The following is a 54,593-nucleotide window of genomic DNA, read 5'->3' on the forward strand; positions in this document are numbered from 1 at the left end:
CACGAGCAGCTTAATGCGGGTTACTTCCGGGAGGAGCCGGGTGCGGGAAAGCCGCATGCCCGGATCTGTGAGGGCGAAGCCGAATGGATTAGCTACTCGACCATTCCCTTCGCGGGTTCGCGGGTTCGGTAGTGTCTCAGTTTGAAATCTGAAATTTGAGCCGCCCCTTATCGCGCTGGCCGCTCGCTTCCTATATGCTTGGCGTAAAGCATAGGAGGTTGATCATGTCCGATGAAGACATCGATATCTGGGGCCGCTTGATAGAGGTGGCTAACCGCGACTTCGACGGGCACCTCACCATTTTGAAGTTCACAACGAATTGGCGGGTGGGATTTGTCACGCCAAGCGAACGCGAAATCATCGAAGATATGGCCGTTGGCGACACGTTCGCGGAAGCGGCTTCCAATGCACTCTACCCTAAGCGAGATAGCTGAATGCCCACCGGACCTAAAGGCGAAAAGCGCCCCGCCGACGTGATCGGTAATGCCGTCCGCGTCATGCGCATTGCGACCGGTGAGGAAGAGGAAACCGTCACCGACGACGGCAAGGACAAGGCCGCTCAGGAGATGGGCCGCAAGGGTGGCGCCGCTCGGGCGAGGAACATGACGCCGGAGCGGCGGGCCGAGATTGCAAAGAAAGCTGCGGAAAGCCGGTGGAAGAGATGACATCACAGTTGACCATGTTAATTTTTTCGGCCACAAATGAGGTCCGAAAAATTAACATGGAGCCAGCCCGTGACCGCTACCCGTATCCTATCGCAGGACTATGAAGTCGGTTCGCGTCTCGATCACCTTGGTCTGACGGCTAGTGAATTCATCGAAGTCGTTAAGCGCGCGGTGGCAGCCAAGGCGAGCTTCGTCCTGAACTTCCCATTGAATGCCGCTGGACAGCTTTCATACATCCACGGCACTGGCGCTTTGCGAGACGTGCTTCGCCTCAAAGGCTGGCAGATTGATCGCGCTGGGAACATAGAGGCTACATATAATCCGAAAACTGGGATGAAGATCGTTTTTCAGAATTCTGATAGTGCCTGTGAAGACAACCGCAGCCCAAAGGCAATTTCTGAGAAAGGCCCAGCTGCCGCGAGGGCTGTTGATTTAGGGCAAATGAATTTGTTTGCTGAATTCGAAGCCGAAGAGCAGGAGCGGCACTCACGTGAGAACGCTTCCCTCTGGTATCTCTACGTGTACATCAACGGCGATGATGTGCGAGCAGAACTGTCATTTCCGAGGAGTATCGAGGATAAGCAGTTCAAAGAATTCAACGAACGCATCTACATCATTAAGCCGGGCGAATGGGCCAGCATAATGCCCAAGAACGTTGACGACGGAATGCCTGGTCAGGATTTCGAGATCAGCGTCACACGCAAGAAGTAGCGGCTATGTTCAGCGGACAAAGAATGAGCCTCGCCCGTAAACGGCGGCGGCTCACCAGTAGAGGATTCGCCCAACTGATCGGTATGTCCCCGGTCACAGTCACTCGCCTTGAGGGCGAGAAAAACGAACCTTCGTCCGAAACGGTCGACGCGATCGCGGCTACTCTCCGCTTTCCACGAGATTTCTTTTTCGGGAACGATATTGATGAAGTCACCAAGGACGCGGCCAGCTTTCGTAGCCTGACGACCATGACCGCTCGTGAGCGTGATGCGGCACTTGCGTCGGGTTCTTTTGCATATCTGCTCTCCGACTACATCTCTGAGAGATTCAACTTACCAGAGCCAACCCTGATCGACTTGGCACACGAGCGTAACCCAGCAGCGGCAGCGCGAACGATCCGTGAAGTTTGGGGGTTGGGCGAGCAGCCGATCAGCAATATGATCAAGCTGCTGGAGGCAAAAGGAGTTCGTGTCTTTTCTCTCGCGGAGAACACCAAGAACGTGGACGCCTTTTCCTGCTGGCGAAATGACGTTCCCTACATATTCCTGAACACATTTAAGTCGGCCGAGCGGAGCCGGCTCGACGCAGCGCATGAGCTGGCGCACCTAGTTTTGCATCGGCATGGCGGGCCGCAGCAGGGGCGGGAAGCAGAAATCGAGGCCAACAGTTTCGCGTCTTCGTTTTTGATGCCCGAATCTGACATCAGGTCTCGCTTGCCTTCGGTAGCAAGGCTTGATGATCTCTTAAACCCGAAGAAACGCTGGGGTGTATCAACGGCAGCACTTGCCTATCGACTGCACAAAATGGGGATACTCAGCGATTGGCAGTATCGCACATTCTGCATTCAAATGAATGAGCGAAACTACCGAAATAAAGAGCCAAATACTTTGCCACGCGAAGAGTCAGTAGTTTGGAAAGAGGTATTTAGAGCGCTTTGGAGCGAGAAGATACCAAAACATCGGATTGCTGCCGACCTTCACCTCCCATCTGAGGAACTTGAGAACCTTGTGTTTGGGTTGACCAGCGACCCATTACCACCGGCAAGGCAAGCAGGCCGCCCAGAGCTGCGTGAAATCAGTTGAATTCCATGCTGGACACTAAGCATAAAAGTTCACATATTAGGGGCATGAACAAGCTGCCCCTCAAAACCCGCGTCCAAATCCTCAACATGCTGTGCGAGGGATCGTCCATGCGTTCGATCTCTCGCGTCTGCGACGTGTCCATCAACACGGTGTCAAAGCTGCTTGTGGACGCGGGCAAATTCGCCGCGACCTTCCATGACGAGAAGGTCCGGGGTGTCACCGCCTCGCGTATCCAGTGCGACGAGATTTGGTCCTTCACCTATGCCAAGGCGAAGAACGTCCGCACGGCAAAGTCAGCCCCGGAAGAGGCTGGCGACACTTGGACGTGGACGGCGCTCGACGCGGATAGCAAGCTGATCGTCTCCTACCTCGTTGGCGGTCGTGACAGCGAATATGCAATGGCGTTCATGGACGATCTTCGCGACCGTCTCGCCAATCGCGTCCAACTCACCACTGACGGCCATCGGGCGTACCTTGAGGCGGTCGAGGGGGCATTCGGTGCCGATGTTGATTATGCGATGCTGGTGAAGCTGTACGGCAAGGCGCCGGAAGGACCGCAACGCCGCTACAGCCCTGCCGAGTGCATCGGAGCGCGCAAGGACCGGATCGAAGGCGATCCCGACATTGCCCACGTCAGCACCTCCTATGTGGAACGGCAGAACCTCACCATGCGGATGCAAATGCGCCGGTTCACGCGGCTGACGAACGCCTTCTCGAAAAAGTTCGAGAACCACATGCACATGGTTTCGCTCTACACCGTCTGGTACAATTTCATCCGCATTCACAAGACGCTGAAAATGTCGCCGGCGATGGCGGCTGGCATTTCCGATACACTGTGGTCGATGACAGACTTTGCTGAGGCGATGGACGCAGTTGCGCCAAGGCCAGGGCCGCGAGGGGCTTACAAAAGGCGATATTATACTTGACACACCACGCCCTTTGATGCGACAACAGCATCAAGGAGTTAGACCCATGTCCGTTCTGTCCCGTCCCTACTTTCACGATGAAGCTGCCGCCTTCGCCCATGTCGAAAGCGTGTTGTGGCCGGAAGGCGCGAATTGCCCTCACTGCGGCAACGTCGGCAAGATCTACGAACTCAAGGACGTGACGGGCAAAACGGGCAAGGTCCGCCACGGCCTGCGAAAGTGCGCCGAATGCCGTAAGCAGTTCACGGTGCGCGTCGGCACGATCTTTGAGTCCTCGCATATCCCCTTGAGCAAATGGCTTCAGGCAATCCACCTGATGACCTCCAGCAAGAAGGGCATCAGTTCCAATCAGCTTCACCGCGTTCTGGAAATCACGCTCAAATCGGCATGGTTTCTGTCGCACCGCATTCGTGAGGCGATGCGCTCGGGCGAGTTCACCCCGATGGGCGGCGCGGGCGCGATCGTGGAAGTGGACGAGACGTTTATCGGACATGACCGTTCGGTGAAGCCCAAGGGCGTCAAGAAGGGTCGCGGCTACCACCACAAGCACAAGGTACTGTCGCTGGTCGACCGTGCCAGCGGTCAGGCTCGCAGCATGGTGGTCGACAACCTCAAGGCCGAAACCCTGACGCCGATCCTTCGCGAGAACATCGCCAAGGAAGCGCGCATCATGACCGACGAGGCCGGCCAGTATCGGAACATCGGCGCCCATTTCGAGGGTCACGGCTTCACCCGCCACGGCATTGGCGAATATGTGAACCTTGAGGACGCGGCGGTCCACACGAACACGATCGAGGGCTATTTCTCGATCTTCAAGCGCGGCATGAAGGGCGTCTATCAGCACTGCGGCAAGCGCCACCTGCACCGCTATCTCGCGGAGTTCGATTTCCGCTATAACAATCGGGTAAGGCTCGGCTGCGATGATAGCGAGCGGGCGCACCGGACCTTGATTGGTGTTAAGGGTCGGCGTCTATTATATCGTGAACACGCATGAACGAAGCGGCGTCATCCGGGCGCTCGCTGACTAATCCCGCGCCGATGTAAGACAATGGCAGACCGTGCATACGACCGCGAAAAGCTGAAGGCTCTAGTTCACTACGTGATCTGGAAAGCCGGCTCGCGCCCGAATTTTGGGGCGACAAAGCTTTACAAGATTGCGTGGTTTTCGGATGCGCGCTGCTTCGTCTTGAAGGGCCGTTCTATCACTGGTGCGCCTTACATCCGGCAAGAGCACGGGCCGATTCCGCGAGACGGAATCATTGTCCGCAACGAGTTGGCGCGCGCGGGTCTAATCAGCCAGAAAAAGCTTCCATCATTCCGAGGCGAAGCATGGAGTTTTCGCTCTATGGCCCCTCCTGACCCCAATGTTTTCGAGGGCTACGAGCGGGCTGAAATCGACTGGTGGATCAAACATATTGACGAGGACCATACAGCCACGTCCATAAGTGATGAATCTCACGATTACGGATGGGAGATCGCGCAGACAGGCGAAAAACTTCCATTTGTCTCCATACTTGCGCAACGGGTACGTGAGCCGAACCAGGAGGAGCTTGCCTGGGCCAGGACGCGAGCTAGGGAGCTGAGCCTTCCTTAGTGCATCTTATTGAACAGCCGATAGCCCAGAGGGCACTCGATGATGCAGTCGAGATTTGGGAAGACGCATTTAGGGCGTGGGAAGCGGCGGTTTATGTTGTGATGCACGATCCTACCGCTGGAGTTCCGGTGACGGATAGCGGCATGACGCGAACCTTTACCTATGAAGGCGCGCGTTCAATTAAGCAGCCGACCGTGACGCTGTTGTATGAGATTGCGGGCGACACGACGATAATTCACGACGCGAGATTTGCAGAGGCGAAGTATGGCCAAGCAGGACGAGCATAAGAACCAAATCGACAAGTTCCGCGAGGCGGCTCGCGATCTGGAAACAGATAACGGCGAAGCGCGCTTCGATGCAACGCTAGAGCGCATCGCGAAGGCGCCACCGCCGAAAGACGAGAAATCGACGAAGGCCACGAAGCCCGCTAAATAGGCGGGCTTTTATTGTGCCGGGTAATCCTCAATCGTAGCCCCGCAGCTTTGACACCCAAAAATAGCTAAGCGCCGCTCCGCTGCCCTTTGGTAGCTCATCGGAGAGATTCTATGTTCGACCTCAAAACAGTGCTGACAATACCATGGCGCTTGTTCCGGGTTTGCGGCATTATTTTCCGCCACATACACGAACGCGCCCCTTCCCAGCTTGTGTGGAACATAGCTATCTCTCTTCGAGAGAAATTCTTTGATCTGTCGAACTTCGCCTTCGAGTTCCAGATTCCTATTTACTATTTCGTTATTGATCGCTCGCAGATCGTTAACCCGCTCACTGGCCGTCAGAAGTTTTTCGCGCACTTCGTTCAGCTTCTCCTTCGCTTCGGAGTTCTGCACAAGCGGGGCTACGTCTTTAACAAGGCCGCTGGTCTGCTTGAGTATCGCAAGAGTGGCAGTAATTTGCGTCGCTATCGCGGGCCAATCAGTCATCCCTCAATCCCCGTCTCAGCCAGTAGATAGATCATTTGTAGGTTTGCCATGCACGTATCCGATTGTGCCGTCAACGATGGCCCCGCGTTTCTCCCAGGCCCGTGCGACTGCGGTTTAGACCTCCCGATCGATGAGGCGGAACTGTTTCGCCCTCTTCTTGTAATCGGGGCGCGGGGCGGACGATGGGATATTCGACAGCGCAACATTGAAGCACTCGTCGAAGCAGAAGAGGCCCCAGTCGGGGACGGGCGGCGTCTCACTCTGACCATCCACCTGAAAAGCGCTCATGGCTGGCCGGCCTGCGGTCGTGGTGCCTACGGTGTGGACTTCAACGACTCGATGATACCCGTGGTAGGTGAGGGTGAGACAAAGCCCGTCGCCTATGGCGCTTACGGCCTGCTGCTTGTTGCGCGCCGCTTCGGAGGGATTCTTGGGCTGATACGCAGGAACACGCTTCGTCTTTAGAGGCTTGCCAAAAACTGGTCTTCGCATGGCCTTTAACTCCTCCATTGGGGAGCGGTCAGGCTACCTTAGCGGTCTGGTGTGTCAAGTATAATATCGCCAATTAGAGCCTGCCCCCCAACCGCAGAACGCCCGCCCGCCGACAAGCGCGACGGGTTTTTCATGTCTGACGCCGGGAGGCTCCCATGAACTACACTGGTGACATTCGATGGAGCCTTTGGGCGATGGTCGCCCATGGTCTTGGCGATTCCCGCAGCGGCACGGGCGGCCAGCGCGGCGACACGAGCACGAACAGCGGCGGCCGGTCATCTTCGCCTGGCGGCGGCGAATCTCGCGGCTCTTCCGGCTCAGGCAGCAGCAGCGGCAAGTCGAGCAGCAGCGGCCGGTCTGGATCATCCAACAGCGGCGGCCACGGCCACGGCGGCGGCTCGCGCGGCGGCGGCGTCGGCCCAGGTGGCAGCGGCGCCAGTGATCCAAGCGGCGGCTCCAGTTCCGGTCGTGGCGATACGCCCGGCGGTGGTTACGGAGGTTCGAGCGTCGGACGCCAGTCGTCGAGCAGCGGGAGCCGATCGTCGTCGTCGTCCAGATCCAACCGCAGCGACAGTCGCGATTCCGGCAACCGCAGCTCAGGACGCGGCAACACGGCGGGCGGCGGCTATGACGGCTCAAGCGTCGGACGGCAATCGTCGAGCAGCCGGTCGACCACCAAGGGCGGTAGCTCCGGTAAATCGAGCCGGATCAGCAGCGACAGCCGATCGACCCTCTCGCGTTCGCAGGAAGCCAATCTCTCTGATCGTCTCGGCGGCGGCTCGTCGTCCAGCAGCGCCAGCCGCTCCGGCAGATCCAGTCGCTCCGGCAGCCGGGACACCGGCGGTAAGTCGAACCTCTCACCAGCGCAGGAATCCAACCTCGCCGGCCGGCTTAGCGGCGCCGTCTCGGCCTCGACTGGCCGCAGCCTAAGCGACACCGGCGGCAAGACCGCCTTGTCTCCCGCGCAGGAATCCAACCTCTCCGATCGCCTCGGAGAAAGATCCACCAAGAGCGGCCGTGTCGGAAGTGGCCTTGCGGCGGGACGAACCGGGCTATCTCCGGCGCAGGAATCCAATCTTGCGGACCGCCTCGGCGATACGCGGCGCGGCCCAAGCCTCATGGCGCCGTCCCTCGAGCGCAACGTCGCGGACCGGCTTGGCGATACGCGCGTCGGCAGCCGCAGCATGATGTCCCCATCGACGGCCGCGAACGTCGCAGACCGGATCAGTGGCGCCTCCCGCTCGGCGGCCGGAAAGACTGATCGTCTCGGGACCACGCGCGGGCGCACGGCGATGACGCCGGCGCAAGAGGCGAACGTCGCGGACCGGCTCGGCAGCACGACGCGCGATTACGGGCTGGGCTTTGCTTCCCGAGCGCGCGCGGCCGAAGATACGAGCATGAAGACGCTCGGCGAGCAGCGCGCCAAGAGCGCCCGCAACTACGGTCTCGGCTTCGCATCGCAGGCGCGGGCGGCGGAAGACACGTCGATGACCGCCATGCGCGCCGGTGTTCGGGCCACGTCACCCCGCGCCGCCGAAGATGCCTCCATGACGAGCCTTCGCGCGTCGAAGCAGGCCACCACGCCCCGCGCCGTCGAAGATCAGTCGATGGCGAAGCACGGCGCCTGGCAGGATACTCTTGGGATGATCCGCGGCGCCGAATCCCGCCAGCACGGCTACAAGTCGGTCGGATACACCAGTTCCTACAGCAAGCCATTCCGCGACGATCTCACCGACATGACGATCGGCGAGGTAATGGGCTGGCAGGAGGCGCAGGACGGCAGCAATGGCAAGGGATACAAAGCCGATCGAACCTATGTCGGCGCATACCAGATCGGCAAGACGCAAATCGGTGAGGCAGCCGCCCGCACCGGCCTGAGCCTCGACACCAAGTTCACGCCGGCAACCCAGGACTATCTCGCGCAGGATCTCGTTCAGAACCGTGCGAACCGGTCCACCAGGAACGGGAAGATCGAAGACGATCGCTTCGCCGATCAGTTGGCGATGGAATGGGCCGGCATCTCCGCAAGCACCGGCCGAAGCTACTACGATGGCGTCGCGGGCAATAAGTCGAGCGTTCCGTACAGCGAAACGCTGGGCGCAGCGAAAGCCTTGACGTCGACCGGCGCCGTCACGCCGAACAGGGGCGGAGCCGCCGGCAAAACCAGTCGCGTCGCCAGCCTGCCCGAGACCGGCCCGGTCCCGACGGCGCGATCGTCTGTTGATGGCCGCACCGACATTCCGACACCAACCAGCCGGACGGCCGCGCTCGAAACTATTTCGGCCCCGGTCGCAGCGCCGATCACGCCCAGCAACGCACCGGTCAGTGCGGAGATCCGCGAGGCCGCCGCGCGACGCGGCGTCGATCCCGCCGCCGTCGCGGCATATGCGGACAAGTACAAGCTCACGCCGGACGAGGCGGCATTCGCGCTAACCCCGCAAGAGAACGTCGCCGGCTACCGCGATCCGATGGGCCGTCAAGTCAACCCGGCACCGGCCGTGAAGGAGGCGCCGCGCCACGTCCCGAACGCGCCGAAGGTCGCGGGCGTGCCCGCGGTTCCTAGGCCGACCTCGGCGCCGCGATCACAGCGGTTTGCAACGACGTATCTCGGAGCCCCCGGCGTGCCAACACCAACCTCGGCGGCGAGTTCCGTTCCGACACCAACGCAGGCGCCGCGCGCCGTCGCCGAACGCTCCCTCCCCGACAAGGTCCTCGCGGGCGCGATCGACGTCGGCGTCGGCATGATCCCTGGCCTCGGCACGGCCGCATCGGTCTACGGGCTGGCGGCGCCATTCCTCGGCCTGCCCGGCGTCGGCGATATGGCGCTGGCGTTCCGTGACACAAACCAGTTCGATCTCAAGGAAAGCTTGAAGGGCTTCGATCCGAACGCCGGCGGCAACAGCGAACCACCCAGCGGATCAACATTCGGGGATGCGCCGCGCGAGACGGCTGGCGCACCAACGCCAACGCCATCGGTGCGGTTCGGGGAGAAATACCTGGCGTTCAACGATCCGACGCCGCGGCCGACGCCGGAAGAAAAATGGGGGCGGTCCGGTACGCCGAACACAGTCCCCTATGCGCTCTAGACGGTCGGGCGGCAGACGAGGAAAATCGACTCCACATCGCCTCCGTAAGTGATGATCCTGAGTACGTCCTTTTCGTTGCTGGAAAGCATGTTCATCCGGCAATATCCATCAGCGCTGCACGTATCCAGTTCAGCCCCTGCGCCCGGCGAGCGAGATTGATCTAGTTCAAAGGGGTGAGTGTTGATGATCGGCTCCCAGCCCATTTTCCGCAGCGAATCGCGAGCGTCCGGGTATTCCAAGCCATGGAGCGCAACGACGTTCGTCCCGGCCTTTTCGCCGCAGAACTCGTAGGACCAGTCTTCTACAGCCTCCGCCGTGAGGTCCGCCCATGCCGGTCCGGCCAGCAGCAGCGCTCCTGCAATCACTGAAATCCTGAGCATCGTCGGTTCCTCCTTCAGAAGATATTGGCACATCGCGGCGACGTGGCAAGAGGCGGTCGATCGAGAATCGCGATCCACTGGAGAAACGGACATGATCATCGACAACTCGCCGGTGGACCGCGCGATGGCGGATCTATGCGAGGTTCTCGACCGGCTACCTGCCGCCGAGCGCAGCGCGCAGCGCGACAAGTTTCTCGCCGTATTTGACGAGCGCCCGGACCTTCTCTTCTTCGGTCGGATGGAACTCTCGGGAACAGGTCCGACACACAAGATCGAGCGGTCGACGCTCCATCCGAGTCAGTTTCACCTGGATTGGATTGCCGCATTGCGGGCAGGGAAACTCGACTGGGATGTCGAAAAGGCCAACGGTCTTTGATTTTCGCGCCATACGCACCTGCCCCCTTTGAGGTAGGAGCAGATTGGCCGACGAGCCTTACGCCAGGCAGAGGCGGTCCTGACGGGCCGCCTTTTTTAATTTGGAGAACCACATGCAGAACAATGTTCGTGATCAACTCCTGATGAATTACCTCCTCGATACCGAGGACGCGATCATACAACGCCATCAGCAAGAGCTTCGTAGGCAAGTGCTAGAGCTTCTTTGTGATCTTCCACGGGAGGCTCTACAGGCGTTTCTCGGCATGTTTTCGCGAGCGCTTCAAGCGTTCCGGTCGCGTCTGATCGGTCGATGACACCAGCCGACACCAGCATCTGCAATATCTGTGAGAGCTCGTGACGGCGCATGTAGGCTTCGAGGGTGATCTCGCTCTTGAACTTACGCGGCTGACTTTCGGCCATCTGACTCTCCCGTTTCGCGGGAGAAGCTATCCACCCAAGCTGACCTGGAACGGGGCGGTTCTTCGGAGCCGATTTTTTATTGGAGAACCACATGCAGCCGAACATGCCTGAACGCGACATGCCGCAGGACGCCGCGCCGCAGCCCGGTCAGGCAGCGCCGCAGCCCGCGGAACCGCGCCGCCTGACGGCCGATGAGGAGCAGCCTTCGCCCGAGGAACAGGCCTTGTATGACAAGTTTGTCGGCAAGGCGTTCATGCTGGTCTACGACGAGAAATTCTTCCCGACCGTCATCGAGATGCTCAAGGGCGAAGGTGACCCGATCGAGGGTCTGGCGGTCGCCTCGTCAAAGGTCATCGCTCGCGTGATGACCGCAGCCAAGGACGCCGGACAGGAGCTGGCCGGCGACGTCCTGTTTCACGGGGCGAAAGAGATCTTCGAGGATCTTGCCGAGCTGTCGCGCCGCGCCGGCATCAAGGATTTCAGCCAGGACCCGGATGCGCTCGAGGGCGCCTATTTCCGCGCACTCGACCAATTCCGCATGTTCCTCGAGGAATCGGGCGGCATCAACCGCGAGGCCGCGCAGGCTGACCTGGCGATGTTGCAGCAGATGGACGAGGCCGGCGAGCTGGAGGGCCTGTTCCGCGATCTCGCGGCAAAGGACGATGCGGGCGGGCCGGAGCCGGAGCCGACGCAACAGGAGGGGCCGCAGCCGCAACAGCGAGGCGGTCTGATGCAAGGGGGCGCACGCTGATGGCCGGTCTTCTCGGATTTCTCGCAGCCGGCGCCGCCAAGGGCGCAGGCGAAGGCATCGTGGCGGAAGCCAGGGCCAAACGTGAAGCGGCGATCGCCGACCTCGAGAACAGCCGGCTTCTCTCCCGCGAGCAGGCCGACCGTGACTTCCGCGCCGGCGAAGGCGATAAGAGCCGCGCCGCCACGGCCGCCGAGGGCCGACTGAACCGCAGCGAGATCGTGACCGCAGAGGACGGCACGAGCATGATCTTCGATGGCCAGGGCGCCCGCTCGTTGAAGGACGACACCGGCAAGTCGGTGAAGACGCTGCGCACGTCCAAGAGCGACGCACCGTCGGACGTTCGCACGGCAGAATGGCTCATCACGCAGGGCATAGCGAAAACGCCCGAAGACGCATGGACGAAGGTTCGCTCCGCCCGCGAGGGCGTCACCACGTCGGCCGACATCGAGGAGATGACCGAGAAGGCCGTCAAGACCGAGCTGGGCGATTCCATCCGGCCGCCCAAGCCCGAGGAGGTCGAGGAATCGCGGCAGCGCAATCGGGCCCGCATCATGAAGAACCTCGGCATCGGCGACACGAATGACGGCGGCACATCATCGGCACCGGAGCCGGCGAAGGTCGTGCGGCCGGCCGGGATGGACGACGCCGAAATCATCGAGCAGGCGAAGGACGCTATCCGCAAGGGCGGTGACGCTGCCGGCATCCGCTCGGACCTCCGCATGCTCGGAATTGATCCGGCAAAGGCAGGTATCTGATGGGTCTTTTCGACCACCGCCTTCCTGCCGATGGCGGCATGGCCATCAAGGGTAGCCGTCCGTCCACCACCGGCGCCGGCCTGTTCGATCATCGCATTCCTGCGCTCGAGGCCAAGACCGCGGAGGAGCCCGTTGCGAGCTCGCTGAAGCGCGACGAGGAGCCCGCGACCTTCGGCGATGCTGTCGGCCGTGGCGTGGATCAGATGCAGGGCATGCTCTACGGCGGCGTTGAGGCGATCGGCGAGGCGACCGGCTTGGAAGGCGTGGAAGCTTTCGGCCAGGAGGGGCGCGAGCGGAACAAGGACGAGGCGGCGCAATATCCGGCCCGTCAGGATTTTCTCGGCATTCGCGGCGCGGGCGATCTCGGCCAGTGGGCGAAGGAGACGGTGGGCGAACAACTCCCGATCTTCGCGCCGTCGATCGGTGGTGCAGCCGCAGGCGCGGCGGTCGGATCGGTCGTGCCGGGCGTTGGCACCGTCGCCGGCGCGCTTGTCGGCGGCTTCCTGCCAAGCTTTCTCATGGGCACCGGCGAAGTGCAGGGCGCGATCAAGGACAAGGACGCGAGCGTCGATGCGCCGGGTTATGCGCTCGGCGGCGGCGCGGCGATCGGCGTTCTCGACACCATCCTGCCGGGAAAGATCGGGACGCGCGTCGCCCGCCAGTTCGGGTTCGATGCTGCCGAGGTTGTCGCGCGCGAGGTTCTGACCAGGCGCGTCGTGAAGGAAGTGGGCAAGGGCGCGCTGACCGAGGGTCTGACCGAAGGCTTACAGGAGATCATCGGCGAGGCCGCCGCCGCGCAGGCGACCGGCCAGAAGATCGACGAAAACTGGTGGAAGCAGGCAATCGAGGCAGGCGCCGCCGGCGCGCTGTTCGGCGGCACCATCAGCGGCGCCACAGCCGTTCCAGATCCCGCGCGCACGCCGCGCACGTCCAGCGACACTCTGCCGGATGGCGCATCACCGGCTGCCGACTTCCTCGGCGAGGAAACCGTCGTTCCGGTCCCGGTCGATCGTGAGCGCGCAGCCAGCCCGCGCCTGACCGAGGACGATCGCGCCTCGCCGATCCCGAATGACCTGATCGATGATGGCAAAAGCATCTTCGACGGATCGCGCCGCATGCGCGCCGAGCCGGGCCTGCCCGCGACCGAGGACGCGCTGCTCCCCTCCGACTTCGACCGGGAGATCGCCGCCGCCGCAGAGGACGCAGCAGGTCAGCGCCAGCCCAGCGCGACACCGGAACAGCGCGCGACGCTCCGGCTTGCCGGCGATCTCGACAGCACCATCGACGAAATGTCGCCGGGGGAACTGGATGCGGAAACGCGAGCCGCGTCCGACGCCGGGATCGCCCCGACGCCGAGGAACGTGCTCGCTGCTTCTTCCTACGGGGCTGACGCGCCAGCACTGTCGGGAGCCGTACAGCCCGACGCTGCGGCTGCTGACGCCGCACCTCTACTCCCCGCAGAACCCGACAGCGAGATCGCCGGCGCGCGTCCGGCACCGGCCGACGATTTCGGCGCCACCTTCGACGCTGACATTCAGACGGCGGCCGAGAGCGCGACATTCAATCCGCGATCGACCAGCATCGCGCCCAGCACGATTCGCTCCGGCGACGGCTCGCGCACTGCGCCCGTCGCGATCGGACAGACCGGCGACCTGGGCGGCGGAACGATCGACGGCGACTGGACGTCATTCCGGCCGGAATCCGGGACGCTGAACGTGCCGCGTTCGTCCATGCCGCAGATCAAGGCCGAGAACCGCGGCGCGATGGTGAACTTTCTGAACGCGCGCGGCATCGCGCACCGTGAAGAAAGCGTACCCAGCGCCAGTCTCAAGCCGACGCAGGCCGAGTTCTCGGCGGCCAAGGTCGAGAAGGCGAAGGACTTCACCGGCGGCGACCGCGCGATTCTCGTCTCCAGCGACGGGTACGTTCTGGATGGTCATCACCAGTGGCTAGCCAGGCGCGAGGCCGGCGAGGACGTCCGCGTGATCCGCCTCGATGCGCCGATCCGCGATCTGATGGCGGCGGTCGCCGAGTTCCCGAGCGCCACGAACGATGCTCCGGCCTCCGATGTTGATTTAAAAGTCACTCCGCCGGCCCGCCCGAGCAAGCTGAAGGCGCTCCATCAGCGCGCGCTTGCGAAGAAGCCCGTCATCAAGATGCTGCGCGACGCCGGCGGCGTCGATCCATCCTCGCCGCTCGCCGGCAATCTGCGCGCCATGGATATCAACGCGCGCACCGCGCCAGGCCTTTTCCGCAAGGGCGGCATCGGCGCGGCCGACAACTTCGTGCGCGACGAGCACCCGCTGTTCGAGAACGCGCCCGACGACGGCAACGGCTACATTCCCGAGGAAGCAATCATCGAGGCGCTGCGTCGCGAGATGGGCGGCGACCCGATCCGCACCATGGATGAGTTCCAGCGCGCGTTGGCGAGCCATCAGAAGGACCCGGACGCCTTCGACGACACCCCCGAGCTGGTGCAGACTGCGCGGGCGTTCATCGAGCGCGGCCTGACCCCCGAGGACGCGATCGTTACAGCGGCCGAGAATTTGGCCGACGATCTCGACCAGCTGACCGAAGGATCATCGACCGATGCAGAAGACCGTATCCCGTTCTTTGACGATGCCACCGAAGCGGACGGCGAAGGAGTACGGAGAGATCAGCCGCGCGCTCAAGAAGAAGGCGGCCGAGGCCGCACCGGAGCGGAGAGCGGACCTCGAGCACGCATCGGAACTGATGGCGGCGAACGCACGCCTGCGAGCCGACCAGCAGATGCGCAACCGGTAGAAGCCGGCGCCGACGGCAAGTCCCAGCTTGTAATCCCCGGAGCCGAGCGCGTGCCGGACCGCGACATGGCCCAGCGCGGCGCCGATTCGCGTCTGCGTCCGAACGCCGACCAGCGGCCGATGGATGACGGCCTGTTCGGCGATTCCTCCCGGCAGACCGATCTCGTCGACATGGCGAAGCCGGAGCAGAAACCCGCGAAGAAGAAGGCGGAGCAGCGCCAGGCCACGACCGGCCAGGAAATGCTATCGACCCGCCCCGATGGCGAGCCGGACGGCGTTGACGCGGAGCCTCGTCCGCTACTCACCGAAGCCGAGCAGAAGGCGGTCGTCGACATCGTGCGCCGTGTGTCCGGCCTGTCCAACGTCGAGTTTCACGAGGCCATCGAAGTTCCGAGCACGGCGAAGGCGTTCAAGGCGTGGGGCCGCGAGGGCAAGGACGGCAAGTTCATCGCCATCGGCGGCTACTACCACCCGATGAAGGACGTGATCGCGATCGCGCTCAATTCCGGCGGCGATGGCCGGCGCCTGGCCTACCACGAGTCCTTCCACCGCGTTCAGGCGATGTTCCTGACCGACCAGGAGAAGGCGCTCCTGGCTGCCGAGACCGAGAACCTGCGCGCCATCGTGGCGGCGACCGAAGGCCGCGAGGAACAGGCCGGGCGCATGTCGCAGAGCGAGATCGAGGCGGAAGCCTTCGCGATCTATGCCGAGCGCATGGACGCCGGCGGCAAGGCGCCGCTGCGCATCAAGGGCCGCATCCGCGCCGCGTGGGATCGCATCCGCGATATGGCCAAGCGCGTGCGCAATTACCTGAACGGTCGCGGCTACCAGACGTTCGAAGACGTCTTCGACGTGGCTCGCTCCGGCCAGATGAAAGCGCGCAATCCCGACGGCACGTTCAAGAAGGCCGACCCGTCGTTCTCGGTGGCCGGCGACACGCGCGGCGAGGCCTTCAAGCGCTGGTTCGGCGACAGCAAGGTAGTCGACGCCGACGGCAAGCCGCTGGTGGTCTACCACGGGAGCAAGTGGGGCGACCCCGACGATAGCGACTTCGCATTCGAGACAGGGCACACCGGAGCTGACGAGATCGGCAGCGTCGGGTTCTATTTTACAGACGACCGACAGGCCGCCATTTCCTACGCGCAGGGTGGGGAGCCTGCCGCAGTCTATCTTCGTGCGGAGAACCTGCTGGATCTACGCGACGCCGAAGCAAAGAACGCCGTCAAAGCGGCCATAAAGCAGGGCGGCAGCTACGGCATTCGCTCTGACAACATGTCCACAGATACCACCATAGACAATATCGAAAACGACGTCGGCGCTGACGCCGAAACTTTCTTCGATTGGGCCAACGAGGTCTCGGGGGGTGAGGCTAATTATCTCATTAACGCCATCGCAAAATGGGCCGCGAACCAAGGCCACGACGGGATGGTGTTCAGTGACGGGAACCGAGGAGAGATAGCTGACAGCTACGCCGTCTTCGAGCCGAACCAGATCAAATCCGCCACCGGCAACAACGGCACATTCGATCCGAACGACGATCGCATCCAGTTCTCCGTCCGCGAACGCGACCCCAACGCCAGCTTCCAGTCGCCAGCGGACAGCGCCGCGGTGCAGCGCTTTATCTCCCGGAACATCTCCGCCAGGTTCGCAGCCGCGCTTCCGAGCGAAACCTCGGTTGTTCGCAAGCTGCAAGACCGCTTCATCGACATGAAGAGGATGCAGGCGACGATCAAGCGCGCCGGCGGCAACGTGAGCGAGCCGTACGACGTCTACATGGCCGAGAGCCTCTACTACGGCCGCGCCGGAGACAAGCTCACAAAGCTTCGGCAGAAGGTCATCGAGCCGCTCGTCGACGACATGAAGGCTCGCGGCATCAAAGCCGACGCGCTCGACAAGTATCTCTACGCTCGGCATGCGCCCGAGCGGAATCGCGAGCTTCGCAAGATCAATCCCGGCATCGCCGACCCGTCCGGAATGTCTGACGCGGAAGCGGCCCGGATCATTGCGGCCGCCAAGCCCAAGCAGGCCGATTACGACGCCCTCGCTACTCGCTACGATGAGATAATCCGGCAGACTCGTGCCGAGCTCCTGAACGCTGGTCTCATCAGCCAGGAGATGCACGACGCATGGGAAGGCCAGTATCGGTTCTACGCGCCGCTGCGGGGTTTCGAGGAAGATCCGGACACGGAAGACGGGCCGAGCACGGGCACCGGGTTCAGCGTCCGCGGTCCCGAAGCGCAGCGTGCGCTTGGTCGCGACTCCAAGGCCGACAGCCCGCTCCTCTACGCAATCGGACAGGCCGAGCAGGCCATCATTCGGGCCGAGAAGAACCGTGTTGGCAAGACCCTTCTGCGCCTGGCGCAGCAGTCGCCGAACAAGGAAGTTTGGGAGATCGACAAGCGCGAGCCAATCCGCTCGGTCAACAAGGCCACCGGCAAAGTTGAAGTCAGCTACGCACCACCAGGCTTCAAGAACGCCGACAACGTCGTAGTCGTAAAGGTCGGCGGCAAGGCCCACTTCGTCACGATCCATCACAAGGGGCTGGCGCGAAACTTCCAGATGCTCGGCGCCGAGAACCTCGGCATCGTCTTGCGCGGCCTTGGGTGGATCACGCGGCGGCTGTCGATGCTGAACACGTCGTTGAACCCGGAGTTCGTCGTCAGCAACTTCTTCCGTGATCTGCAGACAGCCCTCGTTCACATGTCGGAGCAGGAGCAGAAGGGGCTTCAGAAGGACGTCGTGAAGGATCTGCGCAAGGCGATCGTGGGCACCTATGGTGGCCTGAAGGGCAAGAACGCGACCGAATGGCAAAAGTGGTTCGACGAGTTCTCCGAATCCGGCGGCAAGATCAGCTTCTTCAACTTCGACGACATCGAGAGCCAGCGCCGGGCCATCGAGGGCGCCATCAACCGCGGCAAAGTGATGGAGGCGTTCCAAGGCGCGGCCGACTGGATCGACGTCGTCAACGGCTCGATCGAGAACGGCGTTCGCCTGGCGACCTACAAGAACCTGCGGGAGCGCGGGTACACGAAGGGCCGGGCCGCGTCAGTCGCGCGAGAGTTGACGGTCAACTTCAACCGCAAGGGCGAGTGGGGCGCGGCGATGAACGCGCTTTACATGTTCTCGAACGCGGCGGTCCAGGGCAACGTTCGCGTTGCCCAGTCGCTCTGGCGCTCAAAATGGTCCCGCCGGGCAGCTTTCGGCATGGCCGCCGTCGCCTTCTCCGTCGACTGGTACAACTGGCTCGTCGCAGGGGACGACGAAGACGACGACATGAACTATTGGGACAAGGTGCCGGCTTGGGAGAAGGAGCGAAATCTGATGTTCGCGGTCCCGGGAAGGCCGGGCGAGTTCGCCAAGATCCCGCTGCCTTACGGCTACAACGTCTTCTATGTCATGGGCCAGCAGATCGGGGCGGTCTCCCGCAACGTGACGACAGATGCGCAGGGGGCGTCTGTGCTTGGGGCTGCGGCGACTATTGCCGCCTCTATCGGAAACGCTTTCTCGCCGATCGGAATCGGCCCGAACCTCGGCCAGGTGGCGGCGCCGACCATCGCTGATCCGTTCCTACAGATGTACCAGAACCAAAACTGGACCGGCGGCCCGATCCGCCCGAAGAAGTTCGACGAGCTGGAGCCGGACGCTTACCAACACTTCAAGGGCGTAGCGCTATGGGCGCCGCCGTTGGCGAAGTTCATGAACGAGTGGACCGGCGGTAACGAGTTCAAGAGCGGCGGGGTCGATCCGTCGCCCGAGGACCTCGAGCATATGTTCGATTTCGCAACCGGTGGCGCGGGCGCCTTCTTCTTCGACCGCGTTCCGACCTTCGCCGGCGAGCTCGCCTCCGGCAAGGGCGTCTCTGCCGACAAGATACCGTTCTTCCGGCGGCTCTACGGCAAGGTGCAGGATTACGTCGACACCTCGGTCTATTACGACCTGCGGGACCGCGCGGTGATCATGAAGGGGCAGATGGAAGGCTTCGCGGAGGCCGCCTTGGAAGCCGAGCTGAACGAAGCGAGAGCTGAAGATCCGGTGATGGCGGAAGTCTGGCCGGATTTCGTTGCTGCGGAGAAGCAACTGCGCAAGCTGCGGAAACTCGAACGTGCGATCTTCGCTGACGAGAATACGACGAGCGAAGAGCAAAAGATCGAGCTGGAAGAGGCCCGCACGATGATGAACGAGACCATGGCGGAAGCCCGACGCGCATATGAGGTTGAGCGCCGCAGGCAATCCGAGTAGCGTCGTGCCATGGGCCAGCGCGAAATGAGCAGCGAAGAGATGATGCGGGAGCTGGTACGCCAGGACCCCCTCAAGCTGCCGCGCGCTATCGTGATTGGCTCAGCCATCCTCGGCCTGTCCGCGATCGTATCCGTCTGGCTGTCGATCCCATCTGGAATCGGCACGTACCAGTCATACGCGCTTGGCGCGGACATCACGGCTATGGTCGATACCGAGGCCGGCAGCATCTACTTCTGCTATCCGGCTGAAGCAGAAAGCGTCTGCCACAAAGCGCGGCTGAAGATCCCGCCCTACCGCCCCCGTGAAGAATAGAGCAGCTCACGCGGAGCGCTGTCGACAGAATCGGGCTTCAACTCGCGCTTAAAAAGGCGTGCCCCGTCATGTAGAGGCTGGCGATACGCGCGACCCACTCGCATCAACGACAACCCATCAAGGCGCTTCCTCGCGAGGCGCCTTTTTCATGCGAGGGCAGGCATGGAACACGGCTATCTACACGACCTCGGCGCATCGTTCTCGACGTTCCTGAACGTGCTTCGCGGCGGTCCACGTGAGCCGATCTGCACCACGCTGCATGACAGTATCGAGGCCGGCGGATGGGCATCCCGCGTGCCGTGGCCGGCAAGCTGGCTGGCTCACTTCCGGCTCAGCGCTGAGAAATAGACACCCAAATATGGAGTACTGACATGGACGAACGCGCGTTTTTCAACACCGTGCGTGAGAAGCCGTTTGGCGGATCGCTGTCGCAGGATGCTGTCGACGACATCAAGGCAATCGTCACGGCCTTCGGCATCTATGGGGACGGCGACGAGCGGAAGCTCGCCTATATCCTCGGCACCGCGTTTCTGGAGTCCGACCGCTTCAAGGCGATGGAGGAATACGCCAGCGGAAAGGCATATGAGGGGCGGCGCGACCTCGGCAATACCCAGCACGGCGACGGGGTTCGGTTCAAGGGCCGTGGCTTCGTCATGATCACCGGGCGGGCGAATTATCGCGACTGGGGCAACCGGCTCGGCATCGACCTTCTGAAAGAGCCGCAGATCGTCTGCCGGCGCGACATTGCCGCTCGCATTCTGGTTCAGGGGATGATGCTCGGCACTTTCACCGGGAAGAAATTGTCCGATTATATCGGCCGCGCCACCGCCGACTACCGCAACGCGCGTCGCATCGTCAACGGCACCGACAAGGCCGCGCTGATCGCCGGCTATGCCGTCGCCTTCGAGGCCGCGCTGACCGCCGCCGGCTACGGGCAGACGCCGGAAACGCCGATCCGCACCATCGACCCTTCACCGGAGCCGGAAGCCCCACCGGTGCCCGCTGGCACCGGTAAGGCCGTGGCGGGTGTCACCATCCTCGGCGCCATCGCTGCGGCGCTCTACTCCGCCTGGGATTGGATCGGAGGGCTATTTCAGTGACCGTTGATCAGAAAACACCCAACCCGACAAACAAGCTCACGGCCGCGATGGTAGCCGGCGCCGTCGTCGCCATCGTTCGCGCGACCGTCTCGCACTTCGCGCCCGAGTTCGATGACGAGGCGATCTGGGTGGCCGTCACGCCACTCGCGATCCTCGCCGCCGGTTATTTCATCCGCGACAAGCCGAACGGGGGCGCGTGATGTTCGGGCTCGAAACAATCCTCATCGCGGTCGCCGCCGTCTTCGCCGGAATCGCGGCCGCCTTCTTCAAGGGCAAGTCCAGCGGCAAATCGCAGGTCCGCGCGGAACAGGCCGCCGACCGCGCCAAGGCCACGTCTGACGCCCGCAAGGTCGAAAACGAGGTCGCCGGCCAAAAGCCTGCGGCTAATCGCGAGGAGCTGAAACGATGGAGCTGAAACGATGGGGAAACTAGCCATCATTGGCGTGCTCTTGCTCGCCGCCTGCACGACGCCGCCGCAAGGCGATTTTTGCGATGTCGCCAAGCCGGTCCGCCTGTCCTCGCAAGCCGTCGACGCGCTCAGCGATGCCGAAGTCGCCGCCGTACTTTCCGAAAATCGGAAGGGCGCGAAGCTTTGCGGGTGGAAGTAGGCATGGAGTGGAACGAGGACGACATTCGCAGGCTCCGCAATCTCATGGCTCACCATGACGATATCGTCGGAATCCCTAAGCTGGACCTCCGCGTTGAGGGTGCCGAGAAGGCCATTTCCGCGATCACCAGGCGCGTCGACACTCTATCGATGACAGAGGAGCACGCGAAGGACATGGAGCGCCTACGCCAGACACACATGGACGAGAAATTTGCCAGTCTGAAACGGGATATCTGCTCGATCAAGGATCAAATCCAGAGCGCGACGCGATGGTTCATCTTTACCGTTGGCGGCGCGGTGATCGTTGCCGTCGTCGGGTTTGCCATGAACGGCGGGTTCAAGATCCCCGTCTAGCCCCCTCCGCACCTATTCCACCCGAACCGCCGTGGCCTGATGGGCTGCGGCGGTTTTTTGCGTTTGGGGCTCATCTCGTGTCATCGGGTGTCCTCGGCTGTGATCTTGTCCACCGCTTCACGATCTCGCATGAACCAGATCTCATCAACCGGCATCTTAGCGTCGAAGACCAGCGGCACACCGCAAATCTTGCCCGGCGTGGGCTTATCGCTGGACGCATACACGCCGGCAATCTCGCAGGCATCGGCCTTGATCAATACACGGGCATGCAGTCCAGATCTGATCTCGGCAATGTCCGCACCGCGCGTTTCGGCTTTGGCGAGCCGCTTTCGGATTTCATCGATTATCGGCATCGGGTGTCCTCTCGGATAGAGCGCGGCGCCAACGTCGCCATGTGAAGCGAAGCCCGCATTTGGCAAACGACGGCGTGCTTCCGGTGCGCTCGGAAAACAGGGAGTTCCGGGCCATCTTGATATTGATCTGCCCGACGAACAACGGAATTCTGATGATGCGATAGAGCACGGCTCTCAATCTCCATCGTTAGGGCTGCGGGGAGGGAGCGCGAGTGGCATTTCGCCCGGCTCTGGTTCGCTTGAATCACAGCCGCGCCCGGCCCCCAGCATTCCCGCGATCAATCCAACCGTATACTCGTCGCCGAATTCGGGTGTCCCGAGATAATCAGATGGCTTCCGAAGTATGCCACACCGGAACCGCTCGCCGTCGTTCTCAAGCGCCGGGCATGGCTTGAATGGTTCCGCCCCCATGTGATCAACGGCTATGTCGCAGGCAGTCATCGCGCAACAGTGACCACATCCATTGCATGGGTTCCCGTGTCCCGGGAAGGATGGACCGGACGTCATCACCTTACCTCCGAACGCATGGCGAACAGAGTGTGCCGGTTTTTGTGCGTCCGGTGTGCGCTGTCTGTTCGCGTCTGGCGGGAATGTCCGCCTCGGCTAACCGTTGATTTTGCTTGGAAAAGTGTGGCTGGGGAACCTGGATTCGAACCAGGACTAACGGAGTCAGAGTCCGTGGGTCTACCGTTAACCTATTCCCCACCGTACCGGCCGCCTGTCGGCGCCGCGGATGCAAGCTCATATAGACGCAGGCGGCGCGACTGTGAACCCTCTGTCGCGATTTTTCCGTGATCCCCATGCCCGGACCGATGCGCCCCCTTGCCGCAGTCGCGGCGGACCGCGAACCGGTGCCGATTGCGCTGCCGAGGCCGGCCGCCGGTCCGCCATGCCCCGTTCCCGCCCTTGTGCTGTCCATAGGGCTTGCTACACTCGACAGTGAATAAGCCAATAAAGGCGCCATGACGTCCGGCAGGATGGCGGCGCCGGAGAGACCGTGTGAGTGACCATGATATCGGTGGGAGAAACCATCCGTCGTCGGATCTGAACGGGATTTACCAACCCGGCCCGGCATCGCCGCAGCCCCTGCATGATGGGGCGGGCGAGGGCGGGCAGTCCCTGACCAAGCGGCAGCGCCGGCGGCGACGCAAGGCGGTGGCCAAGAATGCGGCGCTCCCCGACGCCGCGGCCAAGACGGCGAAAGACGACGACCGGTCGGCTGGCCCGGCGGAGCCGCGCGGGACGCGAAAACCGCGCCGGCGCCGCCCGAGGAGTCGCGCCGCGAAGCCGGATGCCGGGGCATCCGCGCCGGTCGGGGCTAAGCGCGATGCTGCCCCGGCGGCACTCGCGCGCGCCGAGGCGAATGCGAACCGGCATTCGGCCGGGAAATCCGTGCCGGCCCTTGCGCCTGTCCGTGTCGCGCGTCCAGCGCCCGCCGCGCATCGCCCGCCCGCCTATGCCGCCCTCGATCTCGGCACCAACAATTGCCGTCTTCTCATCGCGATCCCGACGCGCCCGGGTCAATTCCGGGTCATCGACGCATTCTCGCGCATCGTGCGGCTCGGCGAAGGCCTCAGCCGCACCGGCAGCCTGTCGCGCGGCGCGATGGACCGGGCAATCGCCGCCTTGGGCATCTGCGCCCAGAAACTGGCCGCGCGCGATGTCGGCAACATGCGGTTGATCGCCACGGAAGCCTGCCGCTCGGCGGCGAACGGCGCCGAGTTCATCGAGCAGGTGACGCGGCATACCGGGCTTGAGCTCGAGATCGTCACCCGCGAGACCGAGGCGCGGCTGGCGGTCTCCGGTTGCGGTTCGCTGATCGATCGCTCGGCCAAGGGCGCCGTTCTGTTCGATATCGGCGGCGGCTCGTCCGAGATCGCGCTGCTTGATCTACGCGGCGCCTACACCCGCCGCCTGGCAAGCCGCATCGTCGCCTGGACGTCGCTGCCGGTCGGTGTGGTGACGCTTGCCGAACGTCACGGCGGCCGCGACATCACTCCGGAACTGTTCGAGCGGATGGTGGTCGAAACGGTGGAGATGATCCATCGCTTTCCCGAGCGCGACCGGCTCGGTTCGATCGTCGGCAGTGACCAATTCCATCTGCTCGGCACGTCGGGAACGGTCACCACGCTCGCCGGGGTGCATCTCAATCTCGAACGCTACGACCGGCGTCAGGTCGATGGCCTGTGGCTGACCGACGACGAAGCCGACGAACTGGTCGCCAGGATCGCCGGATGGAGCTTCGACGAACGGGTCGCCAATCCTTGTATCGGCAGCGATCGTGCCGATCTGGTGCTGGCCGGCTGCGCCATCCTGCAGGCGATTCGCCGGGTCTGGCCGGCCCCGAAGTTGCGGGTGGCCGATCGCGGCCTTAGGGAAGGGCTGTTGACCGAGATGATGGTCGCCGACGGTGTTTGGCGGCGGAACGAACCGATGAGGAAGACGCGCGGATGAGCGGACGCGGCGACGACCGGAGCTTGACCGTCAAGGTCAAGAAAAAGCGCGGGGTGAAGGCGTCCTCGCGCCGCTGGCTCGAGCGCCAGCTCAATGACCCGTATGTCCGCCGGGCGAAAGCCGATGGCTACCGCTCGCGGGCGGCCTACAAGCTGATCGAGATGGACGACCGTTACAAGCTGCTGAAGCCGGGGCTGAGAATCGTCGATCTCGGCGCGGCACCGGGCGGCTGGTGCCAGGTCGCGGTCGAACGCACCGGATCGAGCGGCGACGACATCCGCGTTGTCGGCATCGACTATCTGGTGGTCGAACCGGTCCCCGGCGCGACGATCCTGGAACTGGACTTTCTCGACGATACGGCACCAGCGCGCCTGCTCGAAACGCTGGGCGGCGATCCCGACATCGTCTTGTCCGATCTGGCGGCGCCCACCACCGGCCACCGCCAGACCGACCATTTGCGCACCATGCATCTGTGCGAGGTGGCGACGGATTTCGCCCTTCGCACGCTCAAACCGGGCGGACATTTTCTCGCCAAGACGTTCCAGGGCGGAACCGAGCGCGATCTTCTCAAACTGCTCAAGCAGAATTTCGTCAGCGTCCATCACGTCAAGCCGCCGGCCTCGCGCGAGGGCTCGGTCGAACTCTATCTTCTGGCCAAGAGCTTCAAGGGTCGGCGCAAACGTCCCGATGGGGAAGACGGCGAGGGCGAGGGACGGATGCCGCTCGACTGAGCCCCCCGCGAAACGCCGCCGATCGCCGTGACGGGTGCGTCCCCGATCGGGCGATCTCTTCGGTATAGGCACCCTGACTTCCAAACGTCACGCCACCGTGCTAGCAGCCCTTGCCAATCCTTTTCCCGCCCGACTCGCTTTCCGGCGGACGTATCACCCACGAGGACTGGCATGGCCCGCATCATCGAAACCGCAACCGGTTCGACCGCTCTGACCTTCGACGACGTCCTGCTGCAGCCGGGTCATTCTGAGGTGATGCCGGGGCAAGTCGACCTTCGTACGTCGATCACCCGGACGTTGAAGCTGAACATCCCGATCCTGTCGGCTGCCATGGACACGGTGACCGAGGCGCGGCTGGCGATCGCCATGGCGCAGGCCGGCGGCATCGGAGTGATTCATCGCAATTTGACCCCGGCCGAACAAGCCGAGGCGGTTCGCCAGGTCAAGAAATTCGAAAGCGGCATGGTGATCAATCCGGTGACCATCGGCCCGGACGCCACGCTCGGTGATGCCCGCGCCCTGATGGAACAGCATCGTATTTCCGGCATTCCCGTGGTCGAGAACGGCGGCGCCGGCGGCCAGACCCAGGGGCGCCTCGTCGGTATCCTCACCAATCGCGACGTGCGATTTGCCTCCGACGACCGCCAGCCGATCCACGAATTGATGACCAAGGAAAAGCTGATCACCGTCCGCGAGACGGTGGATCAGGACGAAGCCAAGCGGCTCCTTCACCATCACCGGATCGAGAAGCTCGTCGTCGTCGATAGCGACAATCACTGCATCGGCCTGATTACCGTCAAGGATATCGAGAAGTCGCAGCTCAATCCGAACGCCTCGAAGGACGCGCAGGGGCGCCTGCTGGCGGCGGCCGCGACCAGCGTCGGCGACGATGGCTTCGAGCGGGCCGAGCGCCTGATCGACGCCGGCATCGACTTGCTGGTGATCGACACCGCCCATGGCCATTCGCAGCGGGTTCTGGATGCGGTGGCGCGGGTGAAGCGTCTCTCCAACGAGGTCCAGATCCTCGCCGGCAACGTTGCTACGCCGGACGGCACCAAGGCGCTGATCGACGCCGGCGCCGACGGCGTCAAGATCGGCATCGGACCGGGCTCGATCTGCACCACCCGGATCGTCGCGGGGGTCGGCATGCCGCAGCTCTCGGCGATCATGGGCGCGGCGGAAGAGGCCGACAAGGCGGGCATCCCGGTGATCGCCGACGGCGGCATCAAGTTCTCCGGCGACCTCGCCAAGGCGCTGGCAGCTGGCGCGGCCGCCGCCATGGTCGGATCGTTGCTTGCCGGGACCGACGAGAGCCCAGGCGAGATCTATTTGCATCAGGGCCGCTCCTACAAAGCCTATCGCGGCATGGGTTCGGTCAGCGCGATGGCGCGCGGCTCGGCCGACCGCTACTTCCAGGCCGAGGTGCAGGACACGTTGAAACTCGTGCCGGAGGGTATCGAGGGACAGGTGGCCTACAAGGGGCAGGTCGCGGCGGTGTTGCACCAGCTCGCCGGCGGCCTGCGCGCGGCGATGGGTTATGTCGGCGCGCGCGATCTGGAGACCTTCCGGCGCGAGGCGCAATTCGTGCGGATTTCGAGCGCCGGCTTCCGCGAAAGCCACGCCCACGACGTGACGATTACCCGCGAAAGCCCGAACTATCCCGGTGTTGGCCTGTAACGGCAAGGCGGGGTTTTCTGCTCTTTTTCCGATCGTCATGTCTGTCCGATACGGCAGCGTCGGTCGGCACCGCCGACCCGGTTCGGCGAATCAGCTCCGCCAGCGCGTCGAAATCGCGCCGCCGCGCCGTCGACGGACGGAAGGCGAGGGCGATCGTCCGGAACGGCGTCGGCGCCTGGAAGGACAGGATCGCGATGCCGCCGGCGCTGGTTTCGTCGGCGATCGCCATCTGCGGGATCAGCGTCGCGCCCAGACCACCCGACACCATGCGCAGGATAGTCGTCAGACTGGTCGCGGCGAGGCCCGCCATTTCCCCGGCATCGGCGATGCGGCAGATTTCCAGCGCCTGAGCCCTCAGGCAATGCCCTTCTTCCAAGAGGATCAGGCGCTCCTGCCTGAGCGCCGCGATCGGGACGGGAACCGCAAGGCGGCTGGCCTCTGCGACTGGCAGGGCGAGGTGGAACGGATCGTCGAAGAGCGCGATCGTTTCGATGCCCGGGTTCTCGATCGGCAGAGCGACGAGGGCGCAATCGATCCGTCCCGTCGCGAGGTCGGCGAGCAGCCGATCCGTCACGCTCTCGCGAATCTCGCATTCCAGCGTCGGATAGGCGTGGCCGAGCTCGCGAAGAATAGCGGGCAGAAGATAGGGCGCGACCGACGCGATGATGCCGAGCCGAAGCCGCCGGTTGAGCAGCCGGTCGCCGAGTGTGGCGAGGCTTTCCAGCTCGCCGACCTCCGCCAGAATGCGCGCGGCGCGCTCGCGAACGAGCGTGCCGTCGCTGGTCAGCGAGACGCCGCTGGCCGCGCGATTGAACAGTGGTCCGCCGAAGAATGCCTCCATTTGGGCGATCTGCGCCGATAGCGCCGGCTGGCTGATATTGAGCTGCTTCGCCGCCCGGCCGAAATGCAGGGTCTCGCTGAGTGCATGAAAATATCGGAGCTGCCGGATGGTGATCATGCCGATAGGATAATCCGATTGCACTCCACTGCAAATACGATTGGAGATTATCGAGCGAATGCCTATTATCAGGTCGAGATTTTCCAATGAAAGGGAGGCCGTCATGGCTGATCGCAAGACACTGAGGACGAGCGCCGGCGCGCCGTGGCCGAACAATCAGGATTCGCTGTCGGCCGGCGAGCGCGGACCGCTGCTGATGCAGGACTACCAGCTCATCGAGAAGCTCGCGCACCAGAATCGCGAGCGCATTCCCGAGCGCGCCGTCCATGCCAAGGGCTGGGGCGCGCACGGCACGCTGAAGATCACCGGCGACATCTCCCGATACACCAAGGCCAAGGCTCTGCAGCCGGGGAGCGAGACCCCGATGCTGATCCGCTTCTCGACCGTCGCCGGCGAACTCGGCGCCGCCGATGCCGAGCGCGACGTGCGCGGGTTCTCGATGAAATTCTACACCGAGGACGGCAACTGGGATCTCGTCGGCAACAACACGCCGGTGTTCTTCGTCCGCGATCCCTACAAGTTCCCGGATTTCATCCACACGCAGAAGCGCCACCCGAAGACCAACATGCGCTCGCCGACCGCCATGTGGGATTTCTGGTCGCTGTCGCCGGAGAGCCTGCACCAGGTGACGATCCTGATGTCGGATCGCGGCCTGCCGGTCTCGCCAATGCACATGAACGGCTATGGCAGCCACACCTTCTCGCTGTGGAACGACGCCGGCGAGCGCTTCTGGGTCAAGTTCCATTTCAAGACCGAGCAGGGCCACGAGCACTACACCAACGCCGAAGCCGAGCAGGTCGTGGGCAAGACCCGCGAGAGCTACCAGGAGCAGCTGTTCAACGCGATCGAGGAAGGCAACTTCCCGCGCTGGAAGATGCAGATCCAGATCATGCCGGAAATGGACGCGGAAAAGACCCCGTACAATCCGTTCGACCTCACCAAGGTGTGGCCGCACGCGGACTACCCGCCGATCGACGTCGGCACTTTCGAGCTGAACCGCAACGCCGACAATTATTTCGCCGAGATCGAGAACGCCGCCTTCTCGCCGTCGAACGTCGTGCCCGGGATCAGCTTCTCGCCGGACAAGATGCTGCAGGCTCGCGTGTTCTCCTATGCCGATGCGCACCGCTATCGGCTCGGCACACATTACGAGTCGATCCCGGTCAACCGTCCGAAGGTGGAAGTGCACAACTACCACAAGGACGGCACCATGAACGTCTATGGCGGTGTCCGCACCGGCAACGAGAACGCCTATTACGAGCCAAACTCCTTCGGCGGCGCGGTGGAGGACCGCTCGGCCCAGGAGCCGCCGCTGCGCATCTCGGGAGACGCGGCGCGCTATGACCACCGCAATGGGCACGACGATTACAGCCAGGTGCGCGAGCTCTTCGTGAAGGTGCTCGAGGCCGACGAGAAGGAACGGCTGTTCAACAACATCGCCGGCACCTGGGCGGACGTTCCCGAAATCATCTGCGAGCGCCAGTTGGCCGAGTTCCAGAAGGTGCATCCGGATTACGAAGCCGGTGTCCGGCGCGCCTGGGACAAGATCAAGGCCGAGGGCGGCTACAAGCCGAACGCCGCGCCGATCTCGGAGAACACCCCGCAGATCACCGGCGGCGGCGCGGCCAGTGGCCATCCGCAGGCCGCCGAATAAAGCGAGGCATCGTCTCGCACAGACAATCATCGAAGGTCGGGAGCGATCCCGGCCTTCGCTCTTTGGTCGCGCCAACCCACGGTCGCACCATTGCGGAGTTTATCTGGCTAGCCTACTGTCTAGCTTAGTCGGCAGGGCATCACGAGGCGCGGCATGGGCAATCAGTGGAGTTTGCAGGACGCCAAGAACAAATTCTCGGCGGTGGTGGAGGCGGCCCTGAATGGGCGGCCTCAACGCGTGACACGACGCGGTGAGTCGGCGGTTGTCGTGGTCTCAGCGAAGGATTTCGATGCGATGAAGGAGCAGGAGATCGAGCGCAATCGCGCCTTTGTGAGGCATCTGCTCTCGGCCCCCAAAGTTCTTGGGCCTGGCGAGGAACTCATTGACGAGAACGATCGCGCGATGCTCGTTCCACGCGACGTTGAGTTCGACTAGCGCCCGATGTATCTGCTGGACACAATGGTGGTGTCGGAACTGGCGAAAACGCCACCACACGACGCCGTGCTGGCTTGGCTGGCAAGGAACGCTGACAGTAAGCAATTTCTCAGCGTTATGACCTTCGGCGAACTGGAGCGCGGCATCGCGTCGCTTCGCCGCCGAAATCGCAATCGTGCGGATCGTCTCTCGATCTGGTTTGCAGGCCTCAGCGAGGAATTTGTCGATCGGACGCTGCCGGTGACCTATCCTATCGCGCGCATCTGGGGCCAATTGTCGATCCACTCGCATTCGCACGCCGCAGATCTGTTGATTGCCGCGACGGCGCTGGAACACGATCTGATAATCGTCACGCGCAACATTCGCCACTTCGCGCCAACCGGCGCAAAGCTGTTCAATCCCTATGAAGTCTGAGCCCTTTGACCAATCCCATCGTCTTGCCGAACCCTGCCCGCATCGATTTGCGCACCGACCATAGGAGTTCGCCATGCGTTTAGGTGGTCGGATCGCCGCGGCGATCGAAATTCTGGAGGACATCGCGGCGCGCCATCGGCCCGTCGCCGACGCCCTGAAGGACTGGGGCCTGTCCCATCGCTTTGCCGGTTCGGGCGACCGCGCCGCCATCGGCAACATCGTCTACGACGTGCTGCGCAGGAAGCGTTCGCTCGGCTGGCGGATGGAGGACGATTCCGTCCGGGCGCTGGTGTTTGCCGCCGTGCTCGATGGTCTTGATATGGACGTGAAAGAGTTGGCGACGAAGCTCGACGGTGACCGTTTCGCGCCCGACATGCCCTCCGCCGACGATCTCGCGGCGTTTCGTACCCGTGACCTGTCGACCGCGCCCGGCGCCGTGCGCGCCGATGTGCCGGATTGGCTGGCGGCCCATTTCGAGGCGGCGTTCGGGGAGGGCTGGACCGACGAGGCCGCCGCCCTCAGCGCGCGCCCGCCGCTCGACATGCGGGTCAACACGCTGAAGGTCGATCGTGAAAAGCTGGTAAAGGCATTGGCGCCCTTTGCCGCCGAACCGTCACCGCTCAGTCCGCATGGCCTGCGGATAGCGCCGATCGAGGGCGCCGGCCGTCATCCCAACGTCCAGGTCGAGGCGGCCTTCCAGAAGGGCTGGTTCGAAATCCAGGACGAAGGCTCGCAGATCGTGTCGCTGCTTGCCGGCGCGCGGCCGGGCCAGCAGGTGCTGGACTTTTGTGCCGGAGCCGGCGGCAAATCGCTGGCCCTGGCCGCGAATATGGAAAACACCGGTCAGATTCATGCCTATGACTCAGACCGCCAGCGGCTCGCGCCGATCCATGACCGGCTGAAGCGCGCGGAAGCCCGCAACGTCCAGATCCATGCGCCGCGCGATGATCTTGCTGATCTCGTCGGCAAGATGGATCTGGTTCTGGTCGACGCGCCCTGCACGGGAACCGGCACCTGGCGGCGCCGTCCCGACGCCAAGTGGCGGTTGTCGGATCGGCAGCTGGACAAGCGGATGGCCGAGCAGGATGCGGTATTCGATCAGGCGGCGCGCTTCGTCAAACCGGGCGGTCATCTCGTTTACATCACCTGTTCGCTGCTTCCGCCGGAGAACGAGGCGCGCGTCGCGGCCTTTCTGGATCGCCAGGGCGATACGTTCAAAGTGGCCGACGCGACGGCCGCATGGGACACGGCTCTTCCCGAAGCTCCGAAGGCGTTCCAGGCCAAGCCGCTCGGCGGCGGAACGGCCTTGACGCTGACGCCGAGGACCAGCGGCACCGACGGCTTCTTCTTCGCCATGCTGGAGCAGGCATGAGGCATCCCTATCTCGTCCTGGCGCTGTTCCTAATCCTCACCGTCGGAGGCGGCTCGGCGGTCGGCATCGCCACCGCCCCGGGCGACTGGTATGCCGGCTTGAGCAAGGCCTGGTTCAACCCGCCCAGTTGGGTGTTCGCGCCGGCCTGGACGATCCTCTACATCCTGATCGGCATCGCCGGCTGGCGCGTCTGGCACGGCGGCGAGCTACAGGCCTCGCGCATGTGGTGGCTGCAGATCGGGCTGAATTTCCTCTGGTCGCCGGTGTTCTTCGTCCTGCATTGGACCGGCGCCGCGCTCATCGTCATGATGGCGCTGCTCGGCACGATCGTCGGTTTCATCGCGCTCACCTGGCGCCATGACCGCCCCGCAGCGCTCTTGTTCGTGCCGTATGGCGCCTGGGTCACTTATGCGCTGCTTCTCAACGGCGCGATCTGGTGGTTGAACTGAGCGAGTTGGCTGCCGATCGCGCTCCTCGTCGGCGGACCCCTCTGTGATGACGAATTTCGATCCCTCTCAAAGCGATCTTACCACCGACGAACTGGCCGGCCGCAAGGTGCTATTCGTCATGGCCGCCGCGGCCGAATATGGACCGGCATTGCGGCGCCGCATCCGGCCGCTGATGACCGGCGTCGGCCCGATCGAGGCGGCGCTGGGCACCGGCGTCGCCCTGAACGCGCTGAGGGCGGCCGGCCACCCGCCGGACCTCGTCGTCTCGCTGGGCTCGGCCGGGTCGCGGACGCTGGAGCAGGGGGAGGTCTATCAGGTCGCCTCGGTCGCATGGCGCGATATCGACGCCTCGCCGCTCGGCTTCGCGAAGGGCGTGACGCCGTTCCTCGACCATCCGCTCCACACATTGCTGCCGACGCCGATACCGGACATCGCGGCGGCCAGGCTTTCGACCGGGTCCGACATCGTCTCCGGCCCGCGCTATGAGGCGATCGACGCCGACATGGTCGACATGGAGACCTTCGCCGTTTTGCGCGCCTGCCAGCGTTTCGCGGTGCCGATGCTTGGGCTGCGGGGCATTTCCGACGGCGCGGCGGAGCTGCATCACTACGACGACTGGACGACGCTGCTTCATGTCATCGACCAGAAGCTGGCGGACGCGGTCGATCGACTGGACGCGGCGCTGGCTGGCGGTCTCCTTGCCGAATAGGCAAGGTGGGACGAACGGGCCCTGCTGGCGGGCGGGGCCCGTTCGTGCATCGGAGCGGTTCGCGATTACGCGGCCTTCTTGTTGACCTTTCCACTGCCGATCTTGGTCAGCTTCTCGTCCGCCGCCTTTTCCTGCGCAAGGGTTTCCTTCAGCGTCTTGGCGGCGTCCTTGTGCCCGAGCGTCTCGGCCCAGGCGATCAAGGTGCCATAGCGAGCGATTTCATAATGCTCGACCGCCTGCGCTGCCGCCAGCATCGCAGCGTCGAGGGTCTCGCTATCCTCGACCTCGTCCATGAGCCCTTTTGCCTCCTCGAGGATGCCCTCGATTGCGTCGCATTTCTCCGCCGAGGCCTTTTTGCCCAACCCCTCGAAAACGCTTTCGAGGCGCGTCACATGGTCCTTCGTTTCCTCCAGATGGGCATCGAAGGCGGCCTTCAGTTCCGCGGATGTGGCTTTCTTCGACATCTTCGGAAGCGATTTTACGATCTGCTTCTCGGCGTAATAGATGTCTTTCAGCGTATGGATAAAGAGATCGTCCAGCGATTTGACGCTCATATCTTCGACTCCGGTGGCGCGGCATGATTGCCGATGCCGGTGAACGGCGTTGCCGGATGCACGTTCCGCGCCATCGGCGGGGAGATTGCGAAGCCGGCTAGCGATGGCTGCGGCGGCGACCTGGCACATGCTGGACATTGGTGGCTTGCTTGCCTAAAGCCTCGCCATGACAGCGCACCCCGACACAATCCTCATCATCGATTTCGGCTCCCAGGTTACCCAGCTGATCGCCCGGCGTATCCGCGAGGCGGGGGTCTATTCTGAGATCGTCCCCTTCCAGTCCGCCGCCGAGGGTTTCGCGCGGCTGAAGCCGAAGGCCGTCATCCTGTCGGGCTCGCCCGCCTCGGTCACCGAGGCGAACGCGCCCGATGTGCCGTCCGCGCTGTTCGAGGCCGGTATCCCGGTTCTGGGCATCTGTTATGGCCAGCAGACCATGTGTTCCCAGCTCGGTGGCAATATCGAAGGCGGTTTGCATCGCGAGTTCGGCCGCGCCTTCATCGAGGTTCGCAAGGCTTCGCCGCTGTTCGATGGCATTTGGGCCGAGGGCACCCGCCACCAGGTCTGGATGAGCCATGGCGACCGGGTGACCGAACTTCCGGAAGGCTTCGAGGTTATCGGCCATTCGCCGGGTGCGCCGTTTGCCGCGATCGCCGACGAAAAAAGGCGGTTCTACGGTGTGCAGTTCCACCCCGAGGTCGTCCACACCCCCGACGGAGCGCGGCTTTTGTCGAATTTCGTCCACCGTATTGCCGGGCTTGCCGGCGACTGGACGATGGCGGCCTTCAAGGACCAGGCGATCGACGAGATTCGCAAGAAGGTCGGCACGGGCCGGGTGATCTGCGGGCTCTCGGGCGGTGTTGATTCCTCCGTCGCGGCGGTTCTGATCCACGAGGCGGTCGGCGAACAGCTCACCTGCATCTTCGTCGATCATGGCCTTTTACGGATGAACGAGGCGGAGGAAGTCGTCGCGATGTTCCGCGACCACTACAATATCCCGCTCGTCCATGTGCAGGCACAGGATCTGTTCATCGACGCGCTGGAAGGCGAGATGGACCCGGAGGTCAAGCGCAAGACCATCGGCCGGCTGTTCATCGAGACCTTCGAGGCCGAAGCCAAGAAGCTCGGCGGTGCCGATTTCCTGGCGCAGGGCACGCTCTATCCCGACGTCATCGAGTCGGTGTCCTTCACCGGCGGGCCGTCGGTGACGATCAAGTCGCACCACAATGTCGGCGGGCTGCCCGAGCGCATGAACATGCAGCTTGTCGAGCCGTTGCGCGAATTGTTCAAGGACGAGGTTCGTGTGCTCGGCCGCGAACTCGGCCTGCCGGAAAGTTTCGTCGGTCGGCAGCCGTTTCCGGGGCCGGGCCTTGCCATCCGCTGTCCGGGCGGAATCACCCGCGACAAGCTCGAAATCCTCCGCCAGGCGGACGCGATCTATCTCGACGAAATCCGCAAGGCCGGGCTCTACGACGCGATCTGGCAGGCCTTCGCGGTGCTCCTGCCGGTGCAGACCGTCGGTGTCATGGGCGACGGGCGCACCTACGAATTCGTCTGCGCGCTCAGGGCGGTGACCTCCGTCGACGGCATGACCGCCGACTTCTACCCATTCGACATGGAATTCCTCGGCAACGCCGCGACCCGCATCATCAACGAGGTGCGCGGCATCAACCGGGTCGTCTACGACGTGACCTCGAAGCCGCCCGGCACCATCGAGTGGGAATGATTTTGGCCCATCCGGACGTATCCGGAACTACGCTAGGATACGACACAAGCCATTGAAAACAAAATAAATTCCATCTAAGACAGTCAGCAGCTATCGGCACGCAGAGTTTGGCTCTGGCGGCCTGCCTGACGGACCTCCGGTATATTGCTTGGGCGAATTTTTCAAAGTACCGTCACGGTCAATGAGGCTCGTGACGGTACTTATTTTTCGTTAAGTCGTTGAAGATAAAGGTAATTACCTGCCACGAACCCTCGAAATTGTGCTGACGGTACTTTTCAGGAGGCAGTAAGGATGCTGACGGACGTCGCCATCAAGGCATTGAAACCAAAAGAGAAAATCTACAAGATTGCGGACCGTGACGGCATGTATGTGCGCGTCATGCCCAGTGGCGCGATCTCGTTTCGCCTGGACTACAGGCTCAACGGCCGTCGGGAGACCGTCTATCTGGGCAGGTACGGACGCGACGGAATCTCGCTTGCCCGGGCCCGAGAGAAGTGCATCGACGCGAGGCGCGCCATTGGCGAAGGACGGTCGCCGGCGATAGAGAAGCAGCGCGATAAGCGGCGCCTGAAAGAAGCGAAGAGTTTTGGCGAGTTCGGGGAGAAGTGGCTCACCGCCGCGCCGATGGCCGACAGCACGCGCGCCATGCGGCGTTCCATCTTCGAGCGAGAGCTTCTGCCGGTCTGGCGCAATCGCCTCCTCACGGAAATCACGCCCGACGATCTCAGAACCCACTGTGGCAAAATCGTTGAACGCGGTGCCCCAGCGACGGCTATCCATGTGCGAGATATCCTGAAGCAGATCTACGGATTTGCGATCCTGCACGGTGAAAAGGTCGCCAACCCGGCCGATGAAGTAGGGCCGGCATCGATCGCCACCTTCGTGCCGAAGGACCGCTCGCTTTCGCCTTCCGAAATTCGGGTGATGCTGAAGCAGCTCGAGCACATCGCCACGCTTCCCACGATCCGTCTGGGAATGCGGCTCTATCTGCTCACGATGGTGCGCAAGAGCGAGCTGCAGGACGCAGTGTGGGACGAAGTCGACTTCGAGAATGCGGTCTGGACGATCCCGAAGGAGCGGATGAAACGCGCGAAGGCGCACAACGTCTACCTGTCGCGTCAGGTGCTCGACATCATGATCGCCCTGAAGACCTGTGCAGGAAATTCAAGATACCTTCTGCCGTCGCGGTACGACGCCGATGCTCCTATGTCGCGCGCCACCTTCAATCGGGTTACCTACGCAGTCGTTGAGCGCGCGAAGGCGGAAGGTTTGCCCCTGGAGCCGTTTACGGTTCACGACATGCGGCGGACAGGTTCGACTCTGCTGAACGAACTCGGCTTCAACAGCGACTGGATCGAAAAGTGCCTGGCGCATGAGGACGGGCGCTCGTCCCGTGGCGTTTATAACAAAGCCGAATATGAGGTGCAGCGTCGACACATGATGCAAGAGTGGTCGGATATCTTGGGCGCCTGGGTCGATGGCAGGAAGTACGTGCCAACGCTCATCCCGCCGTCGATGCCGATCTTGCAGCCCGATCCGGCGCTTTGACCGGACGGGTTCGGCGTTGTTTCACGTCGGGGCCGGGCGCACGGAGAATTGGTTTTGAGCGACGGGCCGCGAGCCATGCCTGAACCTCGTCCAGATCCCAAACTACGCATCTCGGGGTCAAGGCGAAGCGCCGGGGGAATTCCCCCCGCTGCTCCATTTCGTAGATCGTGCTGTCAGCCAGCGGGACAATCTCGCGAAGCTGTTGCCGCCGGATCGTTCTTCTGATGGGTGTATTCGCCGCAGCGTTCATGTTGCATCTCCTCTTGATGGGCGGGTGAGGAGATAGAAAACAATAGATCCTGAAAGGTGGAAGCCTTCACGTCGATCAATCGGGAATTAGCGGGCTGTGGCGTGCATATCGGACGGTGACGTTCTCCGTAAACCAGGTGCCGCACAGGTGCGTGAATCACAGAAAGCGGGATTTTCTGAAGCCCCGGACTTCAGCAGCGGCGCGGGTTTTTGTAAACACGACTCCCTTCAAAATCCAGTTCCGAGAGGAGTGCCGGTTCGACCCCGGCCACCCGCACCACTCAATCTCCAAAGGCAGAGGTCACGGGTTCGAATCCTGTCGGGTGCGCCATTCGCAAAGGGTGCGGCATAGGTGCGCGCGAAGAACCTCTTGCTTAGGCCAAGGTCTTTGCAAACCTCGGTTTCGTAATGCGAATGCAGGGTGTCGCATAGGAGCGCCAAGGTCTACGACGAAGTTGAGCGGTCACGTCTTCGCGGGCCTTCATCTAATAGGCCGAGTGGCAGGATCGCAGAATCAGGCTGCATCGTGAAAGATGATCCCTAAGGTATGGCGATTCCCCGAGCGCAGCTTGCTGACGCCGTGGCGGAGGTTGACGCGATAGGACCCTCGGGCGCCCTGCACGGGGCGGCTGTTAACCGCGAAAACGACCGCGTCACCCTTCGTTAACGGAACCACCGCAACGCGCGACTGCATGCGCGGGCGCTGTTCGGTCAGTACGAACTCGCCGCCCTCGAAATCCTCGCCCGGCTCGCTGAGCAGGGTTGCCACCTGAAGCGGGAAGACGTGCTCCCCGTAGAGATCCTGGTGCAGGCAGTTGTAGTCGTCGCTGCCGTACTGGAGCAGCAGGGGCGTCGGCCGGGTCTGTCCGGCGCGGTGGCAGCGCTCTATGAATGCGGCGTGGTCGGCTGGAAAGCGGACGTCTATTCCCATCGAGTCGTGCCAACGATTGGCGATGGGTGCGAGATGCGCATAGAGCGCGGTTCGCAAGCCTTCGATCAGGGACGGCAGCGGGTAGGCGAAATATTTATATTCGCCGCGCCCGAAACCGTGGCGAGCCATGACGATGTGGCTGCGAAAGCGTGCATCCTCCGGGTAAAGTCCCGCCGTTGCGTCGCACTCGGCCGGCGTGAGCAGCTTCGGCAACCTAGCCCAACCCTGCGCATCGAGGTCCGTTGATACGGTCGACCAATTGATCGCTTCCAGGTCGCTATCCACGTCACGGGCTTCCGCAGCTCTCATGCCACTGTCTCGCGGTCGATCAGCTTGCGCTTGCGCTCGACGCCCCAGCGATAGCCGGACAAGGCTCCATCGTGACGGACCACACGGTGACAGGGAATGGCGACCGCCAGCGCATTGGCGGCACAGGCGCCGGCAACCGCGCGTACCGATTTGGGCGCACCGATCTTCCTGGCGATGTCGGTGTAGGTGGCGGTGGTGCCGGCCGGAATCTCACGCAACGCAGCCCAAACGCGTTGTTGGAACGCGGTGCCACGCACATCGAGCGGCAGGTCGAGTCCCAGACCCGGCGCCTCCACGAAGCCGACGACCTTCGCTACCAGTTCCTCGAATGCGGCGTCGGCGCCGATCAGCCGGGCGCGCGGGAAGCGGTCCTGCAGGTCGCGGACTAGGGCCTCAGGCTCGTCGCCGAGCAGGATTGCGCAGACGCCCTTTGCGCTACGCGCCACCAGGATTGCGCCCAGCGAGCATTCGCCGACCGCAAACCTGATCTCCGCATTGGTGCCGCCGGCGCGATATTCGGTGGGAGTCATGCCGAGCAACTCGCCCGACTTCTCGTAAAAGCGGCCGTTGGAGTTGAACCCCGCATCGTAGATCGCTTCGGTCACCGTGCTGCTCCGGCCGAGCCCGTCGCGAACCCTGGCCGCTCGATGCGCCGCGGCGTAGTCGCGGGGCGTCACGCCCGTGGCGGCCTTGAAAATGCGGTGGAAATAGTAGGTGCTCAAGCCTGCCGCCCGGGCCAGTTCGGCAAGGGGTGGGATGTCTTCGGAGCGCTCGATCAGCCGGCAAATCCGCGCGACCGTCTCGGCATTGTGGATGCCGGGCGACGGCTGCTCCGGCTTGCACCGCTTGCAGGGCCGAAAACCGGCCGCTTGAGCGTCTGCAATGCTTTCGTGGAAGCGCACATTTTTCGGGTTCGCCGAGCGTGACGGACAGGACGGACGGCAATAGACGCCCGTCGTCGCCACCGAATACCAGAACGACTCGTCCGCGGCGCGGTCGCGCGAGACAACACGGTCCCAGCGCGGATCCTGCTCGGTTGCAGTCGGCATCTCCCCGGATCTCTCCGCAATGAGCGTGCTCATCATCGCTCCCTTCCAAGTGCTTTTATACGCCGCCACGATGGCCTGTCGCCGTATGGGCGGCACTCCGGCCCTTGCGTTCAAATCGAAATAGATACCGCGACATTGGGGTCGTCCTCGTTGTCGATCGGCACAGCAGCGGCGCGCCTGCATCGTCGCGCCCCGCTTTTTCGCAGCGATGACGGAATCGAAAGCAACAAACGGAGTGTTCTCGCGATCCGGATCGGTATTTTACGCAAATTCTTCAACCGCAAGGAAGCCCCGAGATGAATGCACTTGCCGACAAGATCGCCATCGTTACCGGAGCAAGTTCGGGGATTGGCCGCGCCACCGCGCTGCTGTTCGCGCGAGAAGGCGCCCGGCTGGTCGTTACGGCCCGCCGCCAGTCGGAACTGGACCGGTTGCTTGCGGAGATCGAACAAGCCGGCGGCGAGGCCGTCTCGGTCGCCGGCGACGTGAAAGACGAGGCGCTGGCGAAAAAGCTGGTCGACACCGCCGTCGACCGGTTCGGCGGGCTTGATGTCGCCTTCAACAACGCGGGATCGAACGGCGCGATGGGCCCGGTTCCGGAAGTGTCCCTCGCTGGATGGCGCGACACGCTCGACACCAACCTGACCAGTGCCTTTCTTGGCGCCAAATACCAGGTTCCCGCGATGGTCGAGCGCGGTGGCGGGTCGATCATCTTCACATCGAGTTTTGTCGGCCACACGGTCGGCTTTCCGGGCATGGGGGCATATGCGGCTAGCAAGGCAGGCCTGGTGGGCTTGATGCAGGTTCTCGCCGTGGAATTCGGCGCCAGGGGAGTTCGGGCGAACGCCATCCTGCCCGGCGGCACGGACACGCCGATGTTCGCCGCCAATCAACCCGGCGCCGCGCCTGGAACCCGCTCCTTTGTTGAGGGCCTACACGCGCTGAAGCGGATCGCCTCGCCCGAGGAGATCGCGCGATCGGTACTCCACCTCGCCTCCGACGCATCGAGTTTCACCACCGGCGCGGCACTGCTCGTCGATGGCGGCGTGTCGATCAATCGAACTTGAATGTCGGAACAATGCGGGCTGTCTCCCCATCATTTCGCGTAGGGGGGAGGCCAGTTTCCTGGAGACAGAACGTCAATGTCGCGGCCCTCAGTCAGCTTTTGTGTCCAATATTCCAACTACCAATGAACCGCCTGCCCTGGATTTCGATCAGACCAGCACGCGGATTTTACGATTCCGAAGCGGACGTCGGGAGCCGCTTCGAGTGCCTGGCCATGAGCTCAGGACGTGAGCGCGCTGGGTATTCCGAGTCTTCCATCACTCCGTCCTTCCGTCGCGAGGATAGGAGACGAGGCCGTCCCAGGCGACCATGGCGCAATCGGCGACGGCGAGGAGCGCTTCCGGCGAGGCGCCATCGCGGGCCTGGATCGACATGCCATGCTGGACGGTGGCGTAAAATGTGGCGATAGCCCGCAGATCCAGCCCCGACGGCAATTCCCCCTCGGCAACGCCGCGCTCGAGCCGCTGGCGCAGCAACTCGACATTTTCCGCGCGCTGATCGGCCAAGTCGCGGCAGACCGCCGCGTTCGCTTGATCGGCATGCAGCGCCCCGAGCACAATAAGACAGCCGCGCGGCTTGCCGGGCCTGGAAAAATCCTCGGCGCTCGCACGCAGCATGCCCGCAATCGCTTCGCGCGCGGTCGGCGCGTCGGTCAAGCCGGACCAAATCCGCCCGCCTTCGGTCGCGCCGTAAAGCGCCACCGCCTCGCGGAACAAAGCCTCCTTGCTGCCGAAAGCGGCGTACAGGCTCGGCGAATTGATGCCCATGGCGGCCGTCAACTCCGAGAGCGTGGCGCCGTCAAACCCCTTGGCCCAAAACAGCTCCATCGCCCGCTGCAAGGCGGCGGCCCGGTCGAAACTGCGTGGGCGACCACGTTCGGCCATGCGACTTCCTTTCTGTATCGACTGATAAATAAATCTCTTGACGGCTTTCGGCAAGTGCGACATCTACTTCTGTATCAATCGATACATAAAGGACGGCAAACATGTCTGAATTGAAGGGTAAGGTCGCGCTGGTAACGGGCGGTAGCCGTGGAATGGGCGCGGCGATCGCCGAGCGTCTTGCGCGCGGGGGCGCCGATGTGGCCCTGACCTATACGAGCGCGGCCGACAAAGGCCGCAACACGGTCGCCGAGATCGAGCGCGCTGGTCGCCGGGGACTGGCGATCGCAGCGGACAACGGCGATGCGGACGCCGTCCGCGCCGCCGTGGAAAAAACAGTCAGCGCCTTCGGCCGACTCGATATTCTGGTCAACAATGCCGGCATCTACATCGCCAAACCGCTCGACGCGCTGACGCTGGACGATCTCGATCGAACGCTCGCCGTCAATGTGCGCGCTGTGTTCGTCGCCTCGCAGGCGGCCGCGTCGCAAATGGGCGAGGGTGGGCGCATCATTTCCATCGGCAGCAATCTGGCCGAACGCGTGCCGGGGCCGGGCCAGAGCATCTACAGCCTGAGCAAGGCCGCGCTCATCGGGCTCACCAAGGGCATGGCGCGCGACCTTGGATCGCGCGGCATCACCGTCAACATCGTGCATCCCGGCTCGACCGACACGGACATGAATCCTGCCGATGGCGCCTATGCCGATGCACAGCGCAGCCGGATGGCCATCCCACGCTACGGCAAACCCGGTGACATCGCCGGGCTGGTCGCGTGGCTTGCGAGCGAGGAAAGCCGTTTCGTGACCGGCGCCGGTTTCACCATCGACGGCGGCGCCAACGCATGAGCGTCGGATCGACCGGAATGCGGTCGCGGGCCGCGCAGCCGGCGCCGTCCTTCGCGCTCGCCGTCAGTTTGCTCGCCGGCGCGATTTTCGTGGTGGTGACGACGGAATTCGTCGTCGTCGGTCTGCTGCCCGCCATGGCGAGCGATCTCAATCTGTCGCTCGCCGAGGCGGGATGGTTCGTCAGTTGGTTCGCGCTGGCTGCCGCCCTGCTCGGCCCGCCGCTGACCATGCTGGCCGGCCGGTGCGAGCCGCGCCCTGTGCTCGTCGCGACGGCGATCGTGTTTGCCGCCGGCAATCTTGCGGCCGCTCTGGTTCCTCACTATTCCGTTCTGGTCGCCGTGCGGCTGGTGCAGGGCTGCGCCTTGCCCGTCTTTGCCAGCGTCGCCATCGTAACCGCCGCGCGCCTGGCGGGTAGCGGACGCGAGGGCAGGGCGACGTCGCTCGCCAATCTCGGCGTGGTCGGCGCCACCGTACTGGGAATTCCAGCCGGCGCGATGCTGGCGGATAAAGCGGGATGGCCCGCGAGCTTTGCCGCCCTTGCAGCGCTCGGCTTCATTTCGGCCGCCCTGCTCGCCATCCAATTTCCGCGCCTGGGATCCGCGAAGCCGCCCTCCCTGCGCGCCGAAGCCTCGCTCATGTGGCGGCCGGCGTTCCTGGCTCATCTGCTGCTGTCCGGGATGCTGTTCACGGCGATGTTCGCCGGATACAGCTATATCGTGCCGTTCCTCGCCGCGCGCTTCGGACTCGAAGGAGCGATCACCGGCTGGATGTTGATGGGCTTTGGTCTGGCCGGCGTGTTCGGCAATTGGCTTGCCGGGCGCCTCGTCGATCGCGATCCCCTCGTGGCGACGGCCTGGGTCGCTTGCGTCCTCGTTCTCGCGATGTCGACAATAGGCTTCGCCGGCGGCAACCTGACGCTGCTCGTCCTGTTGATCGGCCTATGGGGCGCCGCGCATATGGCGGCGTTCGTCGTCAGCCAGGTCAGCGCGATGGCCGCCGGACGGCAGGCGCCCGCCTTCGCCATGTCGCTGACCATTTCGGTCTGCAATCTCGGCATCGCGCTCGGCGCATTCGTCGGCGGCAGAATCGTGGACCATTACGGTGTCGGAGCCGTCGGCTATGCGGGCGCCGCCGCCGCCGCCGCCGCTCTCCTCATGGCTGTCGTGATGAAGGCAGCCCGATCCCGCACTCCGGCTACGACGTGAGCAACGTTACTGACACGCGTCGCGGTGCGTTGGCGGGCGCGATCGCGAGTTGGGTCATCATTTCCAACGCCAGCTTACGCAATCATAGCGCTCAGCGAAAACATCGTTCTCAATTTCATCCAGAGTGGCGCACGATCCATGGCAATGAACCTGAATTGCCGCCGCCCTATTCGCGCGATTGGGCGGAAGCACGCGACCGCGAAACCCTCGCCAAAGCGGCCGGCCGCCACATGACGCTCGTCGAAGTCGCCGACACGCAGCCCGGTGATCTCCTTCTCTTCGCCCTCAACGACTATTCGCCCGCCAAGCACTGCGTCATCCTCGTCGCGGCCGATCGCATGGTGCGCGGCATCGAGTCCCATGCGGTGGCCGAAGTCTCGCTCGGCTCGTGGTGGCGGCGGCGCATCCGCTTCATCGCCGTTCTCAAGGTCTGCGTACTCGCTCCCGACGGCGATGTCGTGCGCCATCTCAGGCCCACCGGTGCAGGCCAGGCACACGAGGGTTGGGGAGGCTGCGTCGGTTGACGATCGAATTGCGCCACCTCCGCTACGTCCTGAAGGCAGCCGAAGCCGGCAGTTTTCGCGCGGCGGCGCGCGCGTTAGACGTTCAAGAATCCGCTATCAGCCGCCGCATCCGTGATCTCGAGGACGAAATCGGAGCCACGCTGTTCATCCGCCATCATGGCGGTGTGACGCTCACTCATGCGGGCCAGAAGTTTCTGGCCCGCGCCCGCAAGGCAATCAACCAGATCGGCTATGCCACTAAGGATGCGGGAGCGGTGGGGCGGGGCGAATCGGGCATCGTGCGCATCGGGATATTCTCGTCCCTCGCTTCCGGTTTTCTCACTGAACTGCTTCGCGCGTATGGCGCCCGAAATCCCGGCGTCCGCCCCGATCTCGTCGAGGGCGGCCCGAGCGAACACATCGCTGCGATCCAACGGCACCAGACGGACGTCGCGTTCGTGACCGGCGAGCCGACCGCGGACGAATGCGATAGGATCCACCTGTGGAATGAGCGGGTCTACGTGGCGTTGCCGAGCAATCACGAACTGACGCTAAAGGATGAAATTTCCTGGGCCGATCTTCGGGAGCGGCACTTCATCGTCAGTGAGGCCGACCCCGGACCCGAGATTCACGACTATCTGGTCAAGCATCTCGCCGAGTTGGGCCATCATCCGAGCGTCGAGCGTCAGGGTGTCGGCAGGGATAATTTGATGCACTTGGTCGCCATAGGCCGGGGTCTCACCCTGACCAGCGAGGCGACCACGGCCGCGCGCTTTCCAGGTGTGGTCTACCGGCCGCTGGCCGGCGAAATCCTGCCGTTCTGCGCGATCTGGTCGCCGCAGAACGATAATCCAGCCCTTCGGCGGCTGTTGAGCCTTGCAAGGATTATGTCCAGCGTGGCAGGCCCACCCTGATGGTGAGATCAGCAACTAGTCTTTCGCCTGTCCAGGCGTCGGTGTCGGCTGGCGACTATTTTGAGGATCACGCCGCGCTTTCGCAAAACCTCGATCCGTCGCCATGAAGCGCTCGACCATGGGTGAGATCAACTTGACGGGATCGCCGACCGGCCGCCCTGTCTCGCGCGCAAGCACCTCCGCATAGGCGACAAGCTCGCGGTGGACCGCCGCCGGCAGTTCGACCGCGACCTTGACCGGCTTGTCGTTGGCAATAGCCCCAAGTTTCAACTTCGTCATGGATCATCCTCCATAGGGTTCGAGGACAAGATCGCGAGTGACGATCACGCGCACCGGAAAGCCGGGCCTGATGGTGAGCGTCGGGGCGATGTTGAGCTGGCGGCGGACGATCTGTTGGCCAGCGTCGTTGATGGTGGACTGGCCGCCGTCACGGATGGCCTGCACGAGACGGTCGTTGTCGTCGGTTGCCAGTTCCGCGCCGACGCCGAGCAGCGTCGAGAGCGCGGCAGCCTTGGCGAGATCCCACCAGTGATAGTCAACACCGTCCTCCAGGCCGGCATAGCCCTCGGTGTCGGCGCCAGGCTGGCGCTCGAGCACGATGGAGCGGCCATTCGGCAGGATCAGCCGGTTCCAGACCAGGAGCACGCGGCGCTGCCCGAAGCCGACGCCGTTGTCGTACTGACCGATCAGGCGCGTGCCTTGAGGCACGAGCAGGATGCGGCCGGTCGGGCTGTCATAGACGTTCTCTGTTACCTGCGCGGTGATCTGGCCGGGCAGATCGGATCGAATGCCCGTGATCAGCGCGGCCGAGATGACGGCTCCCGCCTGCAGGATGTTGGGCGAAGCGGGCGCAGCCACGCGATCCGGCGAAACGGTCCGACGATCGACGGCGGCGTTGAGGAAGGCGAGCTGACGATCCTGCGCCGTGGGCGTCGCCGGCTGCGGCGCGAGCCCAAGGCTGGTGAGATCAGGCGTTGGCGGGGGCGCTACAGCTACCGAACCGGCGCCTGCCGCGGGCGCGGTGCGGTTCTCCGTTCCGGAAAACAGGCGGCTCGTTCGGGCCGTCTCGATCTCCTGAAGCCGCCGCTGTTCCTCGGCACTGAGGCCCGGATTTGGCGTCGCTATGCCGGGCGCCGGCACCGGCTGGCCGCGGTTCTGCGCATCGAGAATCGGCCGGCCGAGGTCGCCCGGGAGCGGCGGTCCCAGCCGAGGCACGCCGCTATAGTCGCGCGGCAAGCCGGCCAGGCCGTCGGCCGTGGAGCGGTTCTCCGTGGAGTAGAGCTCGTCCGTGGGCCCGCCGCCGTCACGGGTCTGGAGCGCATAGATCAGCGCGCCGCCGAGGCCGACGCTGGCCGCAAGACCGATCCCCGCCAGAACCTTGCGCGACAGCCGGGTGACGCGTGGCGCGTCAGCACGTAGTCGCATGGGATCGGCCGCCTCGACGGCCGATCCTAGGAGCGGCGCATCCACTTCCTCTTTCGGGGCCTCATTGTCGCTCACGACGCCGGTCTCCCGTCGGTGCGCACGATCCGGACGCGTCGCTGTGAATCACCATTGCCGAAGCGCAGCTCGGCGGCCGCGAACAGCCGATCGACGATCATGTAGTTGCCGCGCACCCGGTAGTTCACCAGTTCGGAGGTGTTGCCCTCCGGCCCGACGACGAAGAGCGGCGGCATTTCCCCTTGTGCGATGCCGCGCGGGAATTCGATGAAGACCTGCCGGCCGTCGTCATAGGCGCGCAGCGGTCGCCACGGCGCTCGGTCGCCTTCGATCGTATAGCGGAAGTTGATGTTGGCGAGATCGACGCCGGTGGCGACGGGCCGTGTGGCCTGGGCCTCTGCGTTCTGCTGGCGCAGCGCGATCAACTGGTCCTGCGGATACTGCCAGGAGACAGACGCCATGTAGGTCCGCTCGGTCGAGCGCAGCTCCATATGGTAGGTGCGCAGGTTGGTGTTGATGAGGAGGTTGGTCATCAGGTCCGGGCGCGATGGCTTAACCAGGATGTGGACTTGCAGTGTCGCGCCCGCACCGCTCTGGGTGTCGCCGATGATCCAGCGCACCGTGTCGCCGGCGGCGACCGGGCCGGAGCCGACGAGCTGCTCGCCGGGCTGCAGCGCAATGTCGGTGATCTGACCGACGGCCGTATAGACCTGATAGAGCGCGCCGCCCGTGAAGGGATAGACCTGCATGGCATTGATGAAGCCGTCGCGCACCGGCTGAATTCGTGCTGCCGCATTGGCCTGGTTTACGCGGGTCGCCGGATCTGTGGGCTCCGGCGTCCGGCGCGATTCCTCTACCGGCTTCATTTGACCCGGCAGCGGGAGCGGGCGCGGCAGTTCGACAATGGTGACGGGCGCCGGAGGATCGACCGCGATCATAGCGGGCGCCGCGTCGTCGTAGGAGATTTCCGGTGGCTTTTGCGTTGTTACGCAGCCGGCGAGCACTGTCGCCGCGAGCAGGACAAGCGGCAACGCGGATTTGCGGAATGTCGGATACGCGGTTGAGAGTAAGGCCGGATTTCCGGCTTTACGGAAAGACGGCTTCATTGCCCAAGCTCCCGTGACCAGTTGATGGCGTTGACGAAGATGCCGAGCGGGTTCTTCCGCAGGCGTTCGGCGTCGCGCGGCGGCTGCACGACGACAGTGAGGATCGCGGTCCAGCGCGAGGTTTCTGCGAGCGAGCCGTCCTGATATCGCCGCTCCGTCCAGGCGACACGGAAACTGTCGGGCGACGCCCGGATGACGCTGGAGACATCGACGGCGATCTGCTGTTTACCGACCTTGGTGAAAGGATCGTTGGATCGCGCATAATCGTTGAGCGCCAGCGCGCCACGATCCGTTGTGAAGTCGTAGGCACGGAGCCAGTTCTGCCGCACGATGATCGGGTCGGCCGGGATCGAGCGGACCTGCTCGGTGAAGCGGGCCAGATGCCAGGCGATCTGGGGATCGGTCGGGCGATAGTCCGCGACCGCGGGCGCTACCGCCTGCGACTGGCCGAGCCGGTCGACCTGCACCACCCAGGGAACGATTGTTCCACGCGCCGATTGCCAGACCAGCGCCGCCGCGAACCCGCCGGCGAGAAGCAGCGAGCCGAAGGCCATGAAGCGCCAGTTCTTCGCCTGCACGCGGGCTGAGCCGATGCGGTCGTCCCAGACCTGGGCGGCCTTCTGGTAAGGCGTGTCGGGCTGAGGCGTCTTGCCGTAGTGGGTGGAAGGTCGTTTGAACATCAGCGGTCACTTTCGGAGAGGTTGACGGAAGAGCCGCCGCCATGGGCGTCGCCGGAGCGGACGGCGTGGGCCGCGGCCTGGACGCCATGGGTCATGCTCTGGGAGCGCTTCATGCGCTTGGCCCATGCGGGCGCCCCGCTCGCGGCGGCCGACGAAGACGACGCGGCTTCGCTGGCGTCGCCGCCGATGGTGCCTATGGTCGAGGATCCGCCCGTCGCTTCGAAGGCCGACTTGGCGCCTTCCGAGAAGCTGGAGCGCATGCTCTCGCTGGCGCGGGACGCGGCCCGGCGAAGCGGCGACGTGGCGGCGCCGGCTCCGGCGCTCGCGACGCCGCCGACACCGGACGCAACACCGGATGCGCCGGACTGACCAGCGGAAGCGAGGCTGTAGGCGGTCGAGGCTCCGCCCGCCATCGCGGCGCCGCCACGAGCGGCAGCAGCGGCTCCTCCAGCCAGGGCAGCGCCGCCGGACGCGACGGCGCCGACAGTCGCTGCGCCTGCCGCGACCATGCCGCCGGCCGCCAAGCCGGTCCCGATGGCGGCTCCCGCGCCGAGCTGCGGGCCGCCGGAGACGAGACCGTTGGCGATACCCGGACCGAAGATGCCGAGGCCGAGCAAAGTGAGCGCGGCCAACACGATCGCCATCGCCTCGTCGATGGTCGGCGTTGCGCCGCCAAAGCCGGCTGTGAATTCGGAGAACAGCGTCGACCCGATGCCGATGATCACCGCCAGCACCAGCACCTTGATGCCCGACGAGATGACGTTGCCGAGCACGCGCTCGGCCATGAATGCGGATTTGCCGAACAGGCCGAACGGGATGAGCACGAAGCCGGCCAGAGTCGTCAGCTTGAACTCGATCAGCGTCACGAAGAGCTGGATCGCGAGGATGAAGAAGGCGAGCAGCACCAACGCCCAGGCAAGGAACATGCAGGCGATCTGGATGAAGTTCTCGAAGAACGACCAGTAGCCCATCAGGCTGGAGATCGACTCCAGCAGCGGCCGCCCGGCGTCGAGCCCGGTCTGCGCCACCTTGCCGGGCCGCAGGAGATCGGCAGTGGTGAAGCCGGTGCCGGATGCCTTCAGGCCGAGGCCGGCGAAGCTCTCGAAGATGATCCTGGCGAGGTTGTTCCAGTTGCCGATCAGGTACGCGAAGACACCGACGAACAGGGTCTTCTTGACCAGCCGCGCGAGAATGTCGTCATCGGCGCCCCAGCTCCAGAACAGGGCGGCGAGCGTCACGTCGATGACGATCAGCGTGGTGGCGATGAAGGCGACCTCGCCGCTCAGCAGGCCAAAGCCGCTGTCGATGTAACGAGTGAAGACCTCGAGGAAATGGTCGATGACGCCGGTGCCGCCCATGATGTTATCGGGCCTCGCCGGGTTTGGGCGCCATCACGGGCGCTGTTTCCTTGCGGATAGGATCGTCTTCGGCTGGCGCGGTGGTGGCTGAACTCGCGGTCGGCCGGGGCGACTGCGGGGACTCGGGCAAGCGCTCGGCGGGCCGTGCGCCGGGGGCAAGGAAGCGCTCGCGGTTTCGGGCCCAGGCGCGCAGACATGCCGTGTCGCGCGTGCCCGCCTCGCCGAGGAACTGGCAACGGATCAGCTCATCCCGAAGCGGATCGACCGAGGCGCTCTCGGTCGGGCGCGCGGACGGGGAAGCCGACGCCTCTTCCTTCCGGGTCAGTTCGATCGCGGTCGCCGTGATGGCGACTGCGACGAACACGACAGCGCCGAGCCGGGCGAACATCTTTCCGTCCATCGCTCCGCCCTCAGTTGCCGTTGTTGAACATCTTGGCGTTGCCCGGCTGGTAGCCGGCGCCGGGCGTGAGGAAGCGTCGGCGCTGCTCACGGCCCTGTTCGGCCGCGGCCGCCTGCTCGGCGGATTGCAGCGACTGCGCGCGCCCGTTCGCCGCGACGACCGCGGTGAGGTCGGCGAGTTGCTGCGCCTGGAGAGCGAGGAGCTGGTTGCCGGCCTGGCTCGCCTGCAGCGCGCCGGTCGCGCCCTGGCTCTGGCCGATCAGCGCCGACATCTGCGTGCGGTTGGTGTCGATGTTGCCGACGACGCCGGCCTGCACCCGCATGGCGTCCTGCAGCCCGCCCACCGTGTTCTGCCAGCGCTCGCGCGCCTGGCTGACGAGCTGCTGATCGGTCGCCGAGAGCGAGGCGTTCCCGTAGGTTGTCTGGAACGCCCGGTCGATCTGCTGGACGTCGAACGCGATGCTCTGCGCTTGGGCAAGAAGCTGTTGCGTCCGCTGCACGGATTGCTGAAGCTGTTGGAGCGAGGAAAAGGGCAGGCTTGCGAGGTTGCGGGCCTGATTGATCAGACCCTGCGCCTGGTTCTGCAACGCGGTGATCTGGTTGTTGATCTGCTGCAGTGACCGTGCCGCGGTGAGGACGTTCTGAACGTAGTTCGTCGGGTCATAGACGACCCATTGCGCGGCGGCGGGCTGGACGAAGACCGGCGACAGAGCGGCTGGAAGCGACAGAATGGACGCGGCGAGAAGCGCCGCGCGGGAGCGACGGACGATCATGACGATATCTCCAGGTTGGTGAGGTCGGGGATCAGGTCGGCGGCCCAGGCGACATCGCGGTGGCGCAGCCAGGCGGACAGGAACTCGTCGCGGCCATGCTCGGCCATAATCCGCGCGATGGCGGTCTGGTCGGTCTTCGACGACGCCGCGCAGAGCGCGAGGGCAACGTCGCCCAGCCCCAGCTCGAACAGCCGGTTGCCGCGGCGCGACTGGCAGTAGTAGTCGCGCTTGGGCATGGCGCGGGCGAGGATCTCGATCTGCCGGTCGTTGAGCCCGAAGCGCCGATAGATCGCCATGATCTGCGGCTCGATGGCGCGTTCGTTCGGCAGCAATAGCCGGGTCGGGCAACTCTCGATGATCGCGGGCGCGATCGCCGAACCGTCGATGTCGGAGAGGCTCTGGGTGGCGAAGATGACACTGGCGTTCTTCTTGCGCAGCGTCTTCAGCCATTCGCGGAGCTGGCCGGCGAAGCCTTCATCGTCCAGCGCCAGCCAGCCCTCGTCGACGATCAGCAGCGTCGGCCGGCCGTCGAGACGGTCCTCGATGCGATGGAAGAGATACGCGAGAACGGCCGCGGCCGCCCCGGTGCCGATCAGGCCCTCGGTCTCGAAGACCTGGACTTCCGCTTCACCGAGGCGCTCGCTTTCGGCGTCGAGCAACCGGCCATACGGGCCGCCGACGCAATAGGGTTGCAGGGCGCGCTTGAGCGTCTGCGACTGAAGTAGGACCGACAGGCCCGTCAGGGTTCGCTCGGCGACCGGTGCGGAGGCGAGCGAGGTCAGCGACGACCAGAGATGCTCTTTCACCTCCGGCGTGATCGTGATGCCTTCGCGCATCAGGATCGCGACGATCCAGTCGGCGGCCCAGGCGCGCTCGGGCGTGTCATGAATACGGGCGAGCGGCTGGAGCGAGACGGAGGTTTCCGCGCCGTCGGTCAGGCCGCCGCCGAGATCGTGCCAGTCGCCGCCCATGGCGAGCGCCGCCGCCCGGATTGAACCGCCGAAGTCGAAGGCGAAGACCTGCGCCCCGGCGTAGCGACGGAACTGGAGCGCCATCAGCGCCAGCAGCACCGACTTGCCGGCGCCGGTTGGGCCGACGACGAGCGTGTGGCCGACGTCGCCGACATGAAGGGAAAACCGGAACGGGGTGGAGCCTTCGGTCTTGCCGAAGAGCAGAGGGGGGGCTGCAAAATGCTCGTCCCGTTCCGGCCCCGCCCACACCGCTGAAAGCGGGATCATGTGGGCGAGATTGAGCGTGGAAATCGGTGGCTGCCGAACATTGGCGTAGACATGGCCGGGCAGCGACCCGAGCCAGGCATCGGCGGCGTTGATGGTCTCAGCCATCGCTGTGAAGTCGCGGCCCTGGATGACCTTCTCGACCAGACGCAATTTCTCGGCGGCGATGCGTGGATCGTTGTCCCAGACGGTGACGGTCGCGGTCACATATGCTTGGCCGGCATAATCGGCGCCGAGTTCCTGCAACGCCATGTCGGCGTCGGCCGCCTTATTGGCCGCGTCGGTGTCGACCAGGGCGGAAGCCTCGTTGGTCATCACCTCCTTCAAGATGGCGGCGATCGACTTGCGCTTGGCGAACCACTGCCGCCTGATCTTGATCAGCAGCTTGGTGGCGTCGGTCTTGTCGAGCAGGATGGCGCGCGTCGACCAGCGGTAAGGGAAGGCCAGCCGGTTGAGGTCGTCGAGCAGACCCGGAGTCGTCGCCGTCGGGAAGCCGACGATGGTCAGCACGCGGAGGTGGGCGTTGCCGAGGCGCGGCTCGAGCCCGCCGGTGAGCGGCTGGTCGGCGAGCAGCGCATCGAGATACATCGGCGTTTCGGGCACGCGCACGCGTTGGCGTTTGGTCGAGACGCAGGAATGCAAATAGGTCAGCGTCTCACCGTCATCGAGCCAGCGGCATTCCGGCATGAAGCCTTCGACGAGCTGGAGGACGCGGTCGGTGCGATCGGCGAAGCCGCGCAGGATCTCGTGGGGATCGACGCCCTTTTCGGCCTTGCCCTCGTAGAGCCAGCTCTCGGCACGCGCGGCGTCCTCGGCCGGCGGCAGATAGACGAAGCTGAGGAAGTAGCTCGACTCGTAGTGCGAGGCGTCTTCCTCGAAGTCGGCCTTGCGCTCGGCGTCGACCAGGGCCGATGCGGCGTCGGGAAAGCGGCCGGCCGGATAAGCGTCCACGCCATGGCGCTGCGCCTCGACGAAGATCGCCCAGCCGGAGCCGAGGCGGCGAAAAGCGTTGTTGAGGCGTCCGGCCACGGCGACCAACTCGGCGGCAACCGCGGAATCGAGATCGGGACCGCGAAAGCGCGCCGTGCGCTGGAGCGATCCGTCTTTGTTGAGCACGACGCCATCGCCCGCGAGCGCCGCCCACGGCAGGAAGTCCGCGAGGCGGGTCGAGGTGCGGCGATATTCGGCAAGGTTCATCATGGCGGGACCTTCAGACGCTCAGGTGGCCGGGGATGCGCAGGTGCCGGCGCACGACATCGACGAACATCGGATCGCGCTTGGCCGCCCAGACGGCGGCGAAATGCCCAACCACCCAAAGGCCCAGGCCGACCAGCCAGAGGCGCAGGCCGAGGCCGAGTGCCGCGGCCAGCGTGCCGTTGAGGATGGCGATCGCGCGCGGCGCTCCGCCGAGCAGGATGTGCTCGGTCAGCGCGCGGTGAACCGGCACGGTGAATCCGGGGACCGGCTCTTCTCCGGCAAACTGGGCCATCAGACGAGCGCCCCGCCGCCGAACGAGAAGAAGCTCAGGAAGAACGAGCTGGCCGCGAAAGCGATCGACAGCCCGAACACGATCTGGATCAGCTTGCGGGCGCCGCCCGACGTGTCGCCGAAGGCGAGCGTCAGGCCGGTGATGATGATGATCATCACCGCGATGATCTTGGAGACCGGGCCTTCGATCGACTGCAAGATCGATTGCAGCGGCGCTTCCCACGGCATGGAGGAGCCGGAGGCGTGAGCGGCGGGCGCCAGCATCATGCTGACGAAGGTGACAGAGGCGACCGCCGCGATGTGACGACGAATGCGCAGAGCGTGACGGATCATGAAGGATCTCCTGTGTGGACGGGGGCTGCGGGGATGACGCGGTAGTCGCCGTCGGGACCGAGGCCATCGACACGGGCGAGTTCCACGAGGCGGCGGTGCGAGCCGCGGCCGGCGAGGACGGCGACGAGATCGATGGTCTCGGCGATCAACGCGCGCGGGACCGTGACGACCGCTTCCTGGATCAACTGCTCCATCCGGCGCAGCGCGCCGATCGCCGAGCCGGAATGGATCGTGCCGACGCCGCCGGGATGGCCGGTTCCCCAGGCCTTGAGGAGATCGAGGGCTTCCGCGCCCCGGACCTCGCCGATCGGAATGCGGTCTGGACGAAGGCGCAGCGACGAGCGCACGAGGTCCGACAGCGAGGCGACGCCGTCCTTGGTGCGGAGCGCGACGAGGTTCGGCGCGGCGCATTGCAGCTCGCGGGTATCCTCGATGAGCACGACGCGGTCGTCGGTCTTGGCGACCTCGGCCAGGAGCGCATTGGTGAGCGTGGTCTTGCCGGTTGATGTGCCGCCGGCGACCAGGATGTTCTTTCGCTCAGTGACCGCGATGCGCAGCGTCTCGGCCTGGCCCTCATTCATGATGCCGGCGGCGACATAATCGCCGAGCGTGAAGACGGCGACGGCCGGTTTACGGATGGCGAAGGCCGGGGCCGTAACGACCGGGGGCAGCAACCCCTCGAACCGCTCCCCCGTCTCGGGCAGCTCGGCCGAAACCCGAGGGCTCCCGGCATGAACCTCCGCGCCGACATGGTGGGCGACGAGGCGGACGATGCGTTCGCCATCGGCGGGGGACAGCCGCTCACCCGTGTCGGACAGACCTTCGGAGAGCCGGTCGATCCAGAGTCGCCCGTCCGGGTTGAGCATCACCTCGACGACGCTGGGGTCTTCCAGAAACCGGGCGATCGCGGGGCCGAGGGCGGTGCGCAACATGCGCGCGCCTCGGAGTGTCGCCTCGGATTGCTGGTGAGAAGCCGCCATGTCGTCCCCTTGCGTTCAGGGACCGTTTGGCCGGCCCTGGATCGGGGATCAGTAGAAGAGGCAGGAAATGGGGCGTTGCAACAACCAGAGTATGGTCGTCGTAGCCTGGCGTGGAAATACAGGTGAACGGCGGAACGACCGAATACTTGAGATCGATTGAATGAAGACTATTCGGCCTCGTCGACGCCGGGAACGTCTTCGGAAATCTCCTGCCGGAGCTTCGGGCCCTTGGCGAGTCGGCGGCCGAGCGCGACCACGAAGGCGTCA

Annotated in this window: 60 protein-coding genes and 1 tRNA gene (1 of these 61 running past the window's edge); 36 read left to right on the plus strand and 25 right to left on the minus strand. The window is 64.1% G+C overall.

Going from position 1 to position 54,593, the window contains the following annotated elements:
• Positions 1-224: 224 nt before the first annotated feature.
• The 8 genes from VSX60_RS08635 (at position 225) to VSX60_RS08670 (ending at position 5,413) form a co-directional block, all read left to right on the plus strand.
• Positions 225-434, plus strand: a complete 210-nt coding sequence (locus tag VSX60_RS08635; RefSeq protein ID WP_327623750.1) for a hypothetical protein — start codon at positions 225-227, stop codon at positions 432-434.
• Entirely contained in the window at positions 435-665 is a 231-nt protein-coding gene (locus tag VSX60_RS08640) for an RNA-binding protein (protein WP_327623751.1), read from the plus strand. It abuts the gene before it with no gap.
• A 69-nt stretch (positions 666-734) separates the two neighbouring features.
• Positions 735-1,376 carry a hypothetical protein gene (locus tag VSX60_RS08645; RefSeq protein WP_327623752.1) on the plus strand — a complete coding sequence of 214 codons (642 nt, stop codon included), beginning with the start codon at positions 735-737 and terminating at the stop codon, positions 1,374-1,376.
• Between the two features lie 23 nt (positions 1,377-1,399).
• Positions 1,400-2,458 carry a helix-turn-helix domain-containing protein gene (locus tag VSX60_RS08650; protein WP_327623753.1) on the plus strand — a complete coding sequence of 353 codons (1,059 nt, stop codon included), beginning with the start codon at positions 1,400-1,402 and terminating at the stop codon, positions 2,456-2,458.
• 44 nt (positions 2,459-2,502) lie between these two features.
• Positions 2,503-3,384, plus strand: coding sequence for an IS1 family transposase (locus tag VSX60_RS08655; RefSeq protein WP_327623754.1), 882 nt, complete (start codon positions 2,503-2,505; stop codon positions 3,382-3,384).
• Between the two features lie 46 nt (positions 3,385-3,430).
• Complete coding sequence (locus VSX60_RS08660) at positions 3,431-4,378, plus strand: IS1595 family transposase (protein ID WP_327623755.1); 948 nt, start codon at positions 3,431-3,433, stop codon at positions 4,376-4,378.
• A gap of 54 nt (positions 4,379-4,432) precedes the next feature.
• On the plus strand, positions 4,433-4,978 hold the full coding sequence (locus VSX60_RS08665; RefSeq protein ID WP_327623756.1) for a Panacea domain-containing protein: 546 nt from the start codon (positions 4,433-4,435) through the stop codon (positions 4,976-4,978).
• Positions 4,979-5,242: 264 nt separating this feature from the next.
• Complete coding sequence (locus tag VSX60_RS08670; RefSeq protein ID WP_327623757.1) at positions 5,243-5,413, plus strand: DNA-binding protein; 171 nt, start codon at positions 5,243-5,245, stop codon at positions 5,411-5,413.
• 8 nt (positions 5,414-5,421) lie between these two features.
• Here VSX60_RS08670 and VSX60_RS08675 read toward each other — a convergent pair whose 3' ends face one another.
• The 3 genes from VSX60_RS08675 to VSX60_RS08685 form a co-directional block, all read right to left on the minus strand.
• A complete protein-coding gene (locus VSX60_RS08675; protein ID WP_327623758.1) occupies positions 5,422-5,898 on the minus strand; it encodes a hypothetical protein in 477 nt (158 codons plus the stop codon).
• A gap of 114 nt (positions 5,899-6,012) precedes the next feature.
• Positions 6,013-6,408, minus strand: coding sequence for a hypothetical protein (locus tag VSX60_RS08680; RefSeq protein ID WP_327623759.1), 396 nt, complete (start codon positions 6,406-6,408; stop codon positions 6,013-6,015).
• A 607-nt stretch (positions 6,409-7,015) separates the two neighbouring features.
• Positions 7,016-7,228, minus strand: coding sequence for a hypothetical protein (locus VSX60_RS08685; RefSeq protein ID WP_327623760.1), 213 nt, complete (start codon positions 7,226-7,228; stop codon positions 7,016-7,018).
• Positions 7,229-8,126: 898 nt separating this feature from the next.
• Here VSX60_RS08685 and VSX60_RS08690 point away from each other — a divergent pair.
• Positions 8,127-9,476, plus strand: a complete 1,350-nt coding sequence (locus tag VSX60_RS08690; protein WP_327623761.1) for a hypothetical protein — start codon at positions 8,127-8,129, stop codon at positions 9,474-9,476.
• Here VSX60_RS08690 and VSX60_RS08695 read toward each other — a convergent pair.
• On the minus strand, positions 9,473-9,955 hold the full coding sequence (locus tag VSX60_RS08695) for a hypothetical protein (protein WP_327623762.1): 483 nt from the start codon (positions 9,953-9,955) through the stop codon (positions 9,473-9,475). The genes VSX60_RS08690 and VSX60_RS08695 overlap by 4 nt on opposite strands.
• On the opposite strand from VSX60_RS08695, the gene VSX60_RS08700 reads away from it, so the two are divergent.
• On the plus strand, positions 9,948-10,232 hold the full coding sequence (locus tag VSX60_RS08700) for a hypothetical protein (RefSeq protein WP_327623763.1): 285 nt from the start codon (positions 9,948-9,950) through the stop codon (positions 10,230-10,232). The genes VSX60_RS08695 and VSX60_RS08700 overlap by 8 nt on opposite strands.
• A 173-nt stretch (positions 10,233-10,405) precedes the next feature.
• On the opposite strand, the gene VSX60_RS08705 is transcribed toward VSX60_RS08700, so the two are convergent.
• On the minus strand, positions 10,406-10,651 hold the full coding sequence (locus VSX60_RS08705; protein WP_327623764.1) for a hypothetical protein: 246 nt from the start codon (positions 10,649-10,651) through the stop codon (positions 10,406-10,408).
• A gap of 91 nt (positions 10,652-10,742) precedes the next feature.
• On the opposite strand from VSX60_RS08705, the gene VSX60_RS08710 reads away from it, so the two are divergent.
• The 10 genes from VSX60_RS08710 (at position 10,743) to VSX60_RS08755 (ending at position 21,552) form a co-directional block, all read left to right on the plus strand.
• Positions 10,743-11,402: a hypothetical protein gene (locus VSX60_RS08710; RefSeq protein ID WP_327623765.1), complete on the plus strand. Its 660-nt coding sequence runs from the start codon at positions 10,743-10,745 to the stop codon at positions 11,400-11,402.
• Entirely contained in the window at positions 11,402-12,157 is a 756-nt protein-coding gene (locus VSX60_RS08715; RefSeq protein WP_327623766.1) for a hypothetical protein, read from the plus strand. Before VSX60_RS08710 ends, VSX60_RS08715 begins: the two co-directional genes overlap by 1 nt.
• On the plus strand, positions 12,157-19,179 hold the full coding sequence (locus tag VSX60_RS08720) for an LPD38 domain-containing protein (RefSeq protein WP_327623767.1): 7,023 nt from the start codon (positions 12,157-12,159) through the stop codon (positions 19,177-19,179). Before VSX60_RS08715 ends, VSX60_RS08720 begins: the two co-directional genes overlap by 1 nt.
• A gap of 9 nt (positions 19,180-19,188) precedes the next feature.
• Complete coding sequence (locus tag VSX60_RS08725; RefSeq protein WP_327623768.1) at positions 19,189-19,491, plus strand: hypothetical protein; 303 nt, start codon at positions 19,189-19,191, stop codon at positions 19,489-19,491.
• Positions 19,492-19,653: 162 nt separating this feature from the next.
• On the plus strand, positions 19,654-19,839 hold the full coding sequence (locus VSX60_RS08730) for a hypothetical protein (protein ID WP_327623769.1): 186 nt from the start codon (positions 19,654-19,656) through the stop codon (positions 19,837-19,839).
• A 23-nt stretch (positions 19,840-19,862) separates the two neighbouring features.
• Positions 19,863-20,591: a hypothetical protein gene (locus VSX60_RS08735; RefSeq protein WP_327623770.1), complete on the plus strand. Its 729-nt coding sequence runs from the start codon at positions 19,863-19,865 to the stop codon at positions 20,589-20,591.
• Positions 20,588-20,791: a hypothetical protein gene (locus VSX60_RS08740; RefSeq protein WP_327623771.1), complete on the plus strand. Its 204-nt coding sequence runs from the start codon at positions 20,588-20,590 to the stop codon at positions 20,789-20,791. The genes VSX60_RS08735 and VSX60_RS08740 overlap by 4 nt, the downstream gene beginning before the upstream one ends.
• Positions 20,791-21,006 carry a hypothetical protein gene (locus VSX60_RS08745; protein ID WP_327623772.1) on the plus strand — a complete coding sequence of 72 codons (216 nt, stop codon included), beginning with the start codon at positions 20,791-20,793 and terminating at the stop codon, positions 21,004-21,006. The genes VSX60_RS08740 and VSX60_RS08745 overlap by 1 nt, the downstream gene beginning before the upstream one ends.
• A gap of 4 nt (positions 21,007-21,010) precedes the next feature.
• The gene (locus tag VSX60_RS08750) at positions 21,011-21,199 is read left to right on the plus strand and encodes a hypothetical protein (protein WP_327623773.1); all 189 of its coding nucleotides are present in this window, start codon (positions 21,011-21,013) and stop codon (positions 21,197-21,199) included.
• Between the two features lie 2 nt (positions 21,200-21,201).
• Positions 21,202-21,552 (plus strand): hypothetical protein, encoded by a 351-nt coding sequence (locus VSX60_RS08755; RefSeq protein ID WP_327623774.1) that lies wholly within the window; start codon positions 21,202-21,204, stop codon positions 21,550-21,552.
• 80 nt (positions 21,553-21,632) lie between these two features.
• Here VSX60_RS08755 and VSX60_RS08760 read toward each other — a convergent pair whose 3' ends face one another.
• Entirely contained in the window at positions 21,633-21,905 is a 273-nt protein-coding gene (locus tag VSX60_RS08760; protein ID WP_327623775.1) for a hypothetical protein, read from the minus strand.
• A 631-nt stretch (positions 21,906-22,536) separates the two neighbouring features.
• A tRNA-Gln gene (locus VSX60_RS08765) sits at positions 22,537-22,610 on the minus strand.
• Positions 22,611-22,904: 294 nt separating this feature from the next.
• Between VSX60_RS08765 and VSX60_RS08770 the strand changes: the two genes are divergently transcribed.
• The 3 genes from VSX60_RS08770 (at position 22,905) to guaB (ending at position 26,767) form a co-directional block, all read left to right on the plus strand.
• Complete coding sequence (locus tag VSX60_RS08770) at positions 22,905-24,359, plus strand: Ppx/GppA phosphatase family protein (RefSeq protein ID WP_442873073.1); 1,455 nt, start codon at positions 22,905-22,907, stop codon at positions 24,357-24,359.
• Entirely contained in the window at positions 24,356-25,090 is a 735-nt protein-coding gene (locus VSX60_RS08775; RefSeq protein WP_327623776.1) for an RlmE family RNA methyltransferase, read from the plus strand. Before VSX60_RS08770 ends, VSX60_RS08775 begins: the two co-directional genes overlap by 4 nt.
• A 171-nt stretch (positions 25,091-25,261) precedes the next feature.
• The gene (guaB, locus tag VSX60_RS08780; protein WP_327623777.1) at positions 25,262-26,767 is read left to right on the plus strand and encodes an IMP dehydrogenase; all 1,506 of its coding nucleotides are present in this window, start codon (positions 25,262-25,264) and stop codon (positions 26,765-26,767) included.
• On the opposite strand, the gene VSX60_RS08785 is transcribed toward guaB, so the two are convergent.
• Positions 26,727-27,725 carry a hydrogen peroxide-inducible genes activator gene (locus VSX60_RS08785; protein WP_327623778.1) on the minus strand — a complete coding sequence of 333 codons (999 nt, stop codon included), beginning with the start codon at positions 27,723-27,725 and terminating at the stop codon, positions 26,727-26,729. The two genes, guaB and VSX60_RS08785, sit on opposite strands and share 41 nt — an antisense overlap.
• Positions 27,726-27,828: 103 nt before the next feature.
• Here VSX60_RS08785 and VSX60_RS08790 point away from each other — a divergent pair, with 103 nt between their 5' ends.
• From VSX60_RS08790 to VSX60_RS08815, 6 genes are all read left to right on the plus strand, one after another.
• Positions 27,829-29,379 carry a catalase gene (locus VSX60_RS08790; protein ID WP_327623779.1) on the plus strand — a complete coding sequence of 517 codons (1,551 nt, stop codon included), beginning with the start codon at positions 27,829-27,831 and terminating at the stop codon, positions 29,377-29,379.
• 153 nt (positions 29,380-29,532) lie between these two features.
• On the plus strand, positions 29,533-29,814 hold the full coding sequence (locus VSX60_RS08795; protein ID WP_327623780.1) for a type II toxin-antitoxin system Phd/YefM family antitoxin: 282 nt from the start codon (positions 29,533-29,535) through the stop codon (positions 29,812-29,814).
• Positions 29,815-29,820: 6 nt separating this feature from the next.
• Positions 29,821-30,228, plus strand: a complete 408-nt coding sequence (locus VSX60_RS08800) for a type II toxin-antitoxin system VapC family toxin (protein ID WP_327623781.1) — start codon at positions 29,821-29,823, stop codon at positions 30,226-30,228.
• A 73-nt stretch (positions 30,229-30,301) separates the two neighbouring features.
• Positions 30,302-31,600: an RsmB/NOP family class I SAM-dependent RNA methyltransferase gene (locus VSX60_RS08805; protein ID WP_327623782.1), complete on the plus strand. Its 1,299-nt coding sequence runs from the start codon at positions 30,302-30,304 to the stop codon at positions 31,598-31,600.
• Entirely contained in the window at positions 31,597-32,049 is a 453-nt protein-coding gene (locus VSX60_RS08810; RefSeq protein WP_327623783.1) for a TspO/MBR family protein, read from the plus strand. The genes VSX60_RS08805 and VSX60_RS08810 overlap by 4 nt, the downstream gene beginning before the upstream one ends.
• 46 nt (positions 32,050-32,095) lie before the next feature.
• Complete coding sequence (locus VSX60_RS08815; RefSeq protein ID WP_327623784.1) at positions 32,096-32,758, plus strand: 5'-methylthioadenosine/S-adenosylhomocysteine nucleosidase; 663 nt, start codon at positions 32,096-32,098, stop codon at positions 32,756-32,758.
• A gap of 65 nt (positions 32,759-32,823) precedes the next feature.
• Here VSX60_RS08815 and VSX60_RS08820 read toward each other — a convergent pair whose 3' ends face one another.
• The gene (locus VSX60_RS08820) at positions 32,824-33,312 is read right to left on the minus strand and encodes a YciE/YciF ferroxidase family protein (RefSeq protein WP_327623785.1); all 489 of its coding nucleotides are present in this window, start codon (positions 33,310-33,312) and stop codon (positions 32,824-32,826) included.
• Positions 33,313-33,478: 166 nt separating this feature from the next.
• Here VSX60_RS08820 and guaA point away from each other — a divergent pair, with 166 nt between their 5' ends.
• Positions 33,479-35,035 (plus strand): glutamine-hydrolyzing GMP synthase, encoded by a 1,557-nt coding sequence (guaA, locus tag VSX60_RS08825; RefSeq protein ID WP_327623786.1) that lies wholly within the window; start codon positions 33,479-33,481, stop codon positions 35,033-35,035.
• Positions 35,036-35,326: 291 nt separating this feature from the next.
• A complete protein-coding gene (locus tag VSX60_RS08830; protein ID WP_327623787.1) occupies positions 35,327-36,583 on the plus strand; it encodes a tyrosine-type recombinase/integrase in 1,257 nt (418 codons plus the stop codon).
• On the opposite strand, the gene VSX60_RS08835 is transcribed toward VSX60_RS08830, so the two are convergent.
• The 3 genes from VSX60_RS08835 to ada all read right to left on the minus strand — a co-directional run bounded on the left by VSX60_RS08835 (position 36,537) and on the right by ada (position 39,154).
• Positions 36,537-36,833 (minus strand): helix-turn-helix transcriptional regulator, encoded by a 297-nt coding sequence (locus VSX60_RS08835; RefSeq protein WP_327623788.1) that lies wholly within the window; start codon positions 36,831-36,833, stop codon positions 36,537-36,539. The two genes, VSX60_RS08830 and VSX60_RS08835, sit on opposite strands and share 47 nt — an antisense overlap.
• A 513-nt stretch (positions 36,834-37,346) precedes the next feature.
• On the minus strand, positions 37,347-38,048 hold the full coding sequence (locus VSX60_RS08840) for a 2OG-Fe(II) oxygenase (RefSeq protein ID WP_442873074.1): 702 nt from the start codon (positions 38,046-38,048) through the stop codon (positions 37,347-37,349).
• Between the two features lie 20 nt (positions 38,049-38,068).
• Positions 38,069-39,154 (minus strand): bifunctional DNA-binding transcriptional regulator/O6-methylguanine-DNA methyltransferase Ada, encoded by a 1,086-nt coding sequence (ada, locus tag VSX60_RS08845; protein ID WP_327623790.1) that lies wholly within the window; start codon positions 39,152-39,154, stop codon positions 38,069-38,071.
• 263 nt (positions 39,155-39,417) lie between these two features.
• Here ada and VSX60_RS08850 point away from each other — a divergent pair, with 263 nt between their 5' ends.
• Positions 39,418-40,188, plus strand: coding sequence for an SDR family oxidoreductase (locus VSX60_RS08850; RefSeq protein ID WP_327623791.1), 771 nt, complete (start codon positions 39,418-39,420; stop codon positions 40,186-40,188).
• Between the two features lie 255 nt (positions 40,189-40,443).
• Here the strand turns inward: VSX60_RS08850 and VSX60_RS08855 are convergent, their stop codons facing one another.
• Positions 40,444-41,070, minus strand: a complete 627-nt coding sequence (locus tag VSX60_RS08855; RefSeq protein WP_327623792.1) for a TetR/AcrR family transcriptional regulator — start codon at positions 41,068-41,070, stop codon at positions 40,444-40,446.
• A gap of 101 nt (positions 41,071-41,171) precedes the next feature.
• On the opposite strand from VSX60_RS08855, the gene VSX60_RS08860 reads away from it, so the two are divergent.
• From VSX60_RS08860 to VSX60_RS08875, 4 genes are read left to right on the plus strand one after another with little or no spacing between them, the layout of a single operon-like run.
• The gene (locus VSX60_RS08860) at positions 41,172-41,912 is read left to right on the plus strand and encodes a 3-oxoacyl-ACP reductase family protein (protein ID WP_327623793.1); all 741 of its coding nucleotides are present in this window, start codon (positions 41,172-41,174) and stop codon (positions 41,910-41,912) included.
• Positions 41,909-43,117: an MFS transporter gene (locus VSX60_RS08865; protein WP_327623794.1), complete on the plus strand. Its 1,209-nt coding sequence runs from the start codon at positions 41,909-41,911 to the stop codon at positions 43,115-43,117. Before VSX60_RS08860 ends, VSX60_RS08865 begins: the two co-directional genes overlap by 4 nt.
• 29 nt (positions 43,118-43,146) lie before the next feature.
• The gene (locus VSX60_RS08870) at positions 43,147-43,641 is read left to right on the plus strand and encodes a hypothetical protein (RefSeq protein ID WP_327623795.1); all 495 of its coding nucleotides are present in this window, start codon (positions 43,147-43,149) and stop codon (positions 43,639-43,641) included.
• Positions 43,638-44,534, plus strand: a complete 897-nt coding sequence (locus VSX60_RS08875; protein WP_327623796.1) for a LysR family transcriptional regulator — start codon at positions 43,638-43,640, stop codon at positions 44,532-44,534. Before VSX60_RS08870 ends, VSX60_RS08875 begins: the two co-directional genes overlap by 4 nt.
• 15 nt (positions 44,535-44,549) lie before the next feature.
• Here the strand turns inward: VSX60_RS08875 and VSX60_RS08880 are convergent, their stop codons facing one another.
• The 12 genes from VSX60_RS08880 to VSX60_RS08935 all read right to left on the minus strand — a co-directional run.
• Positions 44,550-44,813, minus strand: a complete 264-nt coding sequence (locus VSX60_RS08880) for a DUF2274 domain-containing protein (RefSeq protein WP_327623797.1) — start codon at positions 44,811-44,813, stop codon at positions 44,550-44,552.
• Between the two features lie 3 nt (positions 44,814-44,816).
• Positions 44,817-46,034 (minus strand): TrbI/VirB10 family protein, encoded by a 1,218-nt coding sequence (locus VSX60_RS08885; protein WP_327623798.1) that lies wholly within the window; start codon positions 46,032-46,034, stop codon positions 44,817-44,819.
• Positions 46,031-47,080, minus strand: coding sequence for a P-type conjugative transfer protein TrbG (gene trbG / locus VSX60_RS08890; RefSeq protein ID WP_327623799.1), 1,050 nt, complete (start codon positions 47,078-47,080; stop codon positions 46,031-46,033). Before trbG ends, VSX60_RS08885 begins: the two co-directional genes overlap by 4 nt.
• On the minus strand, positions 47,077-47,760 hold the full coding sequence (trbF, locus tag VSX60_RS08895) for a conjugal transfer protein TrbF (protein ID WP_327623800.1): 684 nt from the start codon (positions 47,758-47,760) through the stop codon (positions 47,077-47,079). Before trbF ends, trbG begins: the two co-directional genes overlap by 4 nt.
• Complete coding sequence (gene trbL / locus VSX60_RS08900; RefSeq protein ID WP_327623801.1) at positions 47,760-49,118, minus strand: P-type conjugative transfer protein TrbL; 1,359 nt, start codon at positions 49,116-49,118, stop codon at positions 47,760-47,762. Before trbL ends, trbF begins: the two co-directional genes overlap by 1 nt.
• 4 nt (positions 49,119-49,122) lie before the next feature.
• Positions 49,123-49,506, minus strand: coding sequence for a putative entry exclusion protein TrbK-alt (gene trbK-alt / locus VSX60_RS08905; protein ID WP_327623802.1), 384 nt, complete (start codon positions 49,504-49,506; stop codon positions 49,123-49,125).
• Positions 49,507-49,528: 22 nt separating this feature from the next.
• Positions 49,529-50,290: a P-type conjugative transfer protein TrbJ gene (trbJ, locus tag VSX60_RS08910; RefSeq protein ID WP_327623803.1), complete on the minus strand. Its 762-nt coding sequence runs from the start codon at positions 50,288-50,290 to the stop codon at positions 49,529-49,531.
• Entirely contained in the window at positions 50,287-52,725 is a 2,439-nt protein-coding gene (gene trbE, locus VSX60_RS08915) for a conjugal transfer protein TrbE (protein ID WP_327623804.1), read from the minus strand. The genes trbJ and trbE overlap by 4 nt, the downstream gene beginning before the upstream one ends.
• Positions 52,726-52,735: 10 nt before the next feature.
• Positions 52,736-53,014, minus strand: a complete 279-nt coding sequence (locus VSX60_RS08920) for a VirB3 family type IV secretion system protein (RefSeq protein WP_324505891.1) — start codon at positions 53,012-53,014, stop codon at positions 52,736-52,738.
• Positions 53,014-53,346, minus strand: coding sequence for a TrbC/VirB2 family protein (locus tag VSX60_RS08925; protein ID WP_327623805.1), 333 nt, complete (start codon positions 53,344-53,346; stop codon positions 53,014-53,016). Before VSX60_RS08925 ends, VSX60_RS08920 begins: the two co-directional genes overlap by 1 nt.
• Positions 53,343-54,326, minus strand: coding sequence for a P-type conjugative transfer ATPase TrbB (trbB, locus tag VSX60_RS08930; RefSeq protein WP_327623806.1), 984 nt, complete (start codon positions 54,324-54,326; stop codon positions 53,343-53,345). The genes VSX60_RS08925 and trbB overlap by 4 nt, the downstream gene beginning before the upstream one ends.
• A gap of 167 nt (positions 54,327-54,493) precedes the next feature.
• On the minus strand, positions 54,494-54,593 hold the 3' end of the coding sequence (locus tag VSX60_RS08935) for a CopG family transcriptional regulator (RefSeq protein ID WP_327623807.1). It continues 335 nt past the right edge of the window; the window shows 100 of its 435 coding nt (coding positions 336-435); the start codon falls outside the window, past its right edge — the gene reads right to left on this strand; its stop codon occupies positions 54,494-54,496.

The sequence above is a fragment of the Aurantimonas sp. A3-2-R12 genome, from assembly GCF_036016755.1.
GTDB classification, from domain to species: domain Bacteria; phylum Pseudomonadota; class Alphaproteobacteria; order Rhizobiales; family Rhizobiaceae; genus Aurantimonas; species Aurantimonas coralicida_A.

What these genes read in the sequence shown, in the direction of transcription:
- VSX60_RS08690 (WP_327623761.1), top strand. Translation starts at nt 8,127, where the DNA reads ATGACGATCGGCGAGGTAATGGGCTGGCAGGAGGCGCAGGACGGCAGC.
- VSX60_RS08795 (WP_327623780.1), top strand. Translation starts at nt 29,533, where the DNA reads ATGGGCAATCAGTGGAGTTTGCAGGACGCCAAGAACAAATTCTCGGCG.
- VSX60_RS08860 (WP_327623793.1), top strand. Translation starts at nt 41,172, where the DNA reads ATGTCTGAATTGAAGGGTAAGGTCGCGCTGGTAACGGGCGGTAGCCGT.
- VSX60_RS08880 (WP_327623797.1), bottom strand. Translation starts at nt 44,813, where the DNA reads ATGACGAAGTTGAAACTTGGGGCTATTGCCAACGACAAGCCGGTCAAG.
- VSX60_RS08815 (WP_327623784.1), top strand. Translation starts at nt 32,096, where the DNA reads ATGACGAATTTCGATCCCTCTCAAAGCGATCTTACCACCGACGAACTG.
- VSX60_RS08735 (WP_327623770.1), top strand. Translation starts at nt 19,863, where the DNA reads ATGGACGAACGCGCGTTTTTCAACACCGTGCGTGAGAAGCCGTTTGGC.
- VSX60_RS08810 (WP_327623783.1), top strand. Translation starts at nt 31,597, where the DNA reads ATGAGGCATCCCTATCTCGTCCTGGCGCTGTTCCTAATCCTCACCGTC.
- VSX60_RS08775 (WP_327623776.1), top strand. Translation starts at nt 24,356, where the DNA reads ATGAGCGGACGCGGCGACGACCGGAGCTTGACCGTCAAGGTCAAGAAA.
- VSX60_RS08850 (WP_327623791.1), top strand. Translation starts at nt 39,418, where the DNA reads ATGAATGCACTTGCCGACAAGATCGCCATCGTTACCGGAGCAAGTTCG.
- VSX60_RS08650 (WP_327623753.1), top strand. Translation starts at nt 1,400, where the DNA reads ATGAGCCTCGCCCGTAAACGGCGGCGGCTCACCAGTAGAGGATTCGCC.
- VSX60_RS08805 (WP_327623782.1), top strand. Translation starts at nt 30,302, where the DNA reads ATGCGTTTAGGTGGTCGGATCGCCGCGGCGATCGAAATTCTGGAGGAC.
- VSX60_RS08660 (WP_327623755.1), top strand. Translation starts at nt 3,431, where the DNA reads ATGTCCGTTCTGTCCCGTCCCTACTTTCACGATGAAGCTGCCGCCTTC.
- trbK-alt (WP_327623802.1), bottom strand. Translation starts at nt 49,506, where the DNA reads ATGTTCGCCCGGCTCGGCGCTGTCGTGTTCGTCGCAGTCGCCATCACG.
- VSX60_RS08665 (WP_327623756.1), top strand. Translation starts at nt 4,433, where the DNA reads ATGGCAGACCGTGCATACGACCGCGAAAAGCTGAAGGCTCTAGTTCAC.
- VSX60_RS08855 (WP_327623792.1), bottom strand. Translation starts at nt 41,070, where the DNA reads ATGGCCGAACGTGGTCGCCCACGCAGTTTCGACCGGGCCGCCGCCTTG.
- VSX60_RS08820 (WP_327623785.1), bottom strand. Translation starts at nt 33,312, where the DNA reads ATGAGCGTCAAATCGCTGGACGATCTCTTTATCCATACGCTGAAAGAC.
- VSX60_RS08675 (WP_327623758.1), bottom strand. Translation starts at nt 5,898, where the DNA reads ATGACTGATTGGCCCGCGATAGCGACGCAAATTACTGCCACTCTTGCG.
- trbF (WP_327623800.1), bottom strand. Translation starts at nt 47,760, where the DNA reads ATGTTCAAACGACCTTCCACCCACTACGGCAAGACGCCTCAGCCCGAC.
- VSX60_RS08640 (WP_327623751.1), top strand. Translation starts at nt 435, where the DNA reads ATGCCCACCGGACCTAAAGGCGAAAAGCGCCCCGCCGACGTGATCGGT.
- ada (WP_327623790.1), bottom strand. Translation starts at nt 39,154, where the DNA reads ATGAGCACGCTCATTGCGGAGAGATCCGGGGAGATGCCGACTGCAACC.
- VSX60_RS08835 (WP_327623788.1), bottom strand. Translation starts at nt 36,833, where the DNA reads ATGAACGCTGCGGCGAATACACCCATCAGAAGAACGATCCGGCGGCAA.
- VSX60_RS08760 (WP_327623775.1), bottom strand. Translation starts at nt 21,905, where the DNA reads ATGCCGATAATCGATGAAATCCGAAAGCGGCTCGCCAAAGCCGAAACG.
- trbE (WP_327623804.1), bottom strand. Translation starts at nt 52,725, where the DNA reads ATGATGAACCTTGCCGAATATCGCCGCACCTCGACCCGCCTCGCGGAC.
- trbG (WP_327623799.1), bottom strand. Translation starts at nt 47,080, where the DNA reads ATGAAGCCGTCTTTCCGTAAAGCCGGAAATCCGGCCTTACTCTCAACC.
- VSX60_RS08655 (WP_327623754.1), top strand. Translation starts at nt 2,503, where the DNA reads ATGAACAAGCTGCCCCTCAAAACCCGCGTCCAAATCCTCAACATGCTG.
- VSX60_RS08730 (WP_327623769.1), top strand. Translation starts at nt 19,654, where the DNA reads ATGGAACACGGCTATCTACACGACCTCGGCGCATCGTTCTCGACGTTC.
- VSX60_RS08670 (WP_327623757.1), top strand. Translation starts at nt 5,243, where the DNA reads ATGGCCAAGCAGGACGAGCATAAGAACCAAATCGACAAGTTCCGCGAG.
- trbB (WP_327623806.1), bottom strand. Translation starts at nt 54,326, where the DNA reads ATGGCGGCTTCTCACCAGCAATCCGAGGCGACACTCCGAGGCGCGCGC.
- VSX60_RS08695 (WP_327623762.1), bottom strand. Translation starts at nt 9,955, where the DNA reads ATGATCATGTCCGTTTCTCCAGTGGATCGCGATTCTCGATCGACCGCC.
- VSX60_RS08785 (WP_327623778.1), bottom strand. Translation starts at nt 27,725, where the DNA reads ATGATCACCATCCGGCAGCTCCGATATTTTCATGCACTCAGCGAGACC.
- VSX60_RS08715 (WP_327623766.1), top strand. Translation starts at nt 11,402, where the DNA reads ATGGCCGGTCTTCTCGGATTTCTCGCAGCCGGCGCCGCCAAGGGCGCA.
- VSX60_RS08830 (WP_327623787.1), top strand. Translation starts at nt 35,327, where the DNA reads ATGCTGACGGACGTCGCCATCAAGGCATTGAAACCAAAAGAGAAAATC.
- trbL (WP_327623801.1), bottom strand. Translation starts at nt 49,118, where the DNA reads ATGGGCGGCACCGGCGTCATCGACCATTTCCTCGAGGTCTTCACTCGT.
- VSX60_RS08725 (WP_327623768.1), top strand. Translation starts at nt 19,189, where the DNA reads ATGGGCCAGCGCGAAATGAGCAGCGAAGAGATGATGCGGGAGCTGGTA.
- VSX60_RS08705 (WP_327623764.1), bottom strand. Translation starts at nt 10,651, where the DNA reads ATGGCCGAAAGTCAGCCGCGTAAGTTCAAGAGCGAGATCACCCTCGAA.
- VSX60_RS08865 (WP_327623794.1), top strand. Translation starts at nt 41,909, where the DNA reads ATGAGCGTCGGATCGACCGGAATGCGGTCGCGGGCCGCGCAGCCGGCG.
- VSX60_RS08745 (WP_327623772.1), top strand. Translation starts at nt 20,791, where the DNA reads ATGTTCGGGCTCGAAACAATCCTCATCGCGGTCGCCGCCGTCTTCGCC.
- VSX60_RS08750 (WP_327623773.1), top strand. Translation starts at nt 21,011, where the DNA reads ATGGGGAAACTAGCCATCATTGGCGTGCTCTTGCTCGCCGCCTGCACG.
- VSX60_RS08700 (WP_327623763.1), top strand. Translation starts at nt 9,948, where the DNA reads ATGATCATCGACAACTCGCCGGTGGACCGCGCGATGGCGGATCTATGC.
- VSX60_RS08790 (WP_327623779.1), top strand. Translation starts at nt 27,829, where the DNA reads ATGGCTGATCGCAAGACACTGAGGACGAGCGCCGGCGCGCCGTGGCCG.
- guaB (WP_327623777.1), top strand. Translation starts at nt 25,262, where the DNA reads ATGGCCCGCATCATCGAAACCGCAACCGGTTCGACCGCTCTGACCTTC.
- VSX60_RS08925 (WP_327623805.1), bottom strand. Translation starts at nt 53,346, where the DNA reads ATGATCCGTCACGCTCTGCGCATTCGTCGTCACATCGCGGCGGTCGCC.
- VSX60_RS08635 (WP_327623750.1), top strand. Translation starts at nt 225, where the DNA reads ATGTCCGATGAAGACATCGATATCTGGGGCCGCTTGATAGAGGTGGCT.
- VSX60_RS08680 (WP_327623759.1), bottom strand. Translation starts at nt 6,408, where the DNA reads ATGGAGGAGTTAAAGGCCATGCGAAGACCAGTTTTTGGCAAGCCTCTA.
- trbJ (WP_327623803.1), bottom strand. Translation starts at nt 50,290, where the DNA reads ATGATCGTCCGTCGCTCCCGCGCGGCGCTTCTCGCCGCGTCCATTCTG.
- guaA (WP_327623786.1), top strand. Translation starts at nt 33,479, where the DNA reads ATGACAGCGCACCCCGACACAATCCTCATCATCGATTTCGGCTCCCAG.
- VSX60_RS08920 (WP_324505891.1), bottom strand. Translation starts at nt 53,014, where the DNA reads ATGGCCCAGTTTGCCGGAGAAGAGCCGGTCCCCGGATTCACCGTGCCG.
- VSX60_RS08710 (WP_327623765.1), top strand. Translation starts at nt 10,743, where the DNA reads ATGCAGCCGAACATGCCTGAACGCGACATGCCGCAGGACGCCGCGCCG.
- VSX60_RS08720 (WP_327623767.1), top strand. Translation starts at nt 12,157, where the DNA reads ATGGGTCTTTTCGACCACCGCCTTCCTGCCGATGGCGGCATGGCCATC.
- VSX60_RS08755 (WP_327623774.1), top strand. Translation starts at nt 21,202, where the DNA reads ATGGAGTGGAACGAGGACGACATTCGCAGGCTCCGCAATCTCATGGCT.
- VSX60_RS08800 (WP_327623781.1), top strand. Translation starts at nt 29,821, where the DNA reads ATGTATCTGCTGGACACAATGGTGGTGTCGGAACTGGCGAAAACGCCA.